48 protein-coding genes (1 of these 48 only partly in view) are annotated in these 56577 nt (G+C 69.1%); 19 read left to right on the top strand and 29 right to left on the bottom strand.

Annotated features, from left to right (window positions below):
- The 3 genes in view from BUE42_RS14365 to BUE42_RS14355 are tightly spaced (at most 19 nt apart) and all read right to left on the bottom strand, a layout consistent with a single transcriptional unit that may run on beyond the window.
- Positions 1–1537, bottom strand: partial view of an ABC transporter substrate-binding protein gene (locus tag BUE42_RS14365; protein ID WP_073465798.1) — the 5' portion only. The gene continues 239 nt to the left of window position 1, outside the view; the window shows 1537 of its 1776 coding nt (coding positions 1–1537); the start codon lies at positions 1535–1537; its stop codon lies off the left edge, out of view.
- A 19-nt stretch (positions 1538–1556) separates the two neighbouring features.
- On the bottom strand, positions 1557–3392 hold the full coding sequence (locus tag BUE42_RS14360) for an ABC transporter substrate-binding protein (RefSeq protein ID WP_073465797.1): 1836 nt from the start codon (positions 3390–3392) through the stop codon (positions 1557–1559).
- Positions 3389–5221: an ABC transporter substrate-binding protein gene (locus BUE42_RS14355; protein WP_073465796.1), complete on the bottom strand. Its 1833-nt coding sequence runs from the start codon at positions 5219–5221 to the stop codon at positions 3389–3391. Before BUE42_RS14355 ends, BUE42_RS14360 begins: the two co-directional genes overlap by 4 nt.
- A gap of 305 nt (positions 5222–5526) precedes the next feature.
- On the opposite strand from BUE42_RS14355, the gene BUE42_RS14350 reads away from it, so the two are divergent.
- From BUE42_RS14350 to BUE42_RS14340, 3 genes are read left to right on the top strand one after another with little or no spacing between them, the layout of a single operon-like run.
- Entirely contained in the window at positions 5527–6465 is a 939-nt protein-coding gene (locus BUE42_RS14350; protein ID WP_073465795.1) for an ABC transporter permease, read from the top strand.
- On the top strand, positions 6462–7508 hold the full coding sequence (locus BUE42_RS14345) for an ABC transporter permease (RefSeq protein WP_073465794.1): 1047 nt from the start codon (positions 6462–6464) through the stop codon (positions 7506–7508). Before BUE42_RS14350 ends, BUE42_RS14345 begins: the two co-directional genes overlap by 4 nt.
- Positions 7505–9226 (top strand): ABC transporter ATP-binding protein, encoded by a 1722-nt coding sequence (locus tag BUE42_RS14340; protein ID WP_073465793.1) that lies wholly within the window; start codon positions 7505–7507, stop codon positions 9224–9226. Before BUE42_RS14345 ends, BUE42_RS14340 begins: the two co-directional genes overlap by 4 nt.
- A gap of 14 nt (positions 9227–9240) precedes the next feature.
- On the opposite strand, the gene BUE42_RS32200 is transcribed toward BUE42_RS14340, so the two are convergent.
- The 5 genes from BUE42_RS32200 to BUE42_RS14330 form a co-directional block, all read right to left on the bottom strand.
- On the bottom strand, positions 9241–9552 hold the full coding sequence (locus BUE42_RS32200; protein ID WP_143171500.1) for a hypothetical protein: 312 nt from the start codon (positions 9550–9552) through the stop codon (positions 9241–9243).
- A 107-nt stretch (positions 9553–9659) separates the two neighbouring features.
- Positions 9660–9932 carry a hypothetical protein gene (locus tag BUE42_RS32195; protein ID WP_143171499.1) on the bottom strand — a complete coding sequence of 91 codons (273 nt, stop codon included), beginning with the start codon at positions 9930–9932 and terminating at the stop codon, positions 9660–9662.
- Between the two features lie 4 nt (positions 9933–9936).
- The gene (locus BUE42_RS32190) at positions 9937–10173 is read right to left on the bottom strand and encodes a hypothetical protein (protein WP_143171498.1); all 237 of its coding nucleotides are present in this window, start codon (positions 10171–10173) and stop codon (positions 9937–9939) included.
- A gap of 297 nt (positions 10174–10470) precedes the next feature.
- Complete coding sequence (locus BUE42_RS14335; RefSeq protein ID WP_073465792.1) at positions 10471–12816, bottom strand: RHS repeat domain-containing protein; 2346 nt, start codon at positions 12814–12816, stop codon at positions 10471–10473.
- Positions 12817–12833: 17 nt separating this feature from the next.
- Positions 12834–15308, bottom strand: a complete 2475-nt coding sequence (locus BUE42_RS14330) for an RHS repeat domain-containing protein (protein WP_143171497.1) — start codon at positions 15306–15308, stop codon at positions 12834–12836.
- Between BUE42_RS14330 and BUE42_RS33010 the strand changes: the two genes are divergently transcribed.
- A complete protein-coding gene (locus BUE42_RS33010; protein WP_159445421.1) occupies positions 15307–15477 on the top strand; it encodes a hypothetical protein in 171 nt (56 codons plus the stop codon). The two genes, BUE42_RS14330 and BUE42_RS33010, sit on opposite strands and share 2 nt — an antisense overlap.
- A gap of 188 nt (positions 15478–15665) precedes the next feature.
- Here the strand turns inward: BUE42_RS33010 and BUE42_RS14325 are convergent, their stop codons facing one another.
- Positions 15666–17507 (bottom strand): sensor histidine kinase, encoded by a 1842-nt coding sequence (locus BUE42_RS14325; RefSeq protein WP_073465790.1) that lies wholly within the window; start codon positions 17505–17507, stop codon positions 15666–15668.
- A 127-nt stretch (positions 17508–17634) separates the two neighbouring features.
- Here BUE42_RS14325 and BUE42_RS14320 point away from each other — a divergent pair, with 127 nt between their 5' ends.
- The 7 genes from BUE42_RS14320 (at position 17635) to BUE42_RS14295 (ending at position 25839) form a co-directional block, all read left to right on the top strand.
- Positions 17635–18237 carry a TetR/AcrR family transcriptional regulator gene (locus tag BUE42_RS14320; protein ID WP_073465789.1) on the top strand — a complete coding sequence of 201 codons (603 nt, stop codon included), beginning with the start codon at positions 17635–17637 and terminating at the stop codon, positions 18235–18237.
- A gap of 185 nt (positions 18238–18422) precedes the next feature.
- Entirely contained in the window at positions 18423–19298 is an 876-nt protein-coding gene (locus tag BUE42_RS14315; protein ID WP_073465788.1) for an alpha/beta fold hydrolase, read from the top strand.
- Positions 19299–19574: 276 nt separating this feature from the next.
- Positions 19575–19811 carry a hypothetical protein gene (locus BUE42_RS14310; RefSeq protein WP_073465787.1) on the top strand — a complete coding sequence of 79 codons (237 nt, stop codon included), beginning with the start codon at positions 19575–19577 and terminating at the stop codon, positions 19809–19811.
- A gap of 11 nt (positions 19812–19822) precedes the next feature.
- The gene (locus tag BUE42_RS33005; protein WP_159445420.1) at positions 19823–19999 is read left to right on the top strand and encodes a hypothetical protein; all 177 of its coding nucleotides are present in this window, start codon (positions 19823–19825) and stop codon (positions 19997–19999) included.
- 234 nt (positions 20000–20233) lie between these two features.
- On the top strand, positions 20234–21517 hold the full coding sequence (locus BUE42_RS14305) for a solute carrier family 23 protein (RefSeq protein ID WP_073465786.1): 1284 nt from the start codon (positions 20234–20236) through the stop codon (positions 21515–21517).
- A 138-nt stretch (positions 21518–21655) separates the two neighbouring features.
- On the top strand, positions 21656–23722 hold the full coding sequence (locus BUE42_RS14300) for a GGDEF domain-containing protein (protein ID WP_073465785.1): 2067 nt from the start codon (positions 21656–21658) through the stop codon (positions 23720–23722).
- The gene (locus tag BUE42_RS14295; RefSeq protein WP_073465784.1) at positions 23719–25839 is read left to right on the top strand and encodes a tetratricopeptide repeat-containing diguanylate cyclase; all 2121 of its coding nucleotides are present in this window, start codon (positions 23719–23721) and stop codon (positions 25837–25839) included. Before BUE42_RS14300 ends, BUE42_RS14295 begins: the two co-directional genes overlap by 4 nt.
- Here the strand turns inward: BUE42_RS14295 and BUE42_RS14290 are convergent.
- Entirely contained in the window at positions 25832–28357 is a 2526-nt protein-coding gene (locus BUE42_RS14290) for a PAS domain S-box protein (protein ID WP_143171496.1), read from the bottom strand. The genes BUE42_RS14295 and BUE42_RS14290 overlap by 8 nt on opposite strands.
- 156 nt (positions 28358–28513) lie before the next feature.
- On the opposite strand from BUE42_RS14290, the gene BUE42_RS14285 reads away from it, so the two are divergent.
- Both BUE42_RS14285 and BUE42_RS14280 read left to right on the top strand, forming a co-directional pair.
- Complete coding sequence (locus tag BUE42_RS14285) at positions 28514–29515, top strand: Bug family tripartite tricarboxylate transporter substrate binding protein (protein WP_083614142.1); 1002 nt, start codon at positions 28514–28516, stop codon at positions 29513–29515.
- Positions 29516–29540: 25 nt separating this feature from the next.
- On the top strand, positions 29541–29927 hold the full coding sequence (locus BUE42_RS14280; RefSeq protein ID WP_073465781.1) for a GtrA family protein: 387 nt from the start codon (positions 29541–29543) through the stop codon (positions 29925–29927).
- Here the strand turns inward: BUE42_RS14280 and BUE42_RS14275 are convergent.
- The 3 genes from BUE42_RS14275 to BUE42_RS33000 are packed head-to-tail and all read right to left on the bottom strand — an operon-like array spanning position 29920 to position 32074.
- Complete coding sequence (locus BUE42_RS14275; RefSeq protein ID WP_073465780.1) at positions 29920–30756, bottom strand: ChbG/HpnK family deacetylase; 837 nt, start codon at positions 30754–30756, stop codon at positions 29920–29922. The genes BUE42_RS14280 and BUE42_RS14275 overlap by 8 nt on opposite strands.
- The gene (locus BUE42_RS14270; protein WP_073465779.1) at positions 30753–31742 is read right to left on the bottom strand and encodes a glycosyltransferase family 2 protein; all 990 of its coding nucleotides are present in this window, start codon (positions 31740–31742) and stop codon (positions 30753–30755) included. Before BUE42_RS14270 ends, BUE42_RS14275 begins: the two co-directional genes overlap by 4 nt.
- 47 nt (positions 31743–31789) lie before the next feature.
- Entirely contained in the window at positions 31790–32074 is a 285-nt protein-coding gene (locus BUE42_RS33000) for a hypothetical protein (protein WP_073465778.1), read from the bottom strand.
- Positions 32075–32186: 112 nt separating this feature from the next.
- Between BUE42_RS33000 and BUE42_RS14260 the strand changes: the two genes are divergently transcribed.
- Positions 32187–33869, top strand: a complete 1683-nt coding sequence (locus BUE42_RS14260; protein WP_073465777.1) for a SulP family inorganic anion transporter — start codon at positions 32187–32189, stop codon at positions 33867–33869.
- 38 nt (positions 33870–33907) lie between these two features.
- Here BUE42_RS14260 and BUE42_RS14255 read toward each other — a convergent pair whose 3' ends face one another.
- Positions 33908–34672, bottom strand: a complete 765-nt coding sequence (locus BUE42_RS14255) for a hypothetical protein (RefSeq protein ID WP_143171494.1) — start codon at positions 34670–34672, stop codon at positions 33908–33910.
- 220 nt (positions 34673–34892) lie between these two features.
- On the opposite strand from BUE42_RS14255, the gene BUE42_RS14250 reads away from it, so the two are divergent.
- Both BUE42_RS14250 and BUE42_RS14245 read left to right on the top strand, forming a co-directional pair.
- Complete coding sequence (locus BUE42_RS14250; protein WP_083614141.1) at positions 34893–35429, top strand: hypothetical protein; 537 nt, start codon at positions 34893–34895, stop codon at positions 35427–35429.
- Positions 35426–36124, top strand: coding sequence for a hypothetical protein (locus BUE42_RS14245; protein WP_073465775.1), 699 nt, complete (start codon positions 35426–35428; stop codon positions 36122–36124). The genes BUE42_RS14250 and BUE42_RS14245 overlap by 4 nt, the downstream gene beginning before the upstream one ends.
- A 6-nt stretch (positions 36125–36130) precedes the next feature.
- Here BUE42_RS14245 and BUE42_RS14240 read toward each other — a convergent pair whose 3' ends face one another.
- From BUE42_RS14240 to BUE42_RS14205, 8 genes are all read right to left on the bottom strand, one after another.
- The gene (locus BUE42_RS14240) at positions 36131–36706 is read right to left on the bottom strand and encodes a GNAT family N-acetyltransferase (protein ID WP_073465774.1); all 576 of its coding nucleotides are present in this window, start codon (positions 36704–36706) and stop codon (positions 36131–36133) included.
- A 51-nt stretch (positions 36707–36757) separates the two neighbouring features.
- Positions 36758–39142 carry a glycoside hydrolase family 3 N-terminal domain-containing protein gene (locus BUE42_RS14235; RefSeq protein ID WP_073465773.1) on the bottom strand — a complete coding sequence of 795 codons (2385 nt, stop codon included), beginning with the start codon at positions 39140–39142 and terminating at the stop codon, positions 36758–36760.
- 70 nt (positions 39143–39212) lie between these two features.
- Entirely contained in the window at positions 39213–39437 is a 225-nt protein-coding gene (locus BUE42_RS14230; RefSeq protein ID WP_073465772.1) for a DUF167 domain-containing protein, read from the bottom strand.
- Positions 39434–39838, bottom strand: a complete 405-nt coding sequence (locus BUE42_RS14225) for a PDZ domain-containing protein (RefSeq protein WP_073465771.1) — start codon at positions 39836–39838, stop codon at positions 39434–39436. Before BUE42_RS14225 ends, BUE42_RS14230 begins: the two co-directional genes overlap by 4 nt.
- Positions 39839–39881: 43 nt before the next feature.
- The gene (locus tag BUE42_RS14220; protein ID WP_073465770.1) at positions 39882–40619 is read right to left on the bottom strand and encodes a hypothetical protein; all 738 of its coding nucleotides are present in this window, start codon (positions 40617–40619) and stop codon (positions 39882–39884) included.
- Positions 40620–40621: 2 nt separating this feature from the next.
- Positions 40622–41353 (bottom strand): hypothetical protein, encoded by a 732-nt coding sequence (locus BUE42_RS14215; RefSeq protein ID WP_073465769.1) that lies wholly within the window; start codon positions 41351–41353, stop codon positions 40622–40624.
- Position 41354: 1 nt separating this feature from the next.
- The gene (locus BUE42_RS14210) at positions 41355–41870 is read right to left on the bottom strand and encodes a hypothetical protein (RefSeq protein WP_073465768.1); all 516 of its coding nucleotides are present in this window, start codon (positions 41868–41870) and stop codon (positions 41355–41357) included.
- A 46-nt stretch (positions 41871–41916) separates the two neighbouring features.
- On the bottom strand, positions 41917–43605 hold the full coding sequence (locus tag BUE42_RS14205) for an AMP-binding protein (protein WP_073465767.1): 1689 nt from the start codon (positions 43603–43605) through the stop codon (positions 41917–41919).
- Between the two features lie 160 nt (positions 43606–43765).
- Between BUE42_RS14205 and BUE42_RS14200 the strand changes: the two genes are divergently transcribed.
- The gene (locus BUE42_RS14200) at positions 43766–45286 is read left to right on the top strand and encodes a glycosyltransferase family 39 protein (protein ID WP_073465766.1); all 1521 of its coding nucleotides are present in this window, start codon (positions 43766–43768) and stop codon (positions 45284–45286) included.
- On the opposite strand, the gene BUE42_RS14195 is transcribed toward BUE42_RS14200, so the two are convergent.
- The gene (locus BUE42_RS14195; protein WP_073465765.1) at positions 45279–46229 is read right to left on the bottom strand and encodes a GlxA family transcriptional regulator; all 951 of its coding nucleotides are present in this window, start codon (positions 46227–46229) and stop codon (positions 45279–45281) included. The two genes, BUE42_RS14200 and BUE42_RS14195, sit on opposite strands and share 8 nt — an antisense overlap.
- 108 nt (positions 46230–46337) lie before the next feature.
- Here BUE42_RS14195 and BUE42_RS14190 point away from each other — a divergent pair, with 108 nt between their 5' ends.
- On the top strand, positions 46338–47336 hold the full coding sequence (locus BUE42_RS14190) for an SLAC1 anion channel family protein (RefSeq protein WP_073465764.1): 999 nt from the start codon (positions 46338–46340) through the stop codon (positions 47334–47336).
- Positions 47337–47534: 198 nt separating this feature from the next.
- Here the strand turns inward: BUE42_RS14190 and BUE42_RS14185 are convergent, their stop codons facing one another.
- The 6 genes from BUE42_RS14185 to BUE42_RS14160 all read right to left on the bottom strand — a co-directional run bounded on the left by BUE42_RS14185 (position 47535) and on the right by BUE42_RS14160 (position 54614).
- Positions 47535–48779, bottom strand: a complete 1245-nt coding sequence (locus tag BUE42_RS14185; RefSeq protein ID WP_073465763.1) for a carbohydrate porin — start codon at positions 48777–48779, stop codon at positions 47535–47537.
- 191 nt (positions 48780–48970) lie between these two features.
- Entirely contained in the window at positions 48971–50062 is a 1092-nt protein-coding gene (locus tag BUE42_RS14180; RefSeq protein WP_073465762.1) for an ABC transporter ATP-binding protein, read from the bottom strand.
- Between the two features lie 4 nt (positions 50063–50066).
- Positions 50067–51392: a GH1 family beta-glucosidase gene (locus BUE42_RS14175; protein WP_073465761.1), complete on the bottom strand. Its 1326-nt coding sequence runs from the start codon at positions 51390–51392 to the stop codon at positions 50067–50069.
- A gap of 33 nt (positions 51393–51425) precedes the next feature.
- Positions 51426–52274, bottom strand: coding sequence for a carbohydrate ABC transporter permease (locus BUE42_RS14170; RefSeq protein ID WP_073465760.1), 849 nt, complete (start codon positions 52272–52274; stop codon positions 51426–51428).
- A gap of 4 nt (positions 52275–52278) precedes the next feature.
- The gene (locus BUE42_RS14165; protein ID WP_073465759.1) at positions 52279–53265 is read right to left on the bottom strand and encodes a carbohydrate ABC transporter permease; all 987 of its coding nucleotides are present in this window, start codon (positions 53263–53265) and stop codon (positions 52279–52281) included.
- Between the two features lie 98 nt (positions 53266–53363).
- On the bottom strand, positions 53364–54614 hold the full coding sequence (locus tag BUE42_RS14160) for an ABC transporter substrate-binding protein (protein WP_235002336.1): 1251 nt from the start codon (positions 54612–54614) through the stop codon (positions 53364–53366).
- Positions 54615–55247: 633 nt separating this feature from the next.
- Here BUE42_RS14160 and BUE42_RS14155 point away from each other — a divergent pair.
- The gene (locus BUE42_RS14155; RefSeq protein ID WP_073465757.1) at positions 55248–56234 is read left to right on the top strand and encodes a LacI family DNA-binding transcriptional regulator; all 987 of its coding nucleotides are present in this window, start codon (positions 55248–55250) and stop codon (positions 56232–56234) included.
- The last annotated feature ends 343 nt before the right edge of the window (positions 56235–56577 follow it).

Below are 56577 nucleotides of genomic sequence, written 5' to 3'. Positions count from 1 at the left end.
ATTCGTTGGCGTTCGGGCCGTAGCCGATGCCGAGGAAGAAGCCGCCGTCGGGCGTGCCCGCCACCCAGCTGAAGCCCCACATCATCAGCTTGCCCGCGCGCCCCCGCTTCAGCAGGTCCGGCCAGCTCGCGATCTCGAACTCGATGCGCAGCCCCACCGCCGTCATGCACTTGCGCCACAGCTCGTTGAACTGGCGCTGGCGCTGGTCCGGCCGCGACGCGAGCCGCAGCACCAGCGGGCTGCCGTCGGGCCTCTCGCGCCAGCCGTCGCCGTCGCGGTCGACAAAACCGCACAGGTCGAGCAGCGCGGTCGCGCGGGCGATGCTGGTCTCGCTCATCGTGCTGCGGTAGTCCTCTTCGTAGCCCGAGGTGAACGGCGCGACCACCGACTGCGCCGGGATGCCCTGGCCGTGGCGCAGGTCCTCCAGGTCCTGCCGGTTGTCGTAGGCCAGGCAGATCGCGCGGCGCAGCGCGACCTTGTCCGGCGTGTTGCCGCCGACCACCGGGTCGTCCATGTTGAAGTAGGTCAGCACCATGTCGGCCTTCGCGCTGCGCTGCAGCCGCACGCCCTGGCGCGCGAGGTGCGGCGCGATGCGGTTGCCCGGCGCCGCGATCGGCGTGAACTCCACCGGCAGCTCCAGCACGTCGAGCGCGCCGTTGACGAAGGCGAGCCACTGCGGCTGAGCCTCGACGATCACGCTGACCTCGATGCGCTCGGCCACCGGCAGGCGCCGGCCGGCCAGCTGGCGCGCGATCTCCTGGGCCGGCGCATCGTCGGGCGCGGGCTCGGCCTCGAAGTGCAGCTCGCGAAAGCGCGGGTTGCGCACGAGTTCGATGCGCGATGCGCGGCGCCAGCTCGCGAGCATGAACGGGCCGGTGCCCACCGGGTGCGCGGCGATCTCGGCGCCGTAATGCTCGACCACCTCGCGCGCGACCGCCCCCACCAGCGCGCCCTGCGTGAACCAATGGTGGAAGCGCGGGCTCGGCTCGGCCAGCCGGATGCGGAAGGTGTAGCGGTCGAGCGCGCGGATGCCTTCCACCTCGCGGTCGTAGTCGAAGGGCTTGCCGCTTTTGCTGGCCTGCGCGCGCAGCTCGGTCAGGTCGCGCAGCTTCGCGTTCTCGAACACGTAGATGTTCTCGCAGTTCAGGCGCGGGTCGTAGAAGCGCTTGACGCTGTAGACGTAGTCCTGCGCGACCAGCTCGCGTGGCTTGCCGCCGAAGGCCGGGTCGTCGGCGAAGAAGATGCCGGGGCGCAGGCGGAACGTGAAGGTCTTGAAGTCGTCGCTGATCTCGGGCAGCGCCGCCGTGTTCGGGCGCAGCTTCACCGGGCGCGCGAGATAGTCGTAGGTGAGCGGCGCGTCGAAGATCGCCGACACCACCTGCGCCGAATTGACGTCCGAGATCTGGCACGGATCGAAGCCGGTCTCGGCGACGCCGAAGGCCAGGTGCAGTGTCTTGTCGGCCGCCTCCGCGAGGCCCGGCGCGCCGCACGACAGCGCGGCCGAGGCGGCAAGCCAGGTGCGGCGCGTCAGCTCCATGTCCGCTGCGCCGCGCCGTTCAGTGGGAGACCCGGCGACTCTCGTCGATGTCCAGGTACTGCCAGAAGCGGCTCACGAAAACCGGCCTGCGGTAGCCGACGATCCACGGCTGCGCCAGGTCGGTCACGATGCGGTGCACGTTGTACTTGTGCGGCGCGAGCGCCGTCACGATGCGGTTCGCCTCGTCGAGCAGCGCGAGGCGTTCCGGGCCGTCGGGCATGCTGCGCATGCGGTCGTAGATCGCATCGAAGCGCTCGTTCCTGAACCGTCCGAGGTTCTGGCCGCCGGCGCCCGGGCCGTAGAGCAGCTGCATCGCGTCCTGCACGTCGGGGGTCGACGCGGTGTAGCCGAGCTGCCACACCATCAGCTGGCCGGCGCGCGCCGCCTTCAGGTTCTCGGGCCACTGGGCGGGCTTGAACTCGACGCGCACGCCGATCGCATCCATGTTCCTCTTCCACAGCTCGTCGAACTGGCGCTGCAGGCTGTCCGGCGAGGTGGCGTACTGGATCACCAGCGGACTGCCGTCGGGCATGTCGCGCCAGCCGTCGCCGTTGCGGTCGACGTAGCCGTACATGTCGAGCAGCGCCTTCGCGCGCGGAACGTTGTAGTCGCTGTTCTCGGTCTTGTAGTTCGGGTCGTAGCCGAAGGTGCCGGGCGCCACCATGCTCTGCGCCGGGATGGCCTGGCCGCGTCGCACGCCGTTGATCTCGCGCGTCACGTCGATGGCCAGCCGGATCGCGCGGCGCAGCGCGACCTTGTCGGCGGTGTAGCCGCCGACGGTCGGGTCTTCCATGTTGAAGTAGTACAGCGTGCGGTCCGGGTTGACGACGCGCTGCATCTGGATGCCGCGCTTCGCCAGGTTCGGCGCCAGCTTGCCGTTCGGCACCGCCTGGTTCGCGAACTCCAGCGGCACCGTGACGAGATCGGTCTCGCCGTTCAGGAAGGCCAGCCAGCGCGGCTGGCTCTCCTCGATGATCGAGATCTCGACGCGGTCGATCATCGGCAGCCGGCGCCCCTTGAAGCGCTGCAGCAGCGCCTGGCCTTCGGCATCGTCGGCATTCGGCTCGGCATCGTAGAAGGCCTCGTGGAAGCCGGGGTTGCGCTCCAGCACGATCTGCGAACTGCGCCGCCAGGTGGCGAGCCGGAACGGCCCGGTGCCCACCGGGTGCTCCATCGTCTTGTCGCCGTAGAACTCGACGACCTCGCGCGCGACGGCGCCGTACAGGCTGCTGTCGGCCAGCGTGAAGAGCAGGCGCGGGCGCGGGCTCTCCAGCTTGATCTGCAGCGTGTGGCGGTCCAGCGCGCGCAGGCCTTCGACCGGCTTGTCGTAGTCGAACGGTGTCTTCTTCGCCAGCGCTTGCTGGCGCAGCTCGTCCAGGCCGATGAAGCCCTGGTCGTTCATCTCCGCGTAGTTCGGGCTCGCGTTGGCCGGGTCGAAGAAGCGCTTGATCGCGTAGACGAAGTCTTGCGCGACCAGCTCGCGGCGCTGGCCCTTGAACGCCGGGTCGTCCTGGAAGTACACGCCGGGGCGGATGCGGAAGGTGTAGGTGCGGAAATCGGCCGACACCTCGGGCATCGCGGCCGCTGCCTCCGCCCGCACCTTGAACGGGCGGGCCAGGTAGTCGTAGCGGACCAGCGCCTCGAACAGGTGCGTCGTGACGTAGCGCGAGTACAGGTCGCTGATCTTCACCGGGTCGAAGCCGGTCTCGGCAGACAGAAGGGCCCAGCGGAAGGTCTTGAGCCCGGGAGAGGCGGCGGCCTGAGAGGCGGCCTGCGATTGCGCCGCAGCGTTGCCCGCTGCGGTGGCGAGGGTGGCCAGCGCGGTACCGGCGATCAGGAGGAAGCGTCGGATCATGGGGCGGTGCGCGCTTGCTCGAGCGCGGTGTCGATGTCGAGGAATTTCCAGAACTCGCGGACGAACGGATTGCGCCGGTAGCCCAGCACCCACGGGTGCATCAGGTCGGTGGCGATGCGGTGCCCGCTGATCTTGTACGGCATGTAGGCCACCATCAGCTTGCTCCCCTCGCGCAGCACGGCCTCGCGCTCCGGCCCGTCGGGCATGCGGCCCTGCTTCTCGAACAGCACATTGAAGGCCGGCAGGTCGAAGCGCGAATGGTTGGCACCGCCCTTGTTCGGGCCGTACGCGAGCGCGAGGAAGGTGTCGGCATCCGGGGTCGTCGCGGCCCAGCCCACGCCCCACATCATCAGCTTGCCGGCGCGCGAGGACTTCAGGTTCTCCGGCCACTTCGCGGTCCTGAAGACCATGTGGATGCCGACCGCGCGCATGCTCTTGTCCCACAGCTCGACGAGCTGGCGGCTCAGCTGGTCGGGCTGCGTCGAGTATTCGATCAGCAGCGGGCTGCCGTCGGGCAGGTCGCGCCAGCCGTCGCCGTCGCGGTCGACATACCCGTAGGTGTCGAGCAGCGCGCGCGCCCGGTCGGGGTCGTAGTCGCTCATCTCGGTCTTGACCGTCGGGTCGTAGCCGTACACCGCCGGCGCAATCGCGGTCTGCGCCGGCACCGCCTGGTTCTTGCGCGCGAGCTGCAGCTCGGCCGGCGTGTTGTAGGCCAGCGAGATCGCGCGCCGCAGCGCCACCTTCTCGGGCGTGTAGCCGCCGACCACCGGGTTCTCGTGGTTGAAGAAGCCGGCGATCACCGCGTCGGCCAGCGGCGCCTGGTCCATCTGTATGCCGCGCTTGGCCAGGTTCGGCGCGAGCCGGTTGCGCGGGATCGCGATGCCCGAGAACTCGGGCGGCAGGCGCTCGAGGAAATCGCTCTGGCCATTCAGGAAGCTCAGCCAGCGCGGCTGCGCCTCCTCGATGATCGAGATCTCGATGCGGTCGAGCATCGGGATGCGCTTGCCCTTCATCGCGCGCACGATGGCCTGCGAGCGCGGGTCGTCGGCCGGTGCCTCTTCTTCGTAGAGCTGCTCGCGGTAGCCGGCGTTGCGCTCGAGCACGATCAGCGAGCTGCGGCGCCAGTCGGCGAGCCGGAACGGACCAGTGCCCACCGGGTGCGCCATGATCTTGTCGCCATAGAACTCGACCACCTCGCGCGCCATCGCGCCGAAGGCCCCGGGGTCGGTCATGATCTGCTGGTGAAAGCGCGGCGACGGCTCGGCCAGCCGCACCTGGAAGGTGTAGCGGTCGAGCGCGCGCAGGCCGTCGACCTCGCGGTCGTACGGGAAGGGCTGCTTCGAAGCCACCACCTGGCGACGCAATTCCGACAGCCCGAGCAGCTTCGAGTTCTCGAGCAGGTAGAGGTTGGGGCTCTTCCACTGCGGGTCGTAGTGGCGCTTCAGCGTGTAGACGTAGTCCTGCGCGACCAGCTCGCGGCGCTGCCCCTTGAAGGCCGGGTCGTCCTGGAAATACGTGCCGGGCTTCAGCCGGAACGTGAAGGTCTTGAAGTCGTCGCTGATCTCCGGCATCGCCGCGGCGGTGTTCGGCTTCATGCGGATCGGCCGCGCGAGGTAGTCGAAGGTCAGCGGCGCCTCGAAGATGCCGGCGGTGACGGTGCGCGAATAGAGATCGCTGAGCTGCACCGGGTCGAACCCGGTCTCGGCCACCGGGAAGGCATACCTCAGCACTTTCAGCGGCGCCGCGGGCTGCGCGGCGGGCGCCGGTGGCGCTGCCGAACAGCAGAGGGCGAAGAAGGCGAGCAGCCCGGCTGCACCGCGTCGGATCATGGTCACGGACTCCTGGTGGGAGGGTACGCCGCCGACGCTCGTGGCGCGGCGGCATGCCGAAGGCGCGAAGTCTAGGGCCTGCCCGGCGCGGGTGTCCTCCGGGCTTGCCCCGGGCCTGCACGCGGGAACTTTCGCACCGGCATGCAAGTTGCGTGCGCTGCGAAGTTCCTGAGGGCAAACGCGGGGCAGGGGGGTTCGGGCCGGGCCTTAGACTCGCGCCTGCCCCGCCGGCCCGCGCCGCCCCCCGACCCGGGCCGGCGGGGCGGGCCGGTCCTCTTTTCTCGACCCGAGACGCTCACGACGATATGGCGGCCTACCTGATACGGCGCCTGTGGCAAATGATCCCGACCTTGATCGGGGTGGTGCTGCTGGTGTTCTTCCTCTTCAAGTACTTTGGCGGCGACCCGGCCGAAATCCTCGGCGGCCTGAACGCCACGGCGCAGCAGGTCGACGCGATCCGCGAGCAGCTCGGGCTGAACAAGCCGGTGTGGCAGCAGCTGCTGATCTACTTCCGCAGCATCGTGACGCTGGACTGGGGCCACAGCTGGGCCACCCAGGAGGCCGTGAGCAGCATCTTCGCGACACGCGCGCCGGCCACGCTGACGGTGATGCTGCCGATCCTCGTGCTCGACACGCTGCTCGCGCTGCCGATCGCGATGTGGGTGGCCTACCGCCGCGGCTCGCTGGCCGACCGCAGCATCATGGTGATCTCCACCGTCGCGCTGTCGATCTCGTTCCTGGTCTACATCATCGTCGGCCAGTACGTGTTCGGCTTCCAGCTCGGCTGGTTCCCGGTGCAGGGCTGGAGCGACAGTACGCTGACCAACCTCGCGGTCTTCGTGCCGCTGCCGGTGCTGCTGGCGCTGCTGGTGGGCCTCGCGCCGCAGACGCGGCTGTACCGCACCTTCTTCCTCGACGAGCTCGGCCACGACTACGTGCGCACCGCGCGCGCCAAGGGCATGACCGAGGGCACGGTGCTGTTCAAGCACGTGCTGCGCAACGCGATGATCCCGATCGTCACCAACATCGCGCTGGCGCTGCCGGGCGTGTTCGTCGGCTCGTTCCTGATCGAGGTGTTCTTCTCGATCCCGGGGTTGGGGCGCGAGATCATCCTGGCGGTGAACCGCAGCGATTACCCGGTGATCCAGGCGGTCACCATCTACCTGGCGATGCTGACGATGCTGGTGAACCTGGGCGCGGACATCCTCTACAAGCTGATCGACCCGCGGGTGGTCCTCAAATGAGCGCGGCGCTTGCTCCTGCAGCGCTGCCCGCGCGGCAATCGATGGGCGTCTGGCGGGCCGCGTGGAAGCGGCTGAAGGCCGACCGCGTCGGCATGGTGTCGATGGTGGTGGTGGCGGCGTTCGCGCTGCTGGTGCTGCTGGGTTCGGTCGGGCTGCTGGCCCGCGGCTGGCAGAAGGAAGTGGGCGTGCCGAATGCGCCGCCGACCTTCATGGGGCCGGCAGCCGCCGTGGAGCAGAGCGCGATCCCGGTGCCGAAGGGGCCGAACGTCGACCTCTCGGCGGTGGACCCGCTGGCGCCGCGCTACAAGGAATGGGACGAGCGCGCCGCCAAGTTCAAGACCGAGGACAGCATCAAGCGCGAGACGCTGCCGTTCGGTGGCGACCGCATCGGGCGCGACGTGCTGACCAAGGCGCTGAAGGGCACGCAGACCTCGGTGTTCGTCGGCCTGCTGGCTGCCATCGCGGCCAGCGTGATCGGCACGCTGCTGGGCGCGCTGGCGGGCTTCTTCGGCGGCAAGATCGGTGATTTTCTCGAGTGGCTGTACAGCGTGTTCACGTCGATCCCGGACATTTTGCTGATCCTGTCGTTCGCGGTGATCTTCGGGCGCGGCATCAGCAGCGTCGCGATCATCCTCGCGCTGGTCGGCTGGACCGGCATGTACCGCCAGGTGCGCGCCGAGTTCCTGAAGCATTCGGTGCGCGAGTACGTGCGTTCGGCCGAGGCGATCGGGGCGTCGACAACGTCGCGCATGTTCCGCCACATCCTGCCGAACATCAGCCACGTGATCCTGGTGCGCATGTCGCTGCTGGTGGTGGGCTTCATCAAGTTCGAGGTGATCCTGTCGTACCTCGGGCTGGGCGTCGGCGTCGACGACGTGTCGTGGGGCACGATGCTGGCCGAGGCGCAGAGCGAGCTGATCCTCGGCTACTGGTGGCAGCTGGTGGCGGCGACCGCCTTCATGGCGGTGTTCGTGACGGCGTTCTCGCTGTTCGCCGATGCATTGCGCGATGCGCTGGATCCGAAGCTGCGGGGACTCGAATGAGCTTGTTGACGATCAAGGACCTGCGCGTGTCGTTCCGCGTGGGCAACGATGGTGGCGTGGTGCAGCGCACGCAGGCGGTGGGCCGCGACATCGACGGGCAGTCGGTCGGCGTCAGCTTCGACGTGCCGGAGAACACCACGGTGGCGCTGGTCGGCGAATCGGGCTCGGGCAAGAGCGTGACCGCGATGTCGATCCTGAACCTGCTGCCGAGCAATGCCGAGCGGCAGGGCGCCATCAGCTTCCAGGGCCGCGACCTGCTGGCCGCGACGCTGCCCGAGCTGCAGGCGCTGCGCGGCAAGGACATCGCCTGCGTGTTCCAGGACCCGATGAGTTCGCTGAACCCGGTGTTCACCGTCGGGCAGCAGCTGGTGGAGCCGCTGATGCGCCACCTCGGGCTGACGCGCAGGCAGGCGCTGGTGCGCGCCGAGGCGCTGCTGGTCGAGGTGGGGCTGCCGGAGCCGAAGCGGCGGCTGGCGGCGTACCCGCACGAACTGTCGGGCGGGCAGCAGCAGCGCGTGATGATCGCGATGGCGCTGTCGTGCGAGCCGAAGCTGCTGATCGCCGACGAGCCGACGACGGCGCTCGACGTGACGATCCAGCGCCAGATCCTGGAGCTGCTCGCGAAGCTGAAGACGCAGCACCGCATGAGCATGCTGTTCATCACGCACGACCTGGGCGTGGTCGGCGAGATCGCCGACCAGGTGGTGGTGCTGCGCCAGGGCACGGTGCGCGAGCAGGGGCCGGTGGCCGGCATCTTCAGCGCGCCGCGCGATGCGTACACCAAGGCGCTGCTGGCCTGCCGGCCGACGCTGGTGCAGCGCGGCGCGCGGCTGATGGTGATCGACGACCACATCGCCGGCCGTGCGGCGGCCGCACCGCCGGCACCGAAGGATGCACTGGCGCCGATCGTGATCGACGCCAGCGACCTGACGAAGAGTTTCTGGCTGCGCAGCGGCGTGTTCGGCCGCAAGGAGTTCCGTGCGGTGAAGGGCGCGAGCTTCACGCTGCGGCGCGGGCACACGCTGGGCGTGGTCGGCGAATCGGGCTCGGGCAAGACGACGATGGGACTGACGCTGCTGCGCCTGCACGAGGTGAACGGCGGGCCGGTCGGCGGCAAGGTGATGTTCGACGGGCAGGACCTGCTGCGCTTGAGCCGTCGCGAGCTGCTGCCGATGCGCCGGCGCATCCAGGTGGTGTTCCAGAACCCGTATGCGTCGCTGAACCCGCGCTTCACGATCGGGCAGACGCTGACCGAGCCGATGGCGATTCACGGCATCGGTGCCGATGGCGCGGAGCGCGAGCAGCGGGCGCGGGCGTTGTTGAACAAGGTCGGGCTGGACGACAGCGCGATGCACAAGTACCCGCACGAGTTCTCGGGCGGACAACGCCAGCGCGTCGCGATCGCGCGCTGCCTGACGCTGGACCCGGAGGTGCTGGTGCTGGACGAGGCGGTCAGCGCGCTCGACGTGTCGGTGCAGGCGCAGGTGCTGAATTTGCTGAAGGACCTGCAGGACGAACTGGGCTTGGCCTACATCTTCATCAGCCACGACCTGGCGGTGGTGCGCTTCATGGCCGACGAGGTGCTGGTGATGAAGGACGGCGAGGTGGTCGAGCAGGCGAGCGTCGCGCAGATCTTGGAGCAGCCGCAGCAGGAGTACACGAAGCGGTTGCTGGGGGCGATTCCGCGGGGGTATCGGGGGGATGGGCTTCAGGCTTGAGGCCGCCCTGCCTCTCAACCAGAGGCATACCGTTTATACAGCTCGGGAAACCTGCCAAAGATGTCCTCATCCGCTTCATAGAAATCTTGCCTTGCGGCAATCTGGCGCGCGCCTTCCAACAAGGTAATGCCGGCAGTGCCAACGCAGAAAGTCGGAGATGGATGCCTTGTAGTCAGAAGATTCATGAATCCCGCAGCTGCTGCGAAATTCGCTTTCGCCTCTTCAGACAGGAGGTAATCAAGAAGGACACCCAAGTAGTAGAGAAAGCAACCGCCTTTCGAGTAGTACAGCACCTCTGGCAAGGTCGAAGGACTATCGATCAACATTTGAATGGCGCCTTTGCACCCAAGGCCGTTCAATGTGCGCCAAGCCCGAATCTCATCCAAATCCCCCGGGACCGGCGCCCAATCACTGCATCGACATGGATCGTTACTCACGCTTTTCTTAGTGCCTCAAGCAATCGAACCTTGGCACCTGCATCGGATGCGAGATGGCCAATAACCCATCCGATATCAATATCATCGAGTGCCCAGCCATCCTCAAACCAGTGACGAAGCCAAGGCCTAAGGTATGGAATCGACACTGACGCGACAACATTCTTAATCTGCAGCGTGGCGTTTCCGGCATCGAAAATATGCATTCTGGAACGACTCCACAGAATTTCAACTCTTTCCAGAGCCCGCGCCCTACGACCGTCAAACAACATCCATTCATTCTCGGCAAAATATACTGCCAGAAATATTCCATAAGGTTTGCCCCCCGGAAAAGGCGATGGCCTTGGAGCCAAATCCAACGGCTTTCCCCTTGTTGGAAACATTTTCCGGCAAACGTCGAATGGATGATTTTTCTGCATCCAATTCAAAGAACTCGGCCTGCCACGGCGCGCCACTGGTCAGATTTCTCAATACGACCGGGCCGTGCAGATGGGTATGATTGGTTGAAGTCACTTCTGGCACTCGCAGATCGCATCTTCAGAGTTTAGTAGTTGACGAATCACACTGATTCCTCCCAGGCCAAGTATTCCAGCATTCCAGATGGTGGGCAGTTCTACTTCCGCAGCAAAAAGTAAAGCCACACACCCTCCATGCAGCTCAGTACAATTCCTCCTGCCACAACAGGCCATAGCGTGCTCATTCGAATAGAAAGGTACGCAGTGCCGAAGAAAATTATTGACGCCAAGATATGAAGCGGCAGTGCCAAAAGTGGGTTGTCGAACGGGTTTCGACGCTGAGCATTTCGCATCTTCATTTTTTGCACTCGCATTCTGTTCGATGAACGTCAGGTAGATCGGGCAGCCGATCCCCCAGGATGCCTCTAAGAACGTGCTCTGCACTTGACGCGTCAGCGCGATCAATATTTTCGAGCGCGTCGCCGAGGCCCGCAATGAGGCCCAGTGAGATCCCCCCATAAGGTCCTGTGCGAGTCACAGTACTGGTAACTCCACCGGCAGATAGTCTTCCCGCTAGGTAAGCCTTGTGGTTCGCAGCCCAGTTGCCCAACTGCGCAACAGCATTGGCGGCAATAGTCGGATTAGAAAGCGCGAGTAACCCTCCTGCCAGCGCGGCCTCATTCTCGATGGCTCGCCTTTGTCGACACTCTCCGGCAAAGCCCGCTCGCTGATACATGTGCTTGCTCGCATTCCACAGTCCACCGTAGTACGACCCAAAGCCAGTAAAAAAATTCACCAAGCCGTCAGGCAAGCTCGGCAGATCCGCACTGCTCCAGAGGCCGTTCGGATCCATGAGCATCAGCGGATTCCCATCGACGTAGGCAAAGGTGTTGATTCCACCCACCAATCCCGCCGGATCCGATTGTGTGTAGCGACCCTTCGAGCTGTCGAGATACCGGAAATGGTTGTACCAGAGCCCACTCTCCGCATCCGCATATTGCCCCGGGAAGCGCAGGTTCTGCGTGAAGACCCCGAGCCCCTCCGGATTGGTCTCCGGCGCCGTCGTGCCGAACGGCTCGGCCAGCCAGCGCCAGCGCTTGGCGCCGTTCTGGTCCACCACGATACGCGGCGCGTTCAGGTGATCGGCGTGGATGTAGAACACCAGCGGCGCAGCGTTGGGATTGCTCGCGTTCGCGGGGTCCGGCATGAACATCGCCACTGGTATGTTGTCCAGCCACACGTATTCGCGCAGCGGCTTGCCGGTCTGGTCGTATTCGCCGAGCAGTTGGCCTTCGAGGTCGTACACGAAGATCACCGTCTCGCCCGTGCTTGTCACCTTGCGGATGCGCCTGCGCTCGGCGTCGTAGTCGTAGCTGCCGGTCACGCCGGCCTTCGTGATGCTCGCGATCGAGCCGTTCAGACCGTAGCTCGCCGTGTAGCCCGCGCTGTCGCTGGTCGTGTTGCCGGCGTTGTCATAGCCGAAGCTGCGCGCCGGGTTCGTGATGCTGGTCAGCCGGTTGCTCGTCGCCTCGGTCGTGTAGATGCTCGGGCTGCCGTTCAGGCTCACGCTGGTGCGGTTGCCATTCGGGTCATACGCGATCGACCAGCTCGATGCGGCTGTCGTGATGCTGGTGAGCCGGCTGTTCTCGTCGTAGCCGAAGCTCTGATCGAGTGCGGGTTGCGCGATGCCGTCGCTGGCCAGCAGGTGCGTGAAGCCGGTGATGCGGTCAGCCGCGTCGTAGGTCACGTCGCGCAACGCGTTGCCCAGCGGATAGCGCACGATGCGGCCGCTCAAGTCGAACTGCCGCATGTGAGTCACGAGGCCGCTGGTCATGTGCCAGTCCCAGCCGCTGACCGGGCCGAAGGGCTCCCACTTCACGTTGCTGATCAGAGGGATGGGCGTGCCACCAGCGTTCGCTGAGAGGCTCATGCCGATCAGCTCGCCGACATCGCGCGTGATCACCAGCACCCGGCCCGACGGGTAGGTGATGGTCATCAGGTCGCCATGCGAGTAGGCGTACTTCACCGTCGTCACGATCGGAACGGTGTTCGCACCGGCCTTCGCGTTCACCGACTGCACCGCCTCCGTGATCCGGCCCCGCGGGTCGTACTTCACTCGGGCGAAGCCGCTCGGGTGATCGGTGCGGCTCAGGCGGCCGATGCTGTACGGGTAGTCCGGGCCGGTGAGGTCCCAGGTCCACGTGATGGTCTGGCTCGGCTGGCCGCTCTGTGTGTAGACGACGCTGGTCACCCGGTTCAACTCGTCGTACGTGTAGGTCTGCGTCACGCCCCGGCTGTCAGTCAGCGTCTTCAGGTTTCGCGCGGAGTCGTAGGTGACGTTCGTGATGCCGGTGTCCGGGCTGATCAGCTGCGTCGCATCGCCGAAGCCGTTGCGCGGGTACTGCGTGACCAGGTTGCGCGGGTCGATCACCTTGGTTGGGCGTCCACCGCCGTCGTACTCGATCGCGGTCTTGCCGTTCTTCGGATCCGTCAGCTCCTTCACGCGGTACTGCGCGTCGTAGCTCGCCTTGTTCTGCAGGTTCAGGCTGCTCGGCGCCTTGGTCACCTTGGTCGGATTGCCCTCGGCGTCGTATTCGTAGGTGGTCACCGGCGTCGGAGACACGGGCGGGGGCGGCACTTGGGCCATCGCTGCATGGGTCAGCAAGGTCACTGCGGCCGCGGCGATCAGGTTGCGCTTCATCGTCTTCTTCATAGTTCTCACTCTCTGCCCGTGCTTTGCTGTGCACGGCCCAGTGCATCCATCGCCCGGGCCAAGCCGCGCTTGAGCGCACCGGACGGATCCTTCACGCGCTGATCGGTCTGGTTGCCGGCGTTGTCCAGCACATAGTCGATGCGGTTGGCCTTGTTGTCGTAGGCCGCCACCTGCCGGTGTGCATCGTCGTAGTCGAAGCCCACCCAGGTGCCGTTGTCGAAGCTCACCTTCTTGAGCTGACCAGCTTCGTCGTAGGCGTACGTCGTCGTCTCGCCGCCGACCGTGTTCGTCAGCAAGCGCTGCCGCGGGTCGTAGGTGTTCACCGTCACCACGCCGCTCGCGTCGGTGCTCTGCAGTACCTGCCCGTATTTGTTGTACCGGTCAAAGGTGGTCACCTGGCCCTTCGCGTTGGTGATGCTGCGCAGGTCGGCCCTCGCGTGATCGGCGTTCGTGTCGGTGTAGTAGTCCAGGCTCGACGCGTCGTTGACATCCGTGCGAGAGCCCTTCGTTGTCAGCACCCGGCCGTACGCGTCATAGGTCCAGGTGTGCACCGTGTCGATGGTGCCGGGCTGCAAGCTCGCACCGAACCCGAGGTGACCGTCGGCATCCGCCGTCGCCCGCGCCACCTCCTTGCACGGCACCACGATCGGCCGCCCGTCCAGCAGCTGGGCGTTGGACGGTGCGCAGCTCGCCGTCGCGTTGCCGTTGAACGGATCCGGCTGGCCGTGATAAACGCGGGTCGTGATCTGCCCGGGCTCGGCACGGCGCTGCTCCAGCGACCAGTCCGGGTGCCACTGAGTGCTGGTCTTGCGCGCACCTGGCGGCAGCGCCACATCGGCCGGGGTCACGCTGTCGCAGGCCTGCTGCGTCAAGCCCTCCACGCGCACGGTCTGCAGCCCGCTGGCCGGGTCGCTCATGTAGCAGGCGCGTCGGCCGTCGACGTCGTCCGCACTCGCGAGATTGCCTTTCGCATCGAAGGTCTGGGCGCTGGCACCCGCGGCGCTTCCCGCGCCCGCCACCTGCGTGCGGCTGCTCATGAAGTTGTGCCCGTTCAGGCTCGTCGTGCTCCAGGTCTCGGTCGTGCCGTTCGGCCCGGTGACCACCACGTCCTGCGGCGCCTGCCACCGCATCACCCTCCGCGAACCGTCGTCGTCCAGCGCCTCGTCGGACAGCACGATGGCCGGCGGCGTGCCGTAGTGCACCGTGGTTGCGTCCACTCCGCCGGCATGCACGCTGCTCACCGCCACGCCCGTGTCGTCGTAGCCGAAGGCGGCGTACCGCACATTGCGTTCGTCGGCAATGCCGGTCAGCGCCCACGGGAAGCGATCGTTCTCGTACAGGAAGACGCGGCGGCTGCCGTCGGGCCAGGTGAGCCCGTTGACGCTGCGCTGGTTGTTGTACTGCAGGCGCAGCAGCCCGCCGTCCGGCAGCGTGATGCGCTTGGGCAGGTTCCACCCCGGGTCGTAGGGGTTCGGCACCTCCTCGCCGTAGGCAATGCGCACTTGACGGTCGAACCCGTCGCTCAGCAGGATCAGGTAGCCCGGGCCGGGCGCGATCGATGCCGGGGTGCCGGTGTCGCTGTAGCCGAAGCTCACGCGCCGGCCGTCCGCCCATTCGATGCGCTGCAGCGTGCCGTCGAGCGCGTAGAACTCGCGGCTGGTCGCGCGCGGGTCCTCGAGCACGTAGCCGACAGCCGGCGTCTTGGTGAGCCGCTGCACGCCGCCCGCGCGCGCCGCGTAGTGGCCCTGGGCGTCGTCGAAGGGCGTCACGGTGCCGTCGCCGCGCACCGCATTGATCGTCACCGGTTCGCCGTCGCGCACCAGCACCTCGGGGACCAGGCGACGCACGAAGCTAGCCGACCACTCGGCCCGGCCCAGCAAGGGCTGCATGATCGGCGCGCCGCCGAAGTCGTTCAATGCCGCCGGCACCCGCGGCACCAAGCTGCTGCTGTCGTAGGTCAGCGCCAGCGGCAGTCCGCCGATCGTGATGCCCAGGTCGATGCGCTCGCGCTTGACGCCGCGCAGCGGGTAGATCGGGTTGCCCCGGCCCGGGCCGCCGGCGCAGTCGCACGGTGCCGCCTGGGCCTCGGGCACCACGCTGATCGGCACGCACCGATCCCTCGCCTGGCTCTGCGCCGTGTTGGGCGGACAGCTGCAGGTCAGCCCCTCGGTCTGCACCGCGGGGGGCGTGCACAGGCCGAAGAAGTTGACGAGCACGTCCCAGTAGGTCGTGCCCTGGGTGCCTCCATGGGCGAGGTTGTAGCCCTTGCCCGGCGGGGTGTTCTCGGTGACCGGTGGCGGCGGCGAGAACAGCGCGCAGTCACTCGCGTTGCCGTTGGTGACGAGGAAGGTGCATTGCGCCTCCAACACCTGGAGCGGCGTCTCGAAGCAGCCGAAGTCCGGCGACTGCCGGCTCGCTTTCGCCCACGGCTTGATCAATCCGGCCCACGTCCCCGAGTTGTAGCAGTCCGGTTTCATCATGTACGTGCCGCTCGCGTGCGCCGGTGGCGTCGCGACCGCTGTACACAGGACCACCAGCGCGGCCATCAACACGAACATCAATAAGCGCCATCCCGCGCGTGGCATGACGCGCACAGCGGCGCTTTGCGCGGCCGCGCTCGATATCGACAACATGGAATCCCCCCAATGACCAATTCAGACTGCTCGCGACTCTATCCGCGCCATCAATGATGTCAATTCATGATGACAATTCACCTGATTGCTGAATTGCGCAGGAACCGTGCAGACCGCCCAATAACGGGACCTATCTGAATTGGCAATTGAGCACGACCTATCCGTTCAGATGAGGCAGCTTCGCGCACAAAGACGAACAAGCACTCATCGCCCCTCCAGCACCACCTCCTGCCGCTTCACCCGCGCCAGCGGCAGGCTCACCCGCACCCGCGTTCCGCTGCCCCGCTCGCTCTCGACGCTCATCGTCGCGCCCATGCGCTGCAGCAGCTGTCGCGTGATCACGAGGCCGAGCCCGCTGCCCGGTACCGGCGTGTTCTCGGCACCCAATCGGTTGAACGGCTGGTAGAGCTGCGCGAGCTTGCCGGCGTCGATGCCGATGCCGGTATCGTGCACCGTCACCACCGCATGCGCGCCGTCCTGCGCGCAATGCACCCAGGCCCGGCCGCCCGCGCGGTTGTACTTGACCGCGTTCGACAGCAGGTTCGAGAACACCTGCTCAAGCCGGCGCGGATCGGCGTGCACCGCCAGCGCCTGCGCGCCGTCGATCGCCAGCGTGACGCCCATCGACAGCGCGAGCGGCTCGACCTGCCGCAGGCTCGCGCCCAGCACCGGCGCGAGCGGGATGTCGCGGCTCGACAGCGCGAGCGCGCCGTCCTCGATGCTCGTCAGGTCCAGCAGCTCGTTGATCAGTTCCAGCAGGTGCTGGCCGCTGTCGAGCACGTGCTGCAGCCTGGCGGCCTGCCGGCTCGTCAGCGGCTCGCGGCCGTCGGTCTGCAACAGCTGCGCAAACCCCAGCACCGCGTTCAGCGGCGTGCGCAGCTCATGGCTCACGCGCGACAGGAACTGCGTCTTGGCCTGGTTCGCGCGGTCGGCGGCCTGCTTGTCCAGGCGCAGCTGCTCTGCTTCCACGTCGTCGCTGACGTCCCACAGCAGCCCGACCACGCGCCGACCGGCGCCCTGCTCGCGGCGTCGCGCGTTCATCTCGAGGTGGCGCACCCGGCCATCGGGCAGCAGCACGCGGTAGCGCAACGCGACCAGCTCGTCGCCATGCACCGCCCGCGCGAGCGCGGCGCGCAGCGCGGGCAAGTCCTCGGGGTCGACCCGCTCGCCCGACAACCGTGCGCCGTCGCGCGGACCCGGCTCGTCGTCGAGCCCGTAGTGCGCCGCCGCGCGCGCATCGAGTTGCACGCGGTCGTGGTCGACATCCCAGTCGAACACGCCGATGTGCGCACCCTCGGCCGCCGTCGCGAGCCGCTCGTTGCTCTCGCGCAGCGCGTGCTCGGCGCGCCGCTGGGCGTGGTGCATGCGCATCGTCAGCCACACGCCGGCACCGGCCAGCAGTGCGCCGAGCAGCAGCGTCGCCGTCGTCACCAGCCGGCGCGTGATGCGTGAAGCCTCGCCCAGCGAGCCCGAGAAGCGCACGGCCAGTTCGGTCAGGCGCTCGCTCAACGACGGGATCCGCCCTACCAGCAAACGCAGCTCCGGCGAGCCCGTGTCCCCGGCCTGGATGCGGGCATGCATCTCGCGGCCGAGCGCGCTCAACTCGTCGATCTGCGCATCGCCCTCGACCCAGGCGGCGATCGCCTCGGCCATGAAGCCGACATGGCGAAAGCGCCGGTAGAGGCGGGCGAGCGCGTCGATGTCGTCCGGGTGGTTGCCGCCTTGCAGGAAGCCGCTGCGCACCACGGCCATGTCGGGCAAGGGCTTGTCGAGTTCGAGCCGCGCCATCCGGTCGCCCTGCGGCACCGAGAGCGCCGCCAGGTGGCGCTGGTAGTCGGCCTCGGCATGCGATTCGGTGTAGCGGAAGAGGTGGTAGATGGCATCCTTCTGGCCCTTGGACCACTGGCTCTCGCCACCCACGTACGCGCGGGCGGCCGACAGCGTGTCGGCGCTGAACGCGCTCAGCCCCGCCAGCAGGGCGACCACGACCAGCCACAGGCCGACCACCAGCCAGCGCATGCGCGATCCGTCATCAGGCAGCGCCATCGATCGGCTCCTCTCCCTCGAACAGTGCGCCACCTCCGTCGCGTGCACCGCCACGCGGTGTACCACGGCCCCACAGTACCTGTCGACGGGGGCTTGACACTTCGCACGACCGTGCTAAATTGCGCCGATGGAAACCCGAACGGAACGCAGCGGGCTCACGCTCGCCGCCATCCTCGACACCGCGCTCGGCATGGCCGCCTCCGACGGGCTCGACAGCCTGACGATCGGCGAGGTCGCCAAGCGCCTCGGGCTGTCGAAGAGCGGCGTGTTCTCGCGCGTCGGTTCGCGCGAGGCGCTGCAGATCGCGGTGATCGACGAATACGACCGCCGCTTCCTGCAGGACGTCTTCGTCCCGGCGATGCGCGAGCCGCGCGGCCTGCCGCGGCTGAACGCGATCATGCGGCTGTGGCTGCAGCGCGCCCGCGATGTCGAGATCCGCACCGGCTGCCTGTACTGCGCCGGCGCGTTCGAGTTCGACGACCGCGAGGGCCCGCTGCGCGACCTGCTGCTCGACCACGTGATGCGCTGGCGCAGCGCGCTCAAGCGCACCGTGATCCAGGCCATCGACGCCGGCCACCTGCGCGCCGGCACCGACGCCGACCAGCTCGTGTTCGAGATGGACGGCCTGTTCGTCGCACTGATGCGCGAAGCCCGCTTCCTGCGCGAACCACGCGCCGCCGACCGCTGCTGGTCGGCCTACGAACGAATCATCCGATCGCTCCAGCCTTGACATGACCGCCACCGTTTTCTTTTCTCGTCGACCAATTTCGCACGTTCGTGCGAAATCAAGGAGATTGCCATGCTGATGATTGCCCTGTCCGCCCTGGTCGTTGGTGTGCTGCTGCGCGGCGCGCTGTCGTTGTGGCGCGTGGTCGCCGCGGTGCCGCGCAGCAACGCCGATTTCGGTTGCTTCTGATGAGCACGCCCAACCCCGCCACCACCTTCTACGCCGCCAACCGCAGCACCCGCTGGCTCGGCCGCGCGCTGCGCGGCATGCAGACGCTGTCGCCCCGGCTCGGCACGCGGCTCGCGCTGCGGCTGTTCTTCACGCCGCTGCCGCTGAAGCTCGCCGCGCGGCGGCGTGCGGTGCCGGCCGGCTGGCAGCTGTCGCACTGGCCGTTCGAGCACGGCACGGTCGCGGTCTACCGCCGGGCCGACCTGCCCACCGGGCTGCCGACCGTGCTGCTGGTGCACGGCTGGGCGGGCGACGCGCTGCAGATGCAGCCGCTCGGCGACGCGCTGGCGGCGGCCGGCTTCGCGCCGGTGCTGCTGGATTTCCCGGCGCACGGTCGCAGCGCCGCGTGGCGTTCGACGCTGCCGCAGTTCGTGCGCGCGCTGTGGGCGGCCTCGGCCCGGCTCGGCCCGCTGCACGCGGTGGTCGGGCATTCGCTGGGCGCACTGGCGGCCAGCCACGCCGCCGCCAGCGGCCTGCCGGTGAAACGCCTGGCGCTGATCGCGCCGTCGCCGCCGCCCGGGCTCTTCCTGGACTGGTTCAGCGGCAGCTTCGGCCTGGGCGCCGGCCTGGCCGAGCGCATGCGCGCCGCGATCGAGCGCCGCGAAGGCGTGCCTCTGCAGCAGTTCGAGCCCGCCTGGCTGGGCCCGCGGCTGGCCCAACCGACGCTGCTGCTGCACGACGAGGGCGACCGCGTCGCGCCGCTGGCCGGCAGCCAGGCGCTGCAACAGGCGTTGCCCGATGCCCGGCTGGCGACCACCCGCGGCCTCGGCCACCGGCGGGTGCTGTCGGATGCGCAAAGCATCACGGCCGTCGTCGAGCACGTGCGTGCCAAATAGATGAGTGGCACGACAGGGACCCCGAGCGGTCACCGACCCTCTTGAATTTAGTGCGGCGGATCGACGAATCCGGTCAAGTCTGTAACCGCGACCTTACCGTCTGGCCCAAATTCGGACGGTGAGCAGGGCACCGCACGGCATTTTTCGTCCGCAGAGGGCTTGCAACCCGGCAAACCAGGCTGGCATGGAAGCTGCGCTTGAGTGCGTACAGACTGCCAGTCCGGTGACTCTCCCGCTACACGCCGGCAGCAGCTCCAACACAAGGACGTCGTTGCCATGCCGCTGTTCCATCGTCGTACCCCCTCATCCCGCCGGGCCCGCCCGGCGACCCCGAGCTGCCGCGGTGGCGCCTCGTCGCTGCTGCGCCTGGCCCAGCCGGCCACCGGACAGGGCGGCGGCAACGTGCGGCACTGGCTGGCACGCGCCGCCAACGTGCTGTCGCCGGCCGCGGCCGAGATGGTCACCGTGCGCCCGAGCGAGTTCGCGCCCAGCCAGTGGCTGGTCGGCCACTGAAGGGGCCCGCGATGGCACCGCGCACCGAACACCTGATGGTCCGCCCGGCGACGACGCCGAGCGTGACGCGCATCACACCGCAGGCCGGCAACAGCACCGACCGGTCGTTCAAGGTCCTGCAATCGAACCGCGCTCCGGCGCAGCTTTCACTGTTCCCGCCGCCCGGCAGCGTCCGCGCCGCGCGTTGATTTCTCGACGTATGTGACGTCCAAGGGGGAACGGGCAAGCCGGGGTGGATGAGAGCGAGCCCCCGGCACCTGTCCCGTTTCCCCTCTTTTTTCACATCCGTCAGAACGTTCCACCGCCACCCGGGCGGCGCCGACCATCGGTGCCGGCCCGGGTGACTCGTTTCCGCCGCGCTCCTACACTGCGTCGCGCACCGCCCCGGGTGCGATCGATCAGAAGAACACAGGAGCAACGCGATGTCCCTTCCCACCTGGCGCGTTCGAAGCGCCCAACCCGGCGTGGTCGTCGCGCCCGACGAGCGGCTGCCGTGGCCGCAGACCTTCGCGATGGGCGTGCAGCACGTGATCGCGATGTTCGGCGCCACCGTGCTGGCGCCGCTGCTGATGGGGTTCGACCCGAACGTCGCGATCCTGATGAGCGGCATCGGCACGCTGATCTTCTTCGTGGTCGTCGGCGGCAAGGTGCCGAGCTACCTGGGCTCGAGCTTCGCGTTCATCGGGGTCGTCATCGCCGCCAGCGGCTATGGCGGCCATGGGCCGAATGCCAACCTGGGCGCGGCGCTCGGCGGCATCGTCGCCTGCGGCGCCGTCGTGCTGCTGATCGGGCTGGCGGTCACGGCCGCCGGCACCGCGTGGATCGAATCGCTGATGCCGCCGGTCGTCACCGGCGCGGTGGTCGCGGTGATCGGCCTGAACCTGGCCGGCGTGCCGATCAAGAACATGGCGCCGACGCCATTCGACGCCTGGATGCAGGCCGTCACCTTCCTGAGCGTCGGCGTGGTCGCGGTCTACACCCGCGGCATGACGCAGCGGCTGCTGATCCTGGTCGGCCTGCTGGTCGCGAGCGTCATCTATGCCGTGCTGGCCAACGGCCTCGGACTGGGCAAGCCGCTCGACCTGTCGGGCGTCGCCGCGGCCGCGTGGTTCGGCTTGCCCGGCTTCGCCACGCCGGTGTTCCAGGCCGACGCGATGCTGCTGATCGCGCCGGTCGCGGTGATCCTGGCGGCCGAGAACCTCGGTCACCTGAAGGCGGTGGGCGCGATGACCGGCAAGCCGCTCGACGCGCTGATGGGCCGCGCCTTCATCGGCGACGGCCTCGCGACGATGGTCAGCGGCGCGAGCGGCGGCACCGGCGTGACCACCTATGCCGAGAACATCGGCGTGATGGCTGCGACCAAGATCTACTCGACCGCGATGTTCGTGGTGGCCGCGCTGATCGCGATCGTGCTCGGCTTCAGCCCGAAGTTCGGCGCGCTGATCCAGGCGATCCCGCTGGCGGTGATGGGCGGCGTCAGCATCGTCGTGTTCGGGCTGATCGCGGTGGCCGGCGCCAAGATCTGGGTCGACAACCGGGTCGACTTCGGTGACAACACCAACCTGATCGTCGCCGCGGTCACGCTGATCCTCGGTACCGGCGACTACACGCTGAAGTTCGGCGGCCTGACGCTCGGCGGCATCGGCACCGCGACCTTCGGTGCGATCGCGCTGCACGCGCTGCTGCGCCGCCGGCCCGGCCGCTGAGCGGCCGGCGCCGCCCGCCGATGCACGTGGCCATGGTGCACGGCGGGCCGGCGTGAGATGCTGCCGCGTGCGGCCAGCGCCTCAGGTCCGCCACTTGCTGGTCGATATCCACCGATGCGTCCGATTTCGCGTGTTCCCGTGGCAGCCGCGCTGCGCCTCAGCGGCCTGCGCCTGAGCTGCGTGCTGCTGGCCGCGCTGGCGTGGGGCGGCGTGCGCGCCGCGCCGACCTCGGGCGCGGCCGCCGCAGCACCTGCGGTTTCCGCACCGGCCGCGGCATCCGACGCCGCCATCTCCGCCGAGCTGGCCGATTTCGAATCGACCGGCCGCGCCCATCCATCCGACAGCGCGGCCGCGCTGCGCACGCGCGTCGGCCTGCTCGCGATCGGCAGCGCCGACTGGGTCGATGCACTGACGTTGCAGGGCCTGCTCCACACCGAGGCGTCGGAGTTCGAGGCCGCCACCGACTGCGCCCGCCGGCTGCAGGAGCAGTCGACGGCCACCACCGACGCGGCCGCGCGCCTGATCCAGGCCAGCATGGCGCTGAAGAGCGGCAATGCGCACGAGGCCGACAAGCTGCTGAACGCGGCCATGGCCGAGCTGCCGGCGGCGACGCCGGCCACCAGCCGGCTGCGCTTCCTGGCCGCGCATGCGAAGGCCCGGCAGCGCGCCGGCAAGCTCGACGACGCGGTGCGGCTGCACCTGCAGGAGATCGACCTCGCCGACCAACTCGGCATCGCGTGGCGCCGCGCCGAGGCCCGCACGCGCGCCGCCTACTCGCTCTACAAGGCGCAGCAGCCGGAGCGCGCGCGCAGCATCAATGCCGAGGCGCTGGCGATCGCGACGGCGGCCGCCGACAAGATCTCGCTGGCCCGGGTGCACAACATCCAGGGCATCCTGCTCGACGGGCCGACCGAGGTCGCGGACGAGCTGCATTCGATGCAGTCGGCGATCAACTATGCGCACGAGGCCGGCGCCAAGCTCGACGAGGCGCTGCTGCTGGCCAACATGTCGGACTTCTTCCTGCAGCGCGGCGACTACCGCACCGCGCTGCGCCGCGCGCAGGAGGCGCTGCCGCTGACGCGCGAGGTGCGCGACACCAGCAGCGAGATCATCGCGCTGTGGAACATGGGCCTGGCCCACATCGGGCTCGGTGACCTGGGCGACGGCAAGCGGCACGTCGAGCTGGCGCTGTCGATGGCCGAGCACCGCGGCGATGCACCGCTGGTGTCCGACGTGTTGCTGGAGTTCGGCACCGCGCTCGAGAAGGCCGGCGACGCGGCCGGCGCGGTGCAGGCGCTGCACCGCCACCGGGCGATCGCCGACAAGCTGGTGCAGCGCGACCAGCAGAAGGCCATCCTCGAGCTGCAGGAGCAGTTCGACAGCGACCGGCGCGGCCGCGCGCTCGCGCTGCTGAACAGCGACAACGCGATCAAGAGCACCCAGCTGCAGCGCCGCGACCTGCAGCAGCGGCTGTGGTGGCTGCTGGCCGCGACCTTCCTGCTGTCGTTCGCGGTGGTGCTGCTGATGATGCGCCGCGTGCGCCGCACCAACCAGGCGCTCGCGCACAGCAATGCGCAGCTGAAGGTGCAGAGCGAGCGCGATCCGCTGACCGGCCTGGCGAACCGGCGCTACTTCCAGGCGGCGATGAAGCAGATGTCGGTCGACGGCCAGCTGGCCGGCACCGTGTACCTGCTCGACATCGACCACTTCAAGCGCATCAACGACGAGCACGGCCATGCGGCCGGCGATGCGGTGCTGGTGGCGATGGCGCAGCGCCTGGCCGATGCGCTGCGCGAGCCCGACCTGGTGGTGCGCTGGGGCGGCGAGGAGTTCCTGGTCGTGGTGCAGTCGCTGTCGCGCGAGCAGGTCGACGCGCTGGCGCAGCGGCTGCTCGATGCGGTCGGGCAGGCGCCGGTCGCGTGGCAGGGCCGCGAGATCGCGGTGACCGGCTCGATCGGCTATGCGAGCTTCCCGATCGAGCCGACCGGCCTGGCGGTTGCGTGGGAGCCGGCGATCAACCTGGTCGACACCGCCCTCTATCTCGCCAAGGCACATGGGCGCAACCGGGCCTACGGGGTCGGGCTGATGCATGCGCAGACGGTGCAGGGGCTGCAGGCGATCACCGCCTCGCTGGAATCCGCGTGGCGCGACGGCCAGGTCACGTTGACGCTGCTGCGCGGGCCGGTGCACGAGGGGCGCGCATGAAGGGCGTGTGCGGGTTCGTCTTCACGCGCCTGGCGGGGCTGCTGCTCGCTGCAGCAGGGATCACCGGCCTCGCCGGCGCGGCGGCCGCGGCCGGCCCGCCCGGCGTCATCGAGCAGTCCGACCACCTGGTGCGCGAAGGCTACGACCGTCCCGAGCCCGCGCTGCAGGCACTGCTGCAGCTGCAGCGCGAGCAGGAGGCGCTGGCGCCGCGGCCGGCGCAGACGATCCGCCGTTTGCAGCTCGCACGCGCGATTGTGCTGGCGCAGAACGGCCGCATCGCCGAGGCCGGCATGCTGGCCGAGGACATCCGCGCCGGCGTCGGCAGCGGCCTGGCCGGCAACGCAGCCGACGAGGCCGACAGCACCGCGCGCGCCAACCTGGTCCGCGCGCTGGTCGCCGAGAACAACGGCCAGCTCGACGTGGCGGCCGCGCTGGCGCAGGCGGCGCTGCCGTCGCTGCAGCAGGATTGCCCGGGCCCGGACGGCGCGCCGGCGACCACCGCCCCCGGTTGCGACTACCGCGCCGCCTGGCGCGCGCTGCAGGTGCTGGAGCGCCATGCGCAAAGCCGCGCGCAATGGGCCGAAGGCGCGCGCCACCTGCGCGTCGCCGCGCAACTGGCCGAGGCGCAGCACGACAGCTACCGTCAGGCGCTGGTGCTGGGCCTGCTGGCGCTCGACATCGCGCGCCAGGGCGACATGGCCGGCGCGCTGCGCATGCTGCAGCAGGCGCAGCGCGTGGCGGCGCCGCTCGACGATCCCGACGTGCAGGTGCGGCTGCGGCTGCACGAAGCCCGCCTGGCCGACCTGCGCGGCGAGCCCCAGCAGTCGCTGCGGCTGGCCGAGGAGGCAATGCCGATCGCCCGCAAGGCCGATTCGCCGCGGCTCGAATCGCTGGTCAACGCCAACCTCAGCGACCTGTACGCACGGCAGAACCGCCCGGCCGACGCGCTGCGCGCCGCCGAGGCCGCGCTGCCGGTGGTGCGCCGCCACGGCGACCAGCGCGCCGAGCGGGTGCTGATCAACAACGCCGGGCTGGCGAAGATCGGCCTCGGCCGCATCGCCGAAGGCAAGCTCGACTTGGCCCGCTTGGCCGAGCTGTGGCGGCAGAGCGGTGCGCCGGGCAGCGAGGCGCAATCGCTGCGCGAGTTCGGCGAGGCGCTGGCGGCCGCCGGCGACCCGCGCGGCGCGCTGGAGCTGTTCCACCGCGAACGCAAGCTGAGCGCCGAGGTCATGAAGGCCAACCGCGCCGGCGCGCTGAAGGACGTGCAGCAGCGCTACGACACCGAGAGCAAGCAGCGCGAGATCGAACTGGTGAGCCGCGACAACGCGCTGAAGACCGCGGCGCTCGCGAACCGCGAGCTGCAGCAGCGGGTCTGGGCGCTGATGGCGGCGGTGATGGCGCTGTCGGTCGGCGTCGCGGCGCTGCTGTACCTGCGGGTGCGCGAGGTCAACCGCCGGCTGCAGGCGAGCCACGCGAACCTGCGGCTGCAGAGCGAGCGCGATCCGCTGACCGGCCTGGCCAACCGCCGCCAGTTCCAGGCCGCGATGGCGCGCGGCTGCGAACGGGGCATCGAAGGCGCGCTGCTGCTGGTCGACATCGACCACTTCAAGCATGTCAACGACGGCCACGGGCATTCGGTGGGCGACGCGGTGCTGGTCGAGGTCGCGCGGCGGCTGGCCGGTTGCGTGCGCGAGAACGACCTGGTGGTGCGCTGGGGCGGCGAAGAATTCCTGATCCTCGCGCCCGAGGTCAGCGCCGAGCAGGCCGAGCAGCTCGCCGCGCGGGTGCTCGAGCAGATCGGCCGCGAGCCGATCGCGAGCGGCACCGAGGGTGGCGACGACGACGTGCTGCGCGTCACCGCGTCGATCGGCTATGTGCGTTTTCCGCTGCCGCCCGACGACCTGCCGGTGCCTTGGGAGCAGGCGGTCAACCTGGCCGACATGGCGCTCTACACCGCGAAGGGCCAGGGCCGCAACCGCGCGATCGGCGTGATCGGCGCGCAGTTGCGCTCGCCGGACGAGCTGAAGGCGATCGAGGGCGACTTCGACAGCGCCTGGCGCGACGGCCGCGTGCGGCTGCACGAGCAACCCGGCCCGCAGCCGGACCTGTTCAGCTGACGCCGCCGCGCGCGGCCGCCTGCTGCTCGTCCAGGCAGCGCAGCAGCTGCGCCACGTTGATCGGCTTGGTCAGGTAGGCGATGAAACCCGCCGCCTTGGCCGCCTGCGCCCGCTCCGGCGTCGCATCGGCCGACAGCGCGATGCGCGGACAGGCCAGCGCAGACCCCAGCGCACGCGACACCTCGACCCCGCTCATGTCCCCCAGGTGCATGTCCAGCAGCAGCAAGTCGGGCCGCTGCTGCAGCGCGATCTCGACCGCCTGGCGCCCGTTCGCCGCGATCAGCAGCCGCCAGTCGGGCCGCATCTTCATCACCTGGCGCACCAGCTCGACGTTCATCGGGTTGTCTTCGGCATACAGCACCGTGTACGGCACGGCCGGCGTGGCATCGTCCAGCCCCTCGGTCGGCTCGAAGCCCGCTTCTTCGGGGCCGCTGGCCACCGGCACCCACGGCAGGCTCGCGGTGAACACGCTGCCGATGCCCGGCTCGCTCTCGACCGACAGCCGGCCGTTCATCAGCTGCACCAGGCGCTGCGTGATCACCAGGCCGATGCCGGTGCCTTCGACACCGCTTCGCTCGGCGCCGAGCCGGTTGAACGGCTCGAACAGGCGCGCGATCTGCGCCGGCGCGAGCCCCACGCCGGTGTCGCGCACCTGCAGGTGCACCAGCCCGACGCCTTCATCGGCCGGCCAGCGCAGCACCACCTGGCCGCCGCGGCGGTTGTACTTGATCGCGTTGCTCAGCAGGTTGACCAGCACCTGCCGCAGCCGCAGGTGGTCGGCCTGCACGCAGGTGCGCGGGTCGGCCGAGTGGGTCGCGGCCCGGTCGATCAGCAGCTGCACGCCGGCCTCGGCCGCGGACGGCGCGACCATCGCCAGCGCCTCGTCGACGACGCGCCGCAGCACCACGCTGCCCGACAGCAGCGTGATACCGCCGCTCTCGATGCGCGACAGGTCGAGCACGTCGTTGATCATCGCCAGCAGGTGCGTGCCGGCCTGCGTGATGTGCTGCACCCGCGTCTGCTGCGCGGCGTTCAGCGGCTGCTGGCTATCGAGCTCGAGCAGCTGCGCGAAGCCGAGCACCGCGTTCAGCGGCGTGCGCAGCTCGTGGCTCATGCGCGACAGGAACTCGGTCTTGGCGGCGTTGGCGCGCTGCGCCGATTCGGCCGCGAGCACCGCCTCCTCGACGCGCTTGCGCTCGGTGATGTCGATCATCAGCCCGCGCAGCAGCCGGTGGCCGCCTTCGGGGCGGAACACCGTGACCCAGCTGCTCATCCAGCGCACGCTGCGGTCGGCCGCGTAGAAGCGGTACTCGATCGCGCTGACCGAGCCGGTCAGCTGCGAATCGGTCACCTCGCGCAGCGCGCGGTCGCGGTCGTCCGGGTGCAGGTGCAGCGCCCAGAAACGCGGCTGCATCCAGTCGGCCAGCGGGTAGCCGAGCAGCTGCTTGGCCTTGTCGCTGACGAAGGTGAAGCTCTCGGTGCGCGGGTCGCCCTCCCAGAAGATGCCGTCGACCGAGTTCAGCAGGTCGACGAAGCGCTGCCGGCTCGAGCGCAGCTCGGCCTCGGCCAGCTTGCGATCGGTGATGTCCTGCACCACGCCGATCAGGTAGTCGGGGTGGCCGTCGGGCTTGCGCACCAGCGTGACGTTGATGGTCGCCCACACCACGCGGCCGTCGACATGCAGGTAGCGCTTGTCGGCGCGGTAGCGCGGGATCTCGCCGGCCAGCAGCTGGCGGCGCCGGCGGCGCTCGCCGGCCAGGTCGTCGGGGTGCGTGACGTCTTCGGTGCTGAGCGCGAGCAGCTCGGCGCGGCTGCGGCCGAGCATGTCGCACAGCTGCTGGTTCAGGAACAGCGGAAAGCCGTCGAGCCCGATCTGCACGATGCCGGCGCCGGCCATCTCGAGCACCGCGCGCAGCTGGGTCTCGCTCGCGCGCAGCGCGTTCTCGACCTCGCGCCGCTCGCGGTCGTGGCAGACCGCGCCGAGGATCGCGCCGACGCTGGTGAAGAGCGGCTGCAGCCGCTCGACCAGCGCCTCGTCGAAGCCGCCCGGCCGGTTCGCCAGGCCCACCATGCCGAGCATCTCGCCGCCGTGGAACAGCGGCACGCCGAGGAAGGAGCGCATCGCCGGGTGGCCGGGCGGCAGGCCGCCGCGCCGCGGGTCGGCCTCGGGGTCGTTGCTGATGACCGGCGCGGCGCTGGTGATGGCGGCACCGAACAGCGTGCGCATGTTGTGGAACTCGATCGTGTGCTCCGGCCCGCCGTGCATGTGGCGCTCGTACAGCGCGCGCGTCGCGTCGTCCCACGAGATGTCGGTCAGCACGTAGAAGCGCAGGTAGGGCGCGCCGTCGCCGTCGTGCAGCACCTCGGCGATGAAGCCGTACTCGCAGGCGGTGCTCTCGAGCAGGTCGGTCAGCAGCGGCGACAGCATCTCGCGCGGCGGCGCGGCCCGGATGTAGCGGGACTGGACCCGCGCGATGATCGCGCCGAGGTCGTCAGCAGGCGGGAACGGTGGGGGCACGGTCGTCGGTTCCGGTGGGCACGAGAGCGTGCTGGACGCAGGTGGATCGTGGCACAGCGCCCGGGTGGTGAGAAGTAGGGCGAGCGCGGGTACGGGGCAGGGTGGCACTGCCGCACACTCGGTGCATCCCCTTGTTTGAGAACTCCGGAGTTCGCGATGACCTGTCCGACACGCCGCCAGGTGCTGGCCACCGCAGCGGCCGCCACCACCGCAGCCCTTGCCTTCCCCGTCCGCGCCCAGGGCGCCTGGCCGACCAAGCCGGTGCGCATCGTCGTGCCGTTCGCGCCCGGCGGCACCACCGACATCCTGGCGCGCGCGCTCGCGCCGGAGCTGAGCCGGGTGTTCGGCCAGCAGTTCATCGTCGACAACAAGCCGGGGGCGGGCGGCAATGTCGGCGCCGAGCAGGTGGCCAAGTCGGCACCCGATGGCTACACGCTGCTGATGGGCACGGTCGGCACGCACGGCATCAACCAGTCGCTGTACCCGAAGCTGCCGTTCGACCCGATCAAGGATTTCGCGCCGGTCACGCTGGTGGCCGGCGTGCCGAACGTGCTGGTGATGAACCCGGCGAAGGCCGAGGCCGAGAAGATCAACACCGTGGCCGACCTGATCCGCTATGCGAAGGCGCACCCGGGCAAGCTGAACATGGCGTCCAGCGGCAACGGCACCTCGATCCACCTGAGCGGCGAGCTGTTCAAGAGCATGACCGGCACCTTCATGCTGCACTTCCCGTACCGCGGATCGGGCCCGGCGCTGCTCGACCTGATCGGCGGCACGATGGACCTGATGTTCGACAACCTGCCGTCGGCGATGCCGCAGATCAAGGCCGGCAAGCTGAAGGCGCTGGCCGTGACGAGCGCGCAGCGCAGCGCGGCGCTGCCCGACGTGCCGACGATCGCCGAGGCGGGGCCGGTGAAGGGCTTCGACGCGAGTTCGTGGTTCGGGCTGCTGGCGCCGGCGGGCACGCCGGCGGAGATCGTCAACAAGCTGCAGCAGGAGAGCGCGAAGGCGCTGGGCACGCCGGCGCTGAAGGAGCGACTGTTGGCGCAAGGCGCGATCCCGAGCGGCATGCCGCCGGCGGAGTTCGCGGCGTACATCGCGGCGGAGACGAAGAAGTGGGCGCAAGTCGTGAAGGTCTCTGGCGCCAAAGTCGACTGAAGCCGGTGCGGTCTAATGCGCGGCCATGGCCGCTTCGCTGACCGACCTGTTGCACCGATTCATCCGCTACGGCTTGGTGGGTGCAGTCGCCACGGCCGCGCACTATGCGCTGATGGCGGCGCTGGTGGAGTGGATGCAGGTGCCGGCGTGGATCGCGTCCGGCCTCGGTGCGACGCTCGGTGCGCAGGTCGCGTTCTTCGGCAACCGGCGCTTCACCTTCGATCATCGCGGCGCGCTCGGCCCGGCCTGGCTCAAGTTCCAGGGGACGGCGCTGATCGGCGCGCTGGTCGGCATGGCGATCGTCGCGGGTGGTGTGGCGCTCGGGTGGCATTACCTGCTGGCGCAGGTCGGCGCGACGCTGACCGGATTGGTGCTGACTTTCCTGATCAATCGGCGCTGGACGTTCACGTAGCTCCGCGCCGCCACACCCGCCCGAGCTTGACGTTCGCCGCCGCCAGGTCGTCGGCGAACGCCCCGCTCTCCAGGTAGGCCAATTCGCGTTGTCGCGCCCCGGCGATCGCGTCGCCGGCCGACTGCGCGTCGATCTCGCCGGGGTGGCAGAACACCAGCCCGCCGGCATCGGGCAAGGCCCGCAGCCAGCGCTGCATCCACCCGCGGTAGTCGGTGTCGACGAAATCGTAGACGCCGAGCAGCGCCGGGTTGTGCAGCCAGCCGCGGCGCAGCAGCTCGCGGTGCAGCCAGCGCCCGCCCGTGCCGGCGATCAGCTGGCGCTTGATGGCGAAGCCCGGCCCCGGCAGCACGCCGGTGTCGCGCACCGCCGGTGCCGGCAGCAGCTGTTCGATGCCTTGCAGCAGCAGCTCGCGCACCTGCGGCAGGTGGTGCACATGCTGGTGGCCGTCGATGGTCTGCGGCACGCGGCCGGTCGCCTCGCTGAACGCCGCCACCTGGGCCTGCCATTCGGCCCGCAGCGCATCGACCGGCAGCCGGCGCAGGTGCGCCTGCACGATCAGTGTCGGCAGCGGCGGCAGCACCGGCCACACGCGCGCCAGCTCGGTGCTCAGCGGCAGCCCTTCGGTCAGGTTGAAGTGCAGGCCAATCTCGACGCTGTCGGGCACATCGGCCAGCAGCGGCGCGCTGGCCCGCCAGGCGTCGCCGCTCGTGATGCAGGACACCACGGTCAACCGCTGCGCGCGTGCCAGCCGCGCGATGCCGCGCGAGACCGACGGCCACAGCCCGAAATCGTCGGCACACAGGCCGAGCGTGCGCGGCGCGCCGGTCATCGGGCGTCGGCCTCCACCAGGCCCTGGCCGGCTTCGCTCGCCACCAGGTAGATCGGCCTGCGCTTGACCTCGTCGAAGATGCGGCCGACGTACTCGCCGAGGATGCCGATCGACAGCAGCTGCACGCCGCTGAAGAACATCAGGCTGCACACCAGCGTCGCCCAGCCGGGCACGTCGTGGCCGTAGATGAAGTGCTGCGCGATCACCAGCAGCCCGAAGCCCATGCCGCCGAACGCGATCAGCGCACCGAGCGCGCTCCACAGCCGCAGCGGCACGTTCGAGAACGCGGTGACGCCGGTCAGCGCGAGCCGCACCAGGCTGCGCATCGAGAAGCTGCTGGTGCCGGCATGCCGCTCGGCGGGCGTGTAGTCGATGATCTCGGTGCGAAAACCGACCCAGGCGTACAGCCCCTTCATGAAGCGGTTGCGCTCGGGCAGCGACTTCAGCGCATCGACCACGCGGCGGTCCATCAGCCGGAAATCGCCGGCATCGACCGGGATGTGCACCGAGTGCTTCGTGTTGACGAGCCGGTAGAACGCCCAGGTGCCCAGGCGCTTGGCCCAGGTCTCGTCGGCGCGCGAGGCGCGTGCCGCGCAGACCATGTCGGCGCCGCCCACCCAGGCCTGCACCATGCGGTCGATCAGGTCGACCGGGTGCTGCAGGTCGGAATCCATCAGCACCACGACCTCGCCTCGGGCCAGGTCGATGCCGGCGGTCAGCGCCTGTTCCTTGCCGAAGTTGCGCGACAGCCGCACGTAGCGCACGCCGGGCGTCGTGAGGAAGGGCGCGACCGCGAGCGCGGTGCCGTCGGTGCTGCCGTCGTCGACGACGACGACCTCCCAGCGGTCGGTCAGCCCGGCCAGGTGCGCGCTCAATTGCGGCAGCAGCACCGGCAGGTTGGCGGCCTCGTTGTAGGCCGGCATCACGCAGCTGATGGCGGGGCGGGTCGGTCGCGTGGGAACGGAGGAGTCGACTGTGGAACGCATGGGCGGGCTGATCACCGAAAGCAGCCCGCGACTTTACGCCGGGAAACTCAGCGTTGATCCTTGATGCGTTCGATCCGGCGGGCCATCTCCTCGAGTTGCGCGAGCGCGTGGCGGGCCTCGTCGTCGAGGGCGCCGGCCGGCAGCTGCTTCGCCAGCCCGAGCACCAGGTCGCTGAGCACGCCGATCTGCTTGCCGTACGACGCCACCTCGCGCAGCACGCGCAGCTCGGTCGCTTCGCTGCCGGCGCGGGCCAGCAGCGAGGGGTGGATGTCCTGCACGACCGAGCCGCTGAAGGGCCAGTTGAACTGCGGGTTGAAGTTGAGCCACCACATGGTTGTCGCCTCCCTGGCCGCGGTCGGCGGCCTCGCCCGGCGAGTGTCGGGCCGGCCGGGGGCGACGGCCATCCGCTGCTTTGGGGGTTGCACTCGACGGACAATCGGGCCCATGCATTTCCCCGATTGGCGAGCCGGCCTCGGCAACTACCGCCGCGAGGCCCTGCGCGACGACCTGGTCGCCGCCTTCGTCATCAGCGTGCTGCTGATCCCGCAGAGCCTGGCCTATGCGCTGCTCGCCGGGCTGCCGGCGCAGGTCGGGCTGTATGCGAGCCTGCTGCCGCTGGTGGCCTATGCCGCCCTCGGCTCCAGCCCGGTGCTCGGCGTCGGGCCCGCCGCGGTGCTGGCGCTGATGATCGCGCAGGCGATCGGCCAGGCCCCGCCCGGCGTCGAGGCCCCGGCGGTCGCGCTGGTGCTGGCGGCCGAGGTCGGGCTGCTGCTGCTGGCGGCGGCCTGGCTGCGGCTCGATGCGCTGGCCGCGCTGCTCAGCGTGCCGGTCCTGCACGGTTTCGAGACCGGCGCGACGCTGTCGATCGCGCTCAGCCAGCTGCCGGTGCTGCTCGGCTCGTCGGCCCGCGGCGCCGATGCGGTGCAGGTGCTGCACACCTGGTGGCAGGCGGTGCGGCCGTGGGCGCCGCTGACCGCCGCCTATGGCATCGGGGCCGTCGCGCTGCTGTGGTTCACGCGCCGCCATGCGCAGCCCTGGCTGGCGGCGCGCTTCGGCCGGCCGCGCGCGGTGCTGGTCGGCCGGCTGGTGCCGCTGGCGGTGCTGGTCGGCGCGATGGCGATCGCGATGCTGACCGGCGCCGACCGGCACGGCGTGACGCTGGTCGGCGCGCTGCCAACGCTGTCGCCCACTTTGGCGCTGCCGCTGCTCGATGCCACGCTGTGGTGGGCACTGCTGCCGCAGGCGCTGCTGATCGCGCTGGTCACCTACGTCAGCAGCCTGGTGGTGGCCGAATCGCTCGCACGCCGGCTCGGCCAGCGCGTCGATCCACGGCGCGAGCTGGCGGGGCTGGGCGCGGCCAACGTGGCGGCGGCGCTGACGGGCGGCATGCCGGTCAGCGCGAGCTTCTCGCGCAGCATCGTCAGCCTGGAGGCGGGCAGCCGCACGCGCATGGCGGGGGTGTTCACCGCGATCCTGATGGTGCTGGCGATGCTGCTGCTGGCGCAGCCGCTCGCGTGGCTGCCGACGCCGGTGCTGGCCGCGACGATCCTGGTGGCGGTGCTGTCGGGCCTGGCGCTCGGGCCGTTCCGCGAGGCCTGGCACTACGCGCGCAGCGAGTGGGTGGTGATGGTCACGGTGGCGGTGCTGATGCTGCTGTTCGGCGCCGGCTGGTCGCTCGGGATCGGCGTCGCGGCGTCGATCGCGCTGCTGCTGCAGCGCACCGCGCGGCCGCACGTGGCGCTGATCGGCCGGGTGCCGGGCACCGAGCACTACCGCAACATCGACCGCTACCAGGTCGAGCTGACGGCGGGCGTGCTCGCGCTGCGCATCGACGAAAGCCTGCTGTTCACCAACGCCCGCCAGCTGGAGGACGTGGTCGCGCAGCACCTGGCCACGCATCCGGACACGCGCCGCGTGCTGCTGCAGATGGCGCCGGTGAACCGCATCGACCTGAGCGGCCTGGAGGCGTTGCGCGCGCTTCAGGACATGCTGGCCGCGCGCGGCATGCGGCTGGATTTGTCGGAGGTGAAGGGGCCGGTGATGGACGGGCTGCGGGCGGGTGGCTGGCAGCAGTGGTTCAAGGGGGAGCTGTTCCTCAGCGTGCACCAGGGGGTGCTTGGCAAATGACGTTGACACCGGGCGCGACTTGCCCGGTGGCGTCGCCTTCAGTCCTCGTCGTCGGCCAGCAGCAGGTCGATCTGCGCCTTGAGCCGCTGCTTGTCCGCTGCAAAGAACGGCGTCGGGATGGAGAGCCAGGCCCGTCGCGAACCTGACAAGCGCACGGGAATCCGGTCGTGGCCGGCATCCTCCGGCGGCTGTGCGGCCGCTGGCGGCAAGGCCGTGTGAACGAGCGCATCAATGACGGACACCTCAGGCATCGACGCCACAAGCGGCTTGGCCTCTGGTTCTCCAACGACCTCAGGTGACATCAGGCCGACCGATGAGTCGGTGCCGCCCCGTTCGAAGAAGCGACTGAACTCCGCGGACCGCCGGAAGACGTTCGCGACATCGGATGCCGTCGCCGGCAGGAAGCCGCGCTGGATGAGGTCGTACTTCAGGCTGGCGTCGGAAGGCAGCCCTGAGGCGTATTTCTCCAGCAGTTCCGCGAAGAGTGCAGGCCGACGAAGGAACCCGAGAAGAAAGGAGCGCCTCAGCTCGTCGTTCGGCGCGAACTTGAATGCCTCGACATCCTTCGTGACAGCCAGCAAGCCGTCTTGTGGACGCTCGAGCAAACCGTAGTAGCGCAAGGACGCCATCGCGCTGAGCGCTGATCCGCTTGATGATCCCTTGTAGCCGAGGTTCTGAGCCACGGCATCGATCGGCGCGGGCTGCAAGCGCTGCTTGTCGTACGCCCTCAGGGCCCGGTCGATCGCCTCGCCAAGAGGCACCGAAGGGGCTCGGGGGCTTTTCTTTCGAGGCAGGTCCGCCATGTTCACTTCCTTGCGCGAAGGCGAAGACTACAGCGTGCAGTATATCTTATACGCCAACTCATACGATCATTGATGTGTCTAAGAATAAATTCTCAAAAGTCTCTTAACTCATTGTTTATAAAAAGATTTCCTTTTTCTGGAAAACAGAATTTATTGGTCTCTTGCCAAATTCTGCGTGCCAATGCAACAATTCTCGTTTTCTGAAATGTGAATCCATCCCATGTCCGGCGACAAGAACAAGCAGATGGCGTTGAAGCCTCAAGACCTTCTTGTTGCGTTGAAGGTCTGCGTCAACGCTGACAAGGAGTTCCTCCTGGCATCGCTCGGACAGGAGCTTCAGATGGCCGTCTCCGCCGTGCATGGCTCAATCCGGCGCTGTGAACAGGCGCTGTTGCTCAGCAGGGCTTCAGGCAGCATCCGCGCCGTTCGGCCCCACCTTGCAGAGTTCGTCGTTCATGGCGCCCGATTCGCATTTCCAGGCATGCAGGGTCCGATGTCCCGCGGCATGCCGACGGCCATCGCCGGCCCGTCGCTGCGGCAGCACTTCGACCTGTCGAACGCCGTCCTTCCCGTGTGGCCGGATGCGCAGGGTGACACCTATGGCCCCAGCCTCACCCCCCTCCATCACACGGCCCCCACTGCCAGTCGCCTGGATGAAAAACTGTTCGACGTGCTGACCTTGCTCGACGCTCTGCGCATCGGCGCCGCCAGGGAAAGGGAGCTGGCGAGCACCATGCTTCTGGAAAGACTGGGATGAACGCCAACGACCCCAACCTCATCGCGCTCGAGAAAGTCGCCATGGCGTTGGGCGAACTGCGAGAGGAGCTGGTTCTCGTCGGAGGGTGCTCGGTCGGACTGCTGATCACCGACCCCGCCAGCCCGCCGGTCAGGGAGACCAACGATGTCGACCTCGTCGCCGAGGTCGCAGGGATCGGCGGGTACTACGCGCTGTGCGAGAAGCTCGCGAGACGCGGTTTCACGCAGAGTGCCTCCGACGACCACATGTGCCGATGGGTCCAGGGCTCTCTTCAACTCGACGTCATGCCGAGCGACGAATCCGTGCTGGGGCATTCGACCAATCGCTGGTACCCGCACGCCATTCGCAGCGCCCAGAGAAGGCAGCTCCCCAGTGGCACGGAAGTTCTGGTGGTCAGCGCCCCGCTCTTCCTGGCCACCAAGCTGGAGGCGTTCTACGACCGAGGCCAAGGCGACTACCTGGGGCACCACGACATGGAAGACATCATCAACGTGATCGACGGAAGACCCGAGATCGCGACGGAGGTCGAAGCGGCCGATCAGGAGGTGCGCGACCACCTGCGGCAGGAGTTCGACGACCTGCTCGCCGACCCGCGATTCGTCGACGTGATCCCCATGCACCTGCGAGGCGACCTCACCAGCCAGGCCCGCGCCAGGGTCATCCTCGACCGCCTGCGCCGTCTCGCCGGCCTCTGAGCACGCTCACTCCGCCAGCACCACCACCCGCTGCTCGCGCCGCAGCAGCGAGAACTGCAGCAGGTCCTGCGCCTGCCCGTTCCACCAGCCGGCTTCGCGCAGCAGGCCCTCGCGCACGAAGCCGAGGCGCTCGACCAGCTTCAGCGAGGCGATGTTGTCGGGATGCACCTGCGCCTCGACGCGGTTCAGCTGCATCTGCACGAAGCCGAAACCCAGCACCGCGAGCAGCGTCTCGCGCATGTAGCCCTGGCCCCAGGCGTCGCGCGCCAGCTCGTAGCCGACCATGCAGGCGCGCCAGTGGCGGTTCCAGCGGAACATGCCGCAAGTGCCGATCAGCCGGCCGTCTTCGCGCCGCTCGATCCCCCAACGGATGCCGGGGTTGGCCAGGGTGCGCGCCGTCGCCCAGCCCTCGATCACCTTCTGCGCCGCCTGCTCGTCCGGCAGCGGCTCGGTGCCGAACCAGCGCATCGCATCGGCATCCGCATGGATCGCGAACAGCACCGGCGCATCGGCCAGCGAGGTTTCGCGCAGCAGTAGGCGCGGCGTCTCGAGGACGGGGAAACGGCTCGGCGGCTCGGACATGGCGGACCTGCAAGACCCCGGTGAGGGCGGTCCGCCGAGTCTACGTCTGCTCTAGCCTTGCATCTGACACGTGACGCGGCTTTCCATGCGCCAGTCGCGCCCCAGCGTGCGCACCGCGCCGGTGACGTGCACCTGGGTGCGCAGCCGGATGTCGGCGCTCGACGCGCCGAGCTGCAGCTCGAACTCGCCGGGCTCGACGATGCGGGCGCCGGCCGCGCCGGTGAAGTTCAGCATGTCGACCGGCAGGTGGAAGCTCACGCGGGCCGACTCGCCCGGTGCGAGCGCGACGCGCGCGAAACCCTTCAGCTCCTTGACCGGCCGCACCGCCGACGCCAGCAGGTCCCGCACGTACAGCTGCGGCACCTCGACGCCGGCGCGCGCACCCGTGTTGGTGATGCGGCACGACAGCGCGATCTCGCCGCGCTCGATGTCGACACTCGCCTGCGCGAGTTGCAGCTCGTCGTACGCGAACGAGGTGTACGACAGCCCATGGCCGAACGGATAGCGGCTGCCGAAATGCAGCGCGATCGGCGTGCCGGCGCTCTTCAGCTTGTGGTTGTAGAAGTACGGCATCGCGCCGGCGCTCTTCGGCACCGACAGCGTCAGGCGGCCCGAGGGCTCGACCGCGCCGCCGAGCACCTCGGCGATCGCGGTGCCGCCCTCCTGCCCACCGGCGAAGGCCATCACCAGCGCGGCCAGCTCGTGCTCGCGCCCGCCCAGCGTGTACGGCCGGCCGCCGGTCAGCACGACGATGGTCGGCGTGCCGCTGTCGAGCACCGCATCGAGCAGCGCCTGCTGCACGCCGGGCAGCGCGAGCGAATCGGCGTCCGAACCCTCGCCGACGGTGCCGGTCTGGAACAGGCCCGCCAAGTCGCCGACGCAGACGATCGCGACATCGGCATCCTTCGCACACGCCACCGCGTCGGCGATGCCGTCGCGGCGCTGCGAGACGCGCGAGACCCGCTCGCCGTTCACCGCCTCGGCCACGTCGCCGGGAAACACCGGCGCGCCGGCGCTGCGCCCTTCGAGGATCGGGCAACCCTGGGCGTAGCGCACGTTCGCGCCGCCGAACGCCGCCTTCAGGGCCGCGAGCGGCGTGACGATCTGCGAGGTGCCCTCGGTCTGGTCATTGAGGATCAGGTGCACCGGGAAGCTGTAGCCGCCGAGCAGTGCCATCGGGTCGTCAGCGGTCGGGCCGATCACCGCGATGCGCCGGCCGGCGCGGGCGTCCAGCGGCAGCGTGCCGTCGTTGTGCAGCACGACGACCGATTGCCGCGCCACCTCGCGCGCCAGCACGATGGTGTCGGGCTGCTGCAGCGCGATGCCGGCCTCGTCGGCATACGGCCGCTCGAACAGCCCGAGCCGGAACTTCTCGGTCAGCACGCGGGCGACGATCTCATCGACCTTCTGCATCGTGATCAGCCCGCGCTGCAACGCCTCGCGCAACTGCGGTGCGCAATCGTCGCCCGGCAGCTCGATGTCGAGCCCGGCATTGAAGGCCTGCGCTGCCGCCTCGGTGCGGTCGGCGGCCACGCCGTGGTGCTGATACAGCAGGCTGATGCCGACGTAGTCGGCGACCACCAGCCCGTCGAAGCCCCACTGGTCGCGCAGCACCTCGGTCAGCAGGTGCCGGGATGCATGCGACGGCTCGCCGTCGATGTCGTGGTACGCCGGCATCACCGAGCCGGGGTTCGCCTGCTTCACCGCCATCTCGAACGGCAGCAGGAACACGTCGTTCAGCTCGCGCCAGCCGAGGCTCACCGGCGCGTGGTTGCGCGCGCCTTCGCTGGCCGAATGGCCGGCGTAGTGCTTCAGCGTCGCGAGCAGGTCGCGGCGCGGCCCCTGCAGCCCGCGCACGTAGCGCGTGGCCAGCACGCCGACGAGGTAAGGGTCTTCGCCGAAGGTCTCTTCGGTGCGGCCCCAGCGCACGTCGCGCGAGACGTCGAGCACCGGCGCGAGGCCCTGGTGGCAGCCGACGCTGCGTGCTTCGCGGCCGATCGCCTGCGCGGCGCGCTCGATCAGCTCGGGGTTCCAGGTCGCGCCGTACGACAGCGCCGACGGGAACAGCGTCGCGCCGCGCCCCATCAGGCCGACCAGGCATTCCTCGTGCGACATCGCCGGGATGCCGAGCCGGGTCTCCTCGACGAGGAACTTCTGCAGCCGGTTCAGCGCGCGCACGCCGGCGTGCGGATCGACGCTGTGGCTGCCGAGCGGCCGCGAGATCTGGCCGAGGCCATGGCGCAGGCCATGCTGCACGGCCTCGGCGTCGCTGCCGCCGGTGAAGCTGTCCTTGCGCGGGCGGTGCTGGCCGTCTTCCGACAGCAGCAGCCAGAAGGCGTGCAGCTGCGCGATCTTCTCGTCGAGCGTCATGCGCGCGAGCAGGTCGGCCACGCGCTCGGGAACCGGGCGGGTCGGGTCTTGGTAGGGATGGGTCATGGGCTTTGTCTCGGATCTGTTCTGGGAAGCGCAAGCAAGCTGTTCGACGGAGGACGGGGACGACTGTCGATCAACCCTCCAACTGCACCAGCTTCATCCGGCCGGACGCCCCGCTGCGAATCTGCACCTGCGATTTGCGCAAGCCGAAATGTTCGGCGATCAGCGCGATCAGTTCCTGATTGGCCTTGCCATCTATCGGCGGCGATTTGAGGTGCGCGAGCCAGCTGCCGTCCGGCTGGGCTTCGAGCTGGCGGATGCGGGCGTTCGGCTTGACTTTGACCTGCAGCGTGGTCATCGGGCCGGTGTTGCGGGGGCCGGCGCGGGCTTCGCGACCGCGACCAGCGTGACCTCGTAGGCCTTGCCGTCCGGGCGCTTCAGCGCCAGGCGCAGACTCTGGCCGACCGTCTTGTGCATCACCGGCTCGAGTTCGCGGGCCTTGCGCCCGGCAATCGTCAGGCCGTCGGCGGCGATCACCTGGTCGCCGACCGCGACGCCTTTCTGCGCCGCAGGCGACGCCGGCGCGACGCGCGAAATCGTCACGCTCTGCAACTTCGGGTTCCACGGCATGCCGCCGTCGGTCTTCACCGAGATGCCGATGCCGTAGTAGCCGGTCGGCGGTGCATCGGCCGCGGCCGCGGGCAAGGCCTGCAGGCACGGCACAGCCACGGTTGCCGCCAGCAGCAGGCGTCGCTTCATGCGGAACCGCGGGTGGCCGATTCGTTGATCCGATCGATCCATCTCAGGTCTTCTTCGCGTACCGCTCCAGCAGGCGCGGCCAGGAGTTCGCCATCTCGTCGACCAGCTTGCCGAACGCGCTGCGTTCGGAGTTGCGGCGCTGTTCGTCGGCGGCATCGCGGGTGCCCCACGAGGTGGCCAGTGTCTCGGCCTGGCTGCTGGCCTCGTAGGCGCTGTAGATGTAGCCGGTGCGGGTGTCGATCAGCAAGGCCGACGCGGTGGTCGTCGCGGTGATCTTGCGCGTGGGCGAGAGCCCGAGCGTGATGACCGACAGCGGCTTGGCCTTGTCGACATCGAAGAACGCGGTGTCGAAGGTGTAGACCAGCACCAGGTCCGCCTGCAGGCGCGAGGCGGCCAGGCGGATGTCGCGGTCGGAATCGATGCGGGTCGGCAGCAACAGGCGGTTGAGCCCGACCAGGCCGGCGACCTGCGGCAGGTGCGAGACGCGGTCGAACTGCGCATCGTCCTCGACCTCGCGCGTGAGGATCGCCGCGTAGCGCCCTTCGCCGACGACGCCGCCGCTGCGCTGCAGGTGGTAGTTGGCATAGCCGCCGGCCTGCAGGCGCACCGCGGCGATGCTGGCGGGGAAGGGCGCAGTCGCCTTGGCGGCGAAACCCTCCTGGATGTCGGCCGGCGCCAGGGCCTGCAGGTCGGCCTTGGCGCCGGGTGCGATGTAGCTGGCGCAGCCGGTGAACAGTGCAGCGAGCAGCGTGATGAAGAGCAGTCGAACGCGAGAGGTCATGGTCAGGATCCGAGAAGGGGGCGCAGCGCCACGCGCACGCCGTCCGCAGTTTCGTCAGGGTTGTCAAACAGGCCGGGGCGCAACACGAAGCGGCCTTCGCGAACGTCGGCAGCATAGGGCAGCGAGGTGCCGCCGAAGCTCTTGAGCAGCAAGTCTCCACCGGCGGACAGCACCAGCAGCTGCACCGACAGTGCGGTGGTGGTGCCGTCGAAGCGGCTCTCGCTGCCGTAGGCGCGCAGCGTGGGTTGCGTGCGGCGCTGGCCGTCCCATTGGGCGTTGCCGCCCGACAGCTCGGCGTGACGGACGACGAGGCGGTGATCGATGACGAACGCAGCGTGCGTTTCGCGCGCCACATGGCGCGCCATCTGCGACAGCGCCGTGCCGTAGGCACCGGTGCGCAGCGCGCCGCTCGCCGGGTCGTACAGGCCACCGACGGCACGCACCTCGTTCGCCCACATCGCCTCGAAGCGCGCCGCGTCCACCGACACGACCTGCAGGCCGGCGGCGCGCAGCTGGGCCTCCAGTTGCTGCAGCACCAAATGGTCGCCGGCCGCGACGTCGGTGGGCGGCACCTTGACCGGCAGCAGCGCGACCTGGGTTCCGGATGTCAACGGACGCAGTGTCGCGGCCCGGTACTCGTCCGCGCCGCGCTCGACGGGGACACCGGCGCATCCAGCGATGGCGATCGACGCGCCGAGCAGCCCGGCTCGCCAGGCGAGGTGGAGGCGCGCCACTTCAGCTCGCGGCGCGCGGCGTGGCCGGAATCTCGCACGATGCGCCGGCGCCCAGGCCCTTCAGGAATGCACGGCGCACGGTGCCGGCGGCAATGGCGGCGGCCACATCGCGCGAGTAGCGCTCGGCCCCGCTGAGCTTGCGGATCCAGCCGCGGAACGGCACCACGCCTTCGGCGGCGCTGCGCAGGTTGCCGACCGCCATGCCGCTGGCGGTACCGGCGCCGCGCTCGATCAGGCTCGGGTTGGTGGCCGACGGCGGCGTGTCGAGGTCGGGGCCGAGCACCGCGTCGAGGGACTGCACCTCGGCGACCAGCGCCGTGCAGCCGGCCGGCGACGGCACCGCATACGGCGCCTTCTGCGCCGCCTGCAGCGGCACCGGGATGTCGGTGCGGATCAGGTTCAGGTCGTTCAGCGGCGTGACCATCGCCTCGCCGGCCTGCGTGAGCGTCTGGCGCGGGGCGTCGGAGGCACAGGCCGTGAGGGCGAGTGCAAGGCAGGTGAGGGCGAGTTTGGTCATGGGGTGGCAGTCTAGTGGCGAAATCCGTTGGAACAGCGTGCCGGCATCAGGCCTGGTGCCACAGCACCGCACGCCCCGCCCGCGACCACCCCTCGAACAGCGTCCCGTACGCCTCCTCGATCCGGTTGCGCTTGACCTTGAAGGTCGGCGTGATGAAGCCGTTGTCGACGGTCCACGGCTCGCTCACCGTGACCAGGCAGTCGAGCTGCTCGTGCGGATCCAGCCCTTCGTTGACGTGGCGCAGGTGGGCCTCGAACGAGACCTCCAGCTCCTGCCGCGACAGCGGATTGCCCGCCCCCTGCGCAGCCGCCGGCGACAGCATCAGGATGCCCATCGGCTGGCCGAGGTTCGCACCGATCACGCAGCAGGCCTCGACCGCCGGGTGCATCACCAGCTGGTCCTCGATCGGCGCCGGCGACACGTACTTGCCCTTGCTCGTCTTGAACAGGTCCTTCACGCGGCCGGTGATGCGCAGGTTGCCCTGCTCGTCGATCTCGCCCTTGTCGCCGGTGTGCAGCCAGCCGTCGTCGGTCATCGCCTCGCGCGTCAGCCCGGGCGCCTTGTAGTAGCCCATCATCAGCCCGGGGCTGCGCATCTGGATCTCGCCGTTCGCCGGCGCGATGCGGCATTCGACACCGTCGTACGGCGGCCCGACCGTGCCGGGGCTCGCGCGGCCGGGGTGCGTCGCGTGCGAGACGCCGCAGTTCTCGGTCATGCCGTAGGCATCAAGGATCGCCACGCCCAGCCCCTGGTACCAGGTGCGCAGCTCCGGTGGCAGCGGTGCCGCACCGCAGGCGGCGATGCGGCACTGGTCGAGCCCGAGCGCGCGCAGGATCTTGCGCCGCACCAGCGCGCCGACCAGCGGGATCTTCAGCAGCCGCTGCAGCTTCGCCGGCGGCATCTTCGCGTGCACGCCCTGCTGGAACTTGACCCACAGCCGCGGCACCGAGAAGAACACCGTCGGCCGCGCGCGCTGCAGGTCCGTCGCGAAGGTCTCCAGGCTCTCGGCGAAGAACAGGTGCATGCCGGTCACCAGCTGCCCGTGCTCCACCAGCGCGCGCTCGGCCACGTGGGCCAGCGGCAGGTAGCTCAGCATGCGGGTGTCGGGGTCGATCGCGTCGAGCCGCTTCAGCCCCGCGCGGATGGACCATGCGAACGCACCGAAGCTCTGCATCACGCCCTTCGGCATGCCGGTGGTGCCGGAGGTGTAGATGAGGGTCGCCAGCTCGCCGGCCTCGCGCACCGGCTCGCCGGCCAGCGGCGCGGTGCGGGCGACGAGCTCGTCCCACTGCGGGTAGGCGTTCGCCGGCGCGAGCGGCATGCCGATGCACGGCAGCCCGTCGGGGATGCCGGCGCGCATCGCCTCCCACCCGTCGAGCTTGCCGACGAACAGCAGCTGCGCCTCGCTGTGCAGCAGGATCTGCCGGATCGTCGCCGCTGAGAGCGTCGGGTACAGCGGCACCGAGACGCCGCCGGCCATCCAGATCGCCCAGTCGGCCATCAGCCAGTGCGCGCAGTTCTTCGACAGCAGTGCCACCTTCGAGCCGTCGCGCACGCCGCGCTCGCGCAGGTGGGCGGCGATGCGCCGCACTTCGGCCAACACCTGCGACCAGGTGAACTCGCGCAGCACCCCGCCGCCCTGCGGCTGCGTGAAGCAGACGCGGTCCGGCGCGCTGCGCTCCCAGTGGTACAGGCGCTGCAATGCCAGGTGTTCCGGCAGGATGGGTTCTGGCATGACGACTCCAGCATCGGCGCGGTGGCGCCGGTCGCCGACGATAGGGGCGGCGCGGTGCCGGCGCCTAGAGGGTCACTACCGATCGCACCCGCATCACCCGCGGGCACAGGGGGCGGGGATTAAACTGCGGCGCCCTGTCGGCAGCCCGGCTCCCCCACCCATGGCCTTCTCGTCTTCCGTCTCCGATCGGCCGCACGCTGCCTCGCGCTGGCCGCTGTCGCCGGCCCTGCTGTTCGCGCTGGCCTTCGGCGTCGGCTGGGCGCTGTTCGGCGCGCTGCTGAACCCCGGACAGCCCGGCGACCACTTCGAGCAGTTCACCTGGTCGCACAGCTTCGAGGGCGGCTACCACAAGCACCCGCCGCTGCCGACCTGGATGCTGGCGGCGGCGATTCGCCTGTTCGGCTTCTGGCCGCTGTGGCCCTACGTGCTGGCCGCGCTGTGCGTCGCCGGCACCGCCGTGTTCACCTTCCTCGTCGCGCGGCGCCTGCTGGGCGAGCGGCTCGCCGGCGTGGCCATCGTGCTGTGGGGGCTGCATTTCGCGTTCAGCTGGAAGGGCCAGCTGTTCAACCACAACACGGTGATGATGGTGTTGCTGGCCGCCGCGGCCTGGGTTGCGCTGCGTGCCGCCGCGCCACGCGCCGGCTGGGGATGGTGGATCGCGCTCGGCGTGCTGGCGGGTCTCGCGCTGTTGTCGAAGTACCAGTCGGCGGTCGGGCTGGCCGGGCTGATCCTCGCGCTGGGCCTGAGCGGCATGCTGGCCACCACGCGCGCGCGCATCGGCCTCGCGCTGGCGGTGCTGATCTCGCTCGCGCTGTTCGCGCCACACATCGCCTGGGTCTTCCACCACCAGTTCTCGACGCTGCGCTACGCATCGACGACCGCGCTGCAGCTGGACGCCGCCGGGCGGGTGCACAAGCTGCTGTCGTTCAGCGCGGTGCACCTGCGCATGCTGTTGCCGGTGCTGGTGGCGATGCTCGCACTGCTGGCCTGGCAGCGTGCGGCGCCGGTGGCCGCCGAGCATGACGATGCGGTGCCGCAGCGCGTGCGCCGCGCGTGGCTGTTCGGGCTGCTCGGCTTTCCGCTCGCGGTGCTGGTGGTGATGTGCCTCGTGTTCGGCGTGCGGCTGCAGGACCACTGGGGCTTCCAGAGCGTGCAGTTCATCAGCCTGTGGCTCGCGTGGTTGCTGCGTGCGCGCGTCGGCGCGGCCACGCTGCGGCGGCTGTGCGTGCTGGCGCTGGTCATCCATGTCGCGTTGATGGCGGCCTATGCGCGCTCGGTGATCGACCCGTCGACGCTGGCCGGCCGCGGCCGGCCCGATCAGTTCTACCCGGCGCAGCACCTGGCCGACACCGTGCTGACCGCGTGGCGGCAGACGACGACCTGCCCGCTGCGCTTCGTGGTCGGGCCGACCTACGAGGGCGGCATGGTGTCGGTGTACGCCGGCAGCAACCCGCCGGTGCTGGAATCGGGCGACCCGCTGAAATCGCCGTGGGTGGACCTCGCCGCGATGCGCGAGGCCGGCTCGGTGCAGCTCTTCCACAGCGCCGATGAAGCGCCGGCCGGCACGCCGCCACTGCAGACGCTGCCGTTCATGCCCGGTGGATCGGCGACCTCGACCTACGACATCCTGTGGACCATCGTGCCGCCGCAGGATCCCGCTTGCGTCGGCGCCATCAAGTGAACTGCCGCCGGTAGTCGCGCGGCGCCACGCCCACGCGCCGCGAGAACGCGCGCCGCAGCGCATCGGCATTCGCATAGCCCACCGCGTCGGCCAGGCGCTTCAGCGGCAGGTCGCTCGCCTCGAGACGCCGGCGTGCCTCGTCGATGCGCGCCACCTCGACGAACTCGGCCGGCGTCATGCCCGCCTCGTCCTTGAAGACGCGCGCGAAGTTGCGCTCGCTCATGCCGGCACGCGCCGCCAGCGCCGGCACCGACAGGTCGCCGCGCAGGTTCGCGAGCACGTGGTCCTGCAACGCACGGATCCCCGACTTCTCGGCGGTCTGGGCCGCCAGGTGCGCACTGAACTGGCTCTGGCCACCGGGCCGCTTCAGGAACATCACGAGTTCGCGCGCGACACGCAGCGCCAGTTCGCGGCCGTGGTCTTCTTCGACCATCGCGAGCGCCAGGTCCATGCCGGCCGTCACGCCGGCCGAGGTGTACAGCGGGCCGTCCTTCACGTAGATCGCGTCGGGCTCGACCCTGGCGCCGGGGTTCTCGGCGGCGAGGCGGTCGACGGAGTTCCAGTGCGTCGCGACGCGCCGGCCCTGCAGCAGGCCGGCGGCCGCGAGCACGAAGGCGCCGCTGCACACCGAGCCGATGCGCCGCACGACCTTCGCCTGGCGCTGCAGCCAGCGCTGCACGTCGGCGCGCCCGGTGATCGACGCCACGTCCGGGGCGCCGGCCACCAGCAAGGTGTCGAGGCGACCGCGGTGGCTGGCGACCGTCGCGTCGACCTGCAGGCGCGGGCCGCTGCCGGAACGCAGCGCGCCGGCTTCGGTGCCGATCACCTGCACCTGGTAGGCCCGCAGGTCGCCGAGCTGGCGCGCCGCCTCGACGAAGACGTCGGCCGGGCCGGCGACGTCCAGCAGCTGGACGCCGGGAAAGACAAGGATTCCGATGCGCATGGCGGAGGCTCTCGCATGTTTGGCTGGATTCGGCTGGCATCGCCGGCACGCCCGGCCGCAGTGTGGCCGAAACTTCTGGGTCCGGCAATTCCAGCCATCGGAGCCCGCATGACCAGCCCGTCGACGACCCTTCATCCGCCCGCCATCCCGCTTCGCAGCGCGCCCAGCGTGCGCCACCTGCCGGTCAACCTGTTCGCCTCGGTGATGGGCTTGTCGGGCCTCGCGCTCGCGTGGCGCCAGGCGGCCGGCCAGTTCGGTGCGCCACCGCTCGTCGGCGAAGCGATCGGTGCCTTCGCGCTGGCCGTGTTCGGCGTACTGGCGGCCGCGTACCTGGCGAAGCTCGCGCTGCATCCGGACGCGGTGGTCGCCGAGTTCCGCCACCCGGTGGCCGGCAACTTCTTCGGCACCATCGTGATCGCGGTGCTGCTGCTGTCGGCGGTGCTGCAGCCGTACTGCAGCACCCTGGCGATCGCGGTGTGGTCACTGGCCACCGTGGCCACCTTCGCGCTGAGCGGCGTGGTGGTGTCGCGCCTGCTGCGCGGCGGCATCGATGCGAAGTTCGCGGTGCCCGCCTGGGTGATCCCCGGCGTCGCGACGCTGGACATCGCGGTCACCGGCGCGCAGATGCCGATGCCGTGGGCGGCCGAGGTCAACTGGGCCGCGATGGCCCTCGGCACGGTGCTCGCGCTGGTGTTGCTGGTGATGGTGCTGTCGCGGCTGATCCACCACGATCCGCTGGCAGCCGCGATGGTGCCGTCGCTGATGGTGCTGATCGGGCCGTTCGCGGTCGGCTTCCTAGCGTACACCGCGATGAGCGGCGCGGTCGACCGCTTCGCGTCGATGCTCTTCTACTTCGCGCTGTTCATCTTCGTCGTGCTGGCGCCGAAGGTGTTCCGCCGCGACGTGCCGTTCGCGCCGGCGTGGTGGGCCATCGGCTTCCCGCTGGCGGCGCTGAGCAACGCGGCGCTGCACTATGCCGCGGTGCATGCCGCATGGCCGCTGCAGGCGATCGCGATCGCGCTGCTCGCCTTCCTGACGGTCGTGCTGGCCGTGCTGACGGTGCGCACCGTGCGCATCGCGATCGACGGCCGGCTGCTCGCCGGCTGAACGGAGCCACGCACGCAAAAAAGCCCGGCACGAGGCCGGGCCAACGCTCTCGCTTCGGACCCCCACCGCCGTGGGGATCCCGCAGGTCACCGCGCCGAGGCGCCGAGCCCGCGTGTCGGGCCGCACACCGGGGGAGTCGGGCAAGCACGATCCCCCAACCGCGGCAAAACCTGTCCTACCGGCGGCGACCCGGGCCGATCACCACCAGGTTTCGCCTTGAACCCCGATGGACGTGCCGGCCTTCTTGTCGCCGAAGACGGCTTGCGTGGTGCCGCCCAGGTTCAGGCGTGCCGCCTCGTTCCACGCGGCGTGGGTGACGAACAGGCGCACGGTCGGACGCGACCCCGGATCCTTGCCGGCCGAAGCGGCCAGCGTGCCGGTGATCTTCGTCATCGTCAGGGCGCCGGTGCTGCGGGCATTGGCCGCGATGGCCGATCCGGCGTCCGGCTTGACCTGGTCGTGGCCCACTTCGAGCAGCGCGCGGAACGGCCCGCCAAGGTAGGTGTCGGTGCGCGCACCGAGCGAGAACCACTTGTTGCCGGCGTCGTTGCCGGCGTCGTTGTGCTGCTTGTTGATGCGGTACTCGGCGATCGCATCCCACCCGGTGACGTCACCGAACTTGCCAGTCTGCTGGATCACGATGCGGCTGTTCTTGGTCCAGCCCAGCTTGTCGAACTTGGCGCCGAAGATGGTCGAGCCGCCGAGCGTGCCGTTGATGGTCTGGTAGGCGCCGACCGCGAGGCCCTTCGGCTGCTTGGGAGCTTCCTGGCCGTCGGCGCCGCCGGTCTTCGACTGCATCGAACCGGTCACGTAGACCGACAGGTCGCCGTTCGGGATGTCCTTGATGCCGGTCAGGCGCACCGGGAAGGTGAAGCGGTTGTTCTTCACCGAGGTATCGGTGGCGACACCGGGCACGCCGTAGTTCGGGTCCATCATGAACGCGACGCTGAGCTTGCCGATGCCCAGTTCCATGTCCTCGATGCCGGCGCCGTTGCCGTCGTTGTTCTCGAGGAACTGGTCGTTGATGCCGAGCTGCAGGCGGTTGTAGAAGCGGCGGCCGGCCCAGACCTTGCCGTTGGCCAGCTGGCTGATGTGGTCGCCGTAGGTGTAGATCTGGCCGAAGCGCGTGGTCAGCGCGTCGGGCTGCGACTGCCCGGCATCCCAGGCCTTGTAGACGCTCGGCATCACGTGCACGTGCCAGTCGGAACCCTCGAACTCGGCCAGCTTCGCGTTGATGTTCGGTTCGACGACGTAGTCGCACTCGTTGCCCAGGCGCCATTTGGTGTCGGCACCGGCCAGCTGGTAGCAGACCTGGTTGCCGCCACGCGTGTTCAGGCCGACGCCAGCACGCATGTAGCCCGAGAAGTCGATGACTGGTCCGGCGGCGGCCGAACCGACGGCGCCTGCAAGCGCCATCGCGAGGAACAGAGGTTTCTTGTTCATGGTGTCTCCTGGTCTCCTGTTGGGGTGGAAAGGTCGTTCGCCGAAGTGGCGGCTTTTGGCCTCTGGAGGGGCGGCCAAAACGGGGGCGCCGCGCTGCGGCCGGGCACCGGGCGGTCTGTCCGGAAAACGCGAGAAATCGTTTTCATGGCAGCGGTGGTCAGCATGGGCAGCGAGGCGTGCATGGGGGATCCCTAGTGGAGGGCGAGGGCGGCGCCGTTGTCGTTGAACAGCAGTGCGCGCGAGGCCTGCGGCACGAGGCCGATGTCCTGGCCGGCGCCGAGCCCTTCGTGGTCGGCGCTGACGCGCAGCGAGACGGTGTTGGCGGTGCCGCGCAGCGTGGCGTGCACGATGATCGAATCGCCGAGGTGCTCGAGCAGGTCGACGCGTGCGGCGAGGCCGTTCTCGACGCGGCCGATGCCGAGGTGTTCGGGGCGGATGCCGAGCACGAGCTGGGCCGACGCGCCTGACGGCAGCCCGCCGGGCAGGCTGAGCGTGCCGGCCTGTTCGACGCGCAGCTGCACGGCGCCGCTGCCGGCGGCCGCAGCGACGCAGGGGATGAAGTTCATGCGGGGCGAGCCGAGGAAGCCGGCGACGAACTGGTTGGCCGGGTGCTCGTACAGCGACATGGGCGTTCCGACCTGCTCGATGCGGCCGGCGTTGAACACCGCGATGCGGTCGCCGAGCGTCATCGCCTCGACCTGGTCGTGCGTGACGTAGATCATCGTGTTGCCGATTTCCTTGTGCAGCTTCGACAGCTCGATGCGCATCTGCACGCGCAGTGACGCGTCGAGGTTGGACAACGGCTCGTCGAACAGGAAGACGCGCGGCTTGCGCACGATGGCGCGCCCGATCGCGACGCGCTGGCGCTGGCCGCCGGAGAGCGCCTTCGGCTTGCGTTCGAGCAGGTGCGTGATCTGCAGGATCTCGGCGGCGCGGCCGACGGCCTTCTTCACCTCGTCCTTCGACTGCCCGGCGAGCTTGAGCGCGAAGCCCATGTTCTCGGCGACGGTCATGTGCGGGTAGAGCGCATAGCTCTGGAACACCATCGCGACGCCGCGGTCGGCGGGCGGTACCTCGTTGATCAGGTCGCCACCGATGCGGATCTCGCCCTGGTCGATGTCTTCGAGGCCGGCGATCATGCGCAGCAGCGTGGACTTGCCGCAGCCGGACGGTCCGACGAAGACGGCGAATTCACCGTCGGCGATGTCGAGGTCGATCCCGCGGATCACCTCGACGCTGTTCTCGTAGCTCTTGCGCACGCCGCGCAGGGTCAGGGTGGACATTTCTTCAGGTCTCCGATGGGTTCTTGCTGTGGGCCCGCGCGATGAACTCGCGGTACCAATGCGCGCTGTCCTTCAGCGTGCGCTGCTGCGTCGCGTAGTCGACGTGAACCAGCCCGAAGCGCTTCGCGTAGCCGGAGTTCCACTCGTAGTTGTCGAGCAGGCTCCAGTAGAAGAAGCCGCGCACGTCCACGCCCTGCGCGATCGCGTCGCGCACCGCGCCCAGGTGGCTGCTCAGGTAGTCGATGCGTTGCGGGTCGGCCACCTTGCCGCCCACCAGCTGGTCGGCGCAGGCCGTGCCGTTCTCGGTGATCCACACCGGCGGCAACGGGTAGTCGCGGTGGATCTTCACCAGCAACTCGGTCAGGCCCTGCGGGTAGTTCTCCCAGCCCATGTCGCTCTCGCCGCGCAGCTTCGGCGCCGGGCGCTGCGGGTCCTCGCTCGAGGCCCAGATGCGGGTGTAGTAGTTGACGCCGAGGAAATCGAGCTTCTGCGCGATCACTTCGAAATCGTTTTCATGAGTGACCGGATAAAGATGCACCCCGGGGGCCGTCGGGTAGCGCTTCAGGAAGATCGGATCCATGTACCAGCGCACGAAGGTCGCGTACTCGCGCTCGGCCAGCGCGATGTCGGTCGGGCTGTCGGTGGCCGGCGTCGCGGGCGACTGGTTCAGCACGATGCCCAGCGGCGCCTTCACGCCGGCCGCGCGCATCGACTGCAGCGCGAGGCCGTGCGACAGCAGCAGGTGGTGCGCGACCTGCACGGTGAGCTGCGGGTCCTTGAAGCCGGGCGCGAACTGGCCGTTGCCGTTGCCGAGGAAGGCGGTGCACCACGGCTCGTTGTGCGTCGCGATGCTCGCGACGCGGTCGCCCAGCCGGCGGCCGATCACCGCGGCGTAGTCGGCAAAGCGATAGGCGGTGTCGCGCACGCCCCAGCCGCCGAGGTCCTGCAGGCCTTGCGGCAGGTCCCAGTGGTACAGCGTCAGGTGCGGCGCGATGCCGCGCTCGAGCAGGCGGTCGACCAACCGGTCGTAGAACGCCAGGCCCTTGTCGTTCCAGGCGCCGTGGCCGAGCGGCTGCACGCGCGGCCACGCGATCGAGAAGCGGTAGCTGTCGACGTTCAGCCCGGCGATCAGGTCGACGTCCTCGGACCAGCGGTGGTAGTGGTCGCAGGCGACATCGCCGGTGTGGCCTTCGAAGGTCTTGCCCGGGGTGTGCGAGAAGGTGTCCCAGATCGACGGGCCGCGGCCGTCTTCATGGGCCGCACCTTCGATCTGGTAGGCGCTGGTGGCGACGCCCCACGCAAAGCCGCGGGGAAATTTCGGGTCGGTCACGGGTCGGGATCCTTGAATGAGAAAGTCAGCGTCTCAGGCCTTGACCGCGCCGGCGGTCAGCCCTTCGATCAGCCGGCGCGAGGCCAGCACGAACATCACCAGCAACGGCAGCACCGCGATCGACGAGCCGGCGCAGATGGCGCCCCACGGCGTCTGGCCGGTGCCCTGCAACGAGCGCAGCGCGAGCGGCACGGTGAACATCTCCATGTCGCGCATCACGATCAGCGGGCCCAGGAAGTTGTTCCATGCACCGATGAACGTCACCAGGCCGAGCGTGCCCAGCGCCGGGCCGATCAGCGGCACGATGATGCGCAGGTAGATGCCGAACTCGCCGCAGCCGTCGATGCGCGCGGCGTCGATCAGGTCGCGCGGGATCGCCGAGCCGATGTACTGCCGCATCATGAAGATGCCGAGCGCGCCGCAGGCCGCCGGCACGATCAGCGCCTTCGGCTGGTTCAGCCAGCCGAGCCAGCTCATCGTCAGCGCGGTCGGGATCATCCCGACGAAGCTCGGCAGCAGCAGCGTGGCCATCACGAAGCCGAACAGCCGGTCCTTGTGCTTGAAGTCGTACATCGCGAACGCGAAACCGGCCAGCGAGCAGAACAGCAGGTTCAGCGCGGTGATCGCCACCGCGATGTAGACGCTCCAGCTCAAGTTGCGCCAGAAGAACGGCAGGCGGTCGAGCAGCAGCTTGACGTTGTCGATGAAGGCATCGCCGAACCACAGCGGCGGCGGCACCGACAGGATCTCGCGGTTCGAGTGCGTCGCGAACACGAACATGAAATAGAACGGCGCCAGCATCAGCAGCGCGCCGCCGAGCACGATGGCGTAGGCGCTCGCGGCGGTGGCCGGGTGGGCGAATCGGATCGAGGTCGCGCTCATCGCGTCAGGCCTTCTTCTCGCCGAGCAGGCGGTTGTTGCCCCAGGTCACCAGCGCGATCACCATGAACAGCAGCCAGGCGATGCTCGACGCGGTGCCGAAGTCGTTGTCGATGAAGGCGGTCGCGTACATGTGCATCGCCGCGGTCTTGCCGGCCTGGTCGAGGCCGCCGGTGCCGCCGGTCAGGATGAAGGGCTCCTCGAACAGCTGCAGGTTGCCGATGATGGTCAGCGTGACCGCGAAGAAGATCATCGGCTTGAGCATCGGCAGCGTCACGTAGCGGAACTGCTGCCAGGCCTTCGCGCCGTCCATCGTCGCGGCCTCGAACAGGTCCTTCGGGATCGTCTGGATCGCCGACAGGTACAGCACGGTGTTGAAGCCGACATAGCGCCACCACACGACGAACGAGATCATCCACTTCGTGTAGTACGGCTGCGCCCAGTCGATGTTCTGGGCCGGGAACAGCCAGCCGAGCACCGGCACCTGCGACATCGCGCCGAGCGCCGCATTGACCACGCCGTAGTCGCGCGAGAACAGCGACGAGAACACCAGCGAGATCGCCACCGTCGAGGTGATGAACGGCAGGAAGTACGCACCGACCACCGCGTTGCGCCAGCGGCCGAACGCGGTGTGCAGGAAGAACGCCAGCGGCAGCGCCACCGCATGCTGCGGCACGCCCGACACGATGGCCATCCACACCGTGTTGTAGAGCGACTTGCGGAACCAGTCGTCGTTGGTGACGACGTAGATGTAGTTCTCCAGCCCCACCCACTGCATCGCGTCGAGGCCGGCCGCCGGCTCCCAGCGGTGGAACGACATGAAGATCGAGAACAGCAGCGGAAACAACCCGAACACCAGGAACAGGATGAAGAACGGGCTGATGAACACGTACGGCGCGTAGTCGCGGAAGCTGCGGCGGCGCTTGCGCGCGCCGGGCTGGGCGGCGCCCGCGCCGAGCGGCGTCGTGGTCGTCGGGACCGTGGGTTTGGGCATGGCCTGCATGGTGTCGGGTGCAGCCGGGCACGGCGGCTCGCGCCGCGCCCGGTCTGTCGGTCAGCTGGGGATCAGAAGTGAGTCAGAGGCGCAGCGGGTCAGCGGCGCACGCGCTTCTTGACCTGTTCCTGCGCATCGGCCAGGGCGGTCTTGATGTCCTTGTTCTGCTCGAGCACCTTGTCGAGCTCGGCATTGACGACATCGTTGGCCACCGGGTCGTACTTGTCGACCGCGATCGCCTTGATCTTGTCGGCCGACACCTTCCACAGCTGGCGCGCCTTCTGGCCGCCCAGGTACTCGATCGGCTGGTCGAGGAAGGGGTCGCTCTGCGCCTCGATCAGCGACGGGAAGGCGTCCAGGCTGCGGAAGGCTTCGATTTGCATGCCCTTGTCGAGGGTCATGAACTTGATGAAGTCCCAGGCCGCGGCCTTGTTGGCCGCCTTCTTCGGGATCGCGTAGAACGAGCCGCCCCACGAGGCGTAGGCGCCGTTCGGCAGCTGCGCCGAGCGCCACTTGCCCTTGGACTCCGGTGCCAGCCAGTTCGACAGGTGGCCCGCCAGCCAGGCGCCCATCATCTGCGAGGCCACCTTGTCGCGCTTGAAGCCTTCGCTCCACTCGTTGGACCAGGCGGTGATCTTGGCGTCGATGCCGGCGGTGCGCGCCGCCTTGGCCAGCTCGAAGCCCTTCTGGAAGCGCGGCGTGTTGATCAGCGGCGTGCCCTTCTTGTCGAAGAAGATGCCCTCGCCGTCCTTCAGGCCGGAGCGGATGTAGATGTCCTTGATGTCGACCGCGCTCGCGAGCAGGTAGGCGCCGGTCGCAGCCTTCACCTTCTTGCCCGATTCGATGTACGACTCCCAGCTCTTGGTCAGGTCGGCCTCGCTGACGCCGGCCTTGTCGAGCAGGTCCTTGCGGTAGAAGAGGGCGCCCGGGCCGATGTCGGCCGGCATCGCGGCCAGCGCGCCGCTGCCGCTCATGCCCTGCGGCACGGTGAACTTGGCGATCTTCGACGTGTACTGCAGGCCGTTGTACGGCGCCTTGCCGAGGTCTTCCAGGCCGCCCGATTCGGCGAACTTGCCGATGAAGCCCACTTCCACCGCCATCACGTCCGGCAGGTTGGCGCCGGTGGCCAGCGCCGTCGTCATCGCGGTGTGGTGGTCGCCGAAGGCCAGGCTGGTCAGCTTGATCTCGACCTCGGGATGCAGCTTCTTGTAGAGCGGAATCGCCGCCTTGATGGCCAGGTCGAAGCTCGGGAAGGACGCCACCGTCAGCGTCGTCGTGGTCTGGGCCGAAGCGGCCGAGGCCAGCGCCAGTGCTGCGCTCAGCAGCAGGGGTTTCATCAGTCGTGTCACGTCGGGTCTCCTAAGGTCTTTGTGGACGCCGGGCGGGCTGCCTTTCGCTCCGCCGGCTGTTGTACAGGCTCGTGCCTGACGGGGGTCGAACTTCGGCCAGAACGGCTCGGCTGAAATCGATTTCACATCTGCAAACGATTTCAACCGTGGCCCGGCGGGGTGTCAATCGACAAAACCCGGGGTGGTTCACCACTGAGGGAAAGTCCTCTCCGGAGTCACCCTGAGGGGAATCCGGACAGTCCTGCCCACTTGAAGGCGGTGGCATTTCTGAAATCGATTTCAGATTGAAGTGAATTAGAAGCGCGGCGCCAGCGCGGGTCAAGATGGTCGGACTCGGGGAAATCCCCGAGATCGTGCAGCTTGTCGCGGGCATGTAACTCGTGCCAGATGGCGCTGCAAGCAAGCATTGGCGCCATTCGTGACTCGAGTGGTGCGACTGATCGCCAGCGCCGGCACACATTCGGCGCGCGCGGGAGCGAGCCATCTGTCCCGGTCATGGTGCCATCTGGTTTTGGCACGGTCATGAAAACGTTGCCATACTTGAAACCCCATGCAAAATCGCGAATCGCCCTCTCGCCACAGCCCACCGTGACCCGTCCGAATGTCCGTTCGCCCCTGACCGTCCCGGCTGCCGTGACCCTGCTCGACGTGGCGCGCGAGGCCGGCGTCTCGCCGAGCACGGTGTCGCGCATCCTGAACGGCACCGCCCGCGTCACCTCCGACAAGCGCCAGGCGGTTGAAACCGCCATCAGCAAGCTCGACTTCAAGCCCAACCTGTTCGCGCGCAGCCTGAAGACCGGCACCACGATGACCATCGGCATCCTGGCGCAGGACATCGAGAGCCCGTTCTACACGCGGGCGATGAAGGGCATCGAGACCGGGCTGCTGGGCAGCGGCTACGCGCCCATCATCGTCAGCGGGCACTGGGATGCGCGCGAGGAGGCCGAGCGGGTGCGGCTGCTGATGACGCGCCGCATCGACGGCGTCGTGATCCTGACCGGCCACATGGACGATGCGCAGATCGTCGAGTTTGCGCGGCACCAGCCGATCGTCGTGACCGGCCGCCACCTCGACAGCCACAACATCATCGCGATCAAGCTCGACCAGGTGCGCGGCGGCTACCTGGCCACGCGCCACCTGATCTCGCTCGGGCACCGGCGCATCGCCCACATCGCCGGCGTGCGCGACCACGACGACGCGAAGGACCGCTACCAGGGCTACCTGCAGGCGCATGAAGAGGCCGGGCTGACGCCCGACCCCGAGCTGGTGGTGCAGGGCGATTTCACCGAGCCGGGCGGCCTGTTCGCGATGACGCGGCTGCTCGACGGCGGGCGCTCGTTCAGTGCGGTGTTCTGCGCGAACGACCAATCGGCCTTCGGTGCGCGGGTGGTGCTGTACCGCCGCGGCATCCGGGTGCCGGACGATGTGTCGCTGGTCGGTGTCGACGACCTGCCGGCCGCCGCCTACCTGACACCGCCGATCACGACGGTGCGCCAGCCGATCTACGAGATGGGGCTGTATGCGGCGCACGCGCTGCTGGGCATGCTCGGGCACGCCGCCGAAGAGGTGCACGTGCCGCCGCTCGAATTGATCGTGCGGGAGACGACGCGGCGCGTGTGATGGACGATCCCCGGATTGGCATCCGGGCTTGTATGTTCCGCCTGCACTCTCAGACGCAGCGGATGAGGGTGTCGGGATGGAGGGACGATCCGGGCTATCTGCCGTCAGCAGCGGACAGACCACCGTAGTGAGCTCCCCATTTCGTTTGCCTGAACGTCGATTAGGAATGCAGCCGCAGCAGCCCCGGCCGTGAGGCCGGGGGGATGCTGACGACCGATAGATGCAAGCCCACGCCAGCGCAAACGCCCACCCCGACCGATCCAGTCTAGCCGCTGCATGCACCGAGGTTCAAGCATGCAAGTTCCTGTCCTTGATCCGGCCGAGTCCTTCGGCGTGGACATCA

Source organism: Rhizobacter sp. OV335, from assembly GCF_900142965.1.
GTDB lineage: Bacteria > Pseudomonadota > Gammaproteobacteria > Burkholderiales > Burkholderiaceae_C > Rhizobacter.
Note: the sequence above shows the minus strand (reverse complement) of the source record. Positions and strands in the feature narration are given on the sequence as shown.

Coding starts and splice junctions, on each gene's coding strand:
- BUE42_RS14225 (WP_073465771.1), bottom strand. CDS start 39,838: ATGAAGCGACGCCTGCTGCTGGCGGCAACCGTGGCTGTGCCGTGCCTG.
- BUE42_RS14165 (WP_073465759.1), bottom strand. CDS start 53,265: ATGCCCAAACCCACGGTCCCGACGACCACGACGCCGCTCGGCGCGGGC.
- BUE42_RS14170 (WP_073465760.1), bottom strand. CDS start 52,274: ATGAGCGCGACCTCGATCCGATTCGCCCACCCGGCCACCGCCGCGAGC.
- BUE42_RS33010 (WP_159445421.1), top strand. CDS start 15,307: ATGTACGTGCCGCTCGCGTGCGCCGGTGGCGTCGCGACCGCTGTACAC.
- BUE42_RS14345 (WP_073465794.1), top strand. CDS start 6,462: ATGAGCGCGGCGCTTGCTCCTGCAGCGCTGCCCGCGCGGCAATCGATG.
- BUE42_RS14280 (WP_073465781.1), top strand. CDS start 29,541: ATGGCCGCTTCGCTGACCGACCTGTTGCACCGATTCATCCGCTACGGC.
- BUE42_RS14350 (WP_073465795.1), top strand. CDS start 5,527: ATGGCGGCCTACCTGATACGGCGCCTGTGGCAAATGATCCCGACCTTG.
- BUE42_RS14340 (WP_073465793.1), top strand. CDS start 7,505: ATGAGCTTGTTGACGATCAAGGACCTGCGCGTGTCGTTCCGCGTGGGC.
- BUE42_RS14195 (WP_073465765.1), bottom strand. CDS start 46,229: ATGCGCATCGGAATCCTTGTCTTTCCCGGCGTCCAGCTGCTGGACGTC.
- BUE42_RS14285 (WP_083614142.1), top strand. CDS start 28,514: ATGACCTGTCCGACACGCCGCCAGGTGCTGGCCACCGCAGCGGCCGCC.
- BUE42_RS14210 (WP_073465768.1), bottom strand. CDS start 41,870: ATGACCAAACTCGCCCTCACCTGCCTTGCACTCGCCCTCACGGCCTGT.
- BUE42_RS14325 (WP_073465790.1), bottom strand. CDS start 17,507: ATGGCGCTGCCTGATGACGGATCGCGCATGCGCTGGCTGGTGGTCGGC.
- BUE42_RS32200 (WP_143171500.1), bottom strand. CDS start 9,552: ATGTTGATCGATAGTCCTTCGACCTTGCCAGAGGTGCTGTACTACTCG.
- BUE42_RS14320 (WP_073465789.1), top strand. CDS start 17,635: ATGGAAACCCGAACGGAACGCAGCGGGCTCACGCTCGCCGCCATCCTC.
- BUE42_RS14315 (WP_073465788.1), top strand. CDS start 18,423: ATGAGCACGCCCAACCCCGCCACCACCTTCTACGCCGCCAACCGCAGC.
- BUE42_RS14235 (WP_073465773.1), bottom strand. CDS start 39,142: ATGACCCATCCCTACCAAGACCCGACCCGCCCGGTTCCCGAGCGCGTG.
- BUE42_RS14305 (WP_073465786.1), top strand. CDS start 20,234: ATGTCCCTTCCCACCTGGCGCGTTCGAAGCGCCCAACCCGGCGTGGTC.
- BUE42_RS14310 (WP_073465787.1), top strand. CDS start 19,575: ATGCCGCTGTTCCATCGTCGTACCCCCTCATCCCGCCGGGCCCGCCCG.
- BUE42_RS14330 (WP_143171497.1), bottom strand. CDS start 15,308: ATGATGAAACCGGACTGCTACAACTCGGGGACGTGGGCCGGATTGATC.
- BUE42_RS14185 (WP_073465763.1), bottom strand. CDS start 48,779: ATGAACAAGAAACCTCTGTTCCTCGCGATGGCGCTTGCAGGCGCCGTC.
- BUE42_RS14200 (WP_073465766.1), top strand. CDS start 43,766: ATGGCCTTCTCGTCTTCCGTCTCCGATCGGCCGCACGCTGCCTCGCGC.
- BUE42_RS14245 (WP_073465775.1), top strand. CDS start 35,426: ATGAACGCCAACGACCCCAACCTCATCGCGCTCGAGAAAGTCGCCATG.
- BUE42_RS14295 (WP_073465784.1), top strand. CDS start 23,719: ATGAAGGGCGTGTGCGGGTTCGTCTTCACGCGCCTGGCGGGGCTGCTG.
- BUE42_RS14275 (WP_073465780.1), bottom strand. CDS start 30,756: ATGACCGGCGCGCCGCGCACGCTCGGCCTGTGTGCCGACGATTTCGGG.
- BUE42_RS14240 (WP_073465774.1), bottom strand. CDS start 36,706: ATGTCCGAGCCGCCGAGCCGTTTCCCCGTCCTCGAGACGCCGCGCCTA.
- BUE42_RS33000 (WP_073465778.1), bottom strand. CDS start 32,074: ATGTGGTGGCTCAACTTCAACCCGCAGTTCAACTGGCCCTTCAGCGGC.
- BUE42_RS14205 (WP_073465767.1), bottom strand. CDS start 43,605: ATGCCAGAACCCATCCTGCCGGAACACCTGGCATTGCAGCGCCTGTAC.
- BUE42_RS33005 (WP_159445420.1), top strand. CDS start 19,823: ATGGCACCGCGCACCGAACACCTGATGGTCCGCCCGGCGACGACGCCG.
- BUE42_RS14255 (WP_143171494.1), bottom strand. CDS start 34,672: ATGGCGGACCTGCCTCGAAAGAAAAGCCCCCGAGCCCCTTCGGTGCCT.
- BUE42_RS14180 (WP_073465762.1), bottom strand. CDS start 50,062: ATGTCCACCCTGACCCTGCGCGGCGTGCGCAAGAGCTACGAGAACAGC.
- BUE42_RS14220 (WP_073465770.1), bottom strand. CDS start 40,619: ATGACCTCTCGCGTTCGACTGCTCTTCATCACGCTGCTCGCTGCACTG.
- BUE42_RS14250 (WP_083614141.1), top strand. CDS start 34,893: ATGTCCGGCGACAAGAACAAGCAGATGGCGTTGAAGCCTCAAGACCTT.
- BUE42_RS14335 (WP_073465792.1), bottom strand. CDS start 12,816: ATGAAGCGCAACCTGATCGCCGCGGCCGCAGTGACCTTGCTGACCCAT.
- BUE42_RS14190 (WP_073465764.1), top strand. CDS start 46,338: ATGACCAGCCCGTCGACGACCCTTCATCCGCCCGCCATCCCGCTTCGC.
- BUE42_RS14260 (WP_073465777.1), top strand. CDS start 32,187: ATGCATTTCCCCGATTGGCGAGCCGGCCTCGGCAACTACCGCCGCGAG.
- BUE42_RS14360 (WP_073465797.1), bottom strand. CDS start 3,392: ATGATCCGACGCTTCCTCCTGATCGCCGGTACCGCGCTGGCCACCCTC.
- BUE42_RS14355 (WP_073465796.1), bottom strand. CDS start 5,221: ATGATCCGACGCGGTGCAGCCGGGCTGCTCGCCTTCTTCGCCCTCTGC.
- BUE42_RS14230 (WP_073465772.1), bottom strand. CDS start 39,437: ATGACCACGCTGCAGGTCAAAGTCAAGCCGAACGCCCGCATCCGCCAG.
- BUE42_RS32195 (WP_143171499.1), bottom strand. CDS start 9,932: ATGTTGTTTGACGGTCGTAGGGCGCGGGCTCTGGAAAGAGTTGAAATT.
- BUE42_RS14270 (WP_073465779.1), bottom strand. CDS start 31,742: ATGCGTTCCACAGTCGACTCCTCCGTTCCCACGCGACCGACCCGCCCC.